Source organism: Sediminibacterium sp. C3 (assembly GCF_000508085.1).
Taxonomy (GTDB): domain Bacteria; phylum Bacteroidota; class Bacteroidia; order Chitinophagales; family Chitinophagaceae; genus Sediminibacterium.
The window spans coordinates 850,603-908,273 of record NZ_KI669560.1; the positions used below are offsets into that span (position 1 = coordinate 850,603).

Genomic DNA, 57,671 nt, shown 5'->3' on the forward strand with positions numbered 1-57,671 from the left:
GTATCACTAACAGTTTCTCTTACAAAGGATTCGATGCATCTATTTTCTTTAACGGTGTATTGGGTAATGAGAACAATATCTATGGTATGGGTAGATACTCTTCTGCTAGTATGTTATACGAAGACAACAATACTGCAGATCAGCTAAGAAGATGGCAGAAGCCTGGTGATATCACTGATATTCCTCAGGTGCGTTTGTACAGAGTGAACGGATCTCAGGCAAGTAGCCGTTACATTGTAGATGGTTCTTATATCCGTTTGAGAACAGTTTCTTTGGGTTATACTTTCAATGCAAAGCAATTGTCTAAATTCAAGATCGAGCGTTTAAGAGTGTATGTATCAGCACAGAACTTGTTAACCTTTACCAACTATACTTACTGGGATCCAGAAGTTAATGCGGACTCTTTCGATTCAAATATTGCTAAAGGAAACGATTTCTATACATCACCACAGCCAAGAACTATTTTGTTTGGTGTGAACGTAGGTTTTTAATTAATTAATAATAACTATTATGAAAATATTAATCAACAACATGAGTAATTACTTTAAAGCAGCTTTGCTTTTAGGTACCATTACACTGGTAGGTTGCGAAAAAAGATTGGACATTGCACCAACAGCTAGTATAGCAGATAACCTTGCATTAAATACCGAAGGAGATGTTTTGGTAACCTTGGTAGGTGCATATGACGGAGCACAAAGTGCTGCAGCTTACGGCGGTGATATCATGGTTTTAAATGATGTAATCGGCAACTCAACCAATATTAACTTTACCGGTACATTTGCTGGTCTATCTGATGCATATCAGACCCAAATGGTATCTGATAACAACTTTGCTCGTGATACATGGGCAGCTTGTTATAACACCATTAACCGTTGTAATAACGTGTTGACAGCTGTTGCTAAAGTAACATCTTCAACTGCCAAGAAAAATTCGGTAGAAGGGGAAGCTTTGATGTTAAGAGCATCTATGTACTTTGAATTGGTAAGACTGTTTGCGAAGTTTGTCGGTGACGGAGATTACGCAACTAACCCTGGTGTGCCTTTGGTTTTAACTCCAACTGGTAACGTAACGGATGCAAACTATCCTGCTAGAGCTACCGTAAAAGCGGTGTATGATCAGGTTATAGCAGACTTAACCAAGGCTGAAACCTTGTTGCCTAGTTCAAACGGAAACTACGTGAGCAAATGGGCAGCTGCTGCTCAATTGAGCCGTGTTTACCTAATGGTTAAAGATTATGCCAATGCAAGAGATGCTGCCAACCGTGTTATTACCGGTAGTGGCAAGTCTTTAGCGGCTAATTTTGGAAGCAACTGGTTTACTTTCATTAACAATGCTGGAGCTACTCCCGGAGAATACCTATTCTCTTTAAAAGTAACTGCTCAGGATGGTACCAATTCTCAAAATACCTATTTCGGTAGAGCTATCGGAAGTATTCCTGGTACTGCTGGAAGAAGCGATTGTAAAATCAGATTAAACCATATCAACGAGTATGAGAATGGTGATTTCAGAAAAGGATACTTTACTTTAAGTGGTGGTAACTATTATACCAATAAGCATTTGGATCGTTTTGGTGATGTTGCCATTATCCGTTTAGCTGAAATGTTCCTGACTCGTGCAGAGTGTAATCAGCGTCTGAATACTACCGTAGGTGCGACTCCTTTAGCTGATATCAATAGAATCAGAGCTAGAGTAGGTTTAGGTTCATTAGCCAGTGTTACATTGGCTGATATTACCAAGGAGCGTTCTTTAGAATTGGCTTTTGAAGGTCATTACTTAATTGAAGCTAAGCGTTTACAAACTGCGGTTGGTACTTTGGCTTGGAATGATCCTAAGTTGGTTTTACCAATTCCAAGAAGAGAAACCGACGTAAACAAGAATCTTGTTCAGAACGCAGGATACTAATATTGAAATTGTTTGCTTGCATAATAAACCCCGGTTCAGTTTACTGACCGGGGTTTTGTTTTATAAGATTAGAAGTTTATTCTAAAATGAATCTTTTGCACGGCATTGCATTATTAAAATGCTGCTTACTCAATTAAAGTTTTATTTCTTCTTCGTGCTCGTTAAAGAAACGGAATTCAACAATATGGTAATTGTTGTTGGCCTTTATCTTAATTTTTGTTTTAAACTTCTTATTCCATTTTCTGATGATGGAACTGAAGAAAAGTCCTTTTGTTAAGTGCGAATACACAATTGGATTTACAACAAGTGTAAGGTTGTTATGCGCATGAGAAGTTAAATAAGACAAGCGTTTTTCAATTTCATCTTCCAGTAGAAGGCTAGAGGTTATTTTGCCGGAACCCTTACAAACAGGGCAGTTTTCAGATGTATTGATATTTACTTCCGGACGCATACGCTGACGCGTAATCTGCATCAAACCGAATTTTGATATGGGAAGAACAGAATGTTTGGCACGGTCTGTTTTCATGAATTCTTCCATTGCCTCCTGTAATTTTTTCTTATTGTCAGGAAGTTTCATGTCAATAAAATCAACTACAATAATACCGCCAATATCTCTTAATCTTAATTGTCTGGCAATTTCTTCTGCAGCCTCCATATTGGTTTGAAGGGCATTCTCTTCCTGATTATTGCTTACACTCTTATATCCGCTGTTCACGTCTATTACGTGAAGTGCTTCTGTATGTTCAATAATTAAATAGGCACCACTGGGCAGATTAACAGTTTTGCCAAAAGAACTTTTTACCTGTTTAGTAATGCCGTAATGGTCAAAAATAGGAAGGCCATTCCCTTGGTACAAACTAACAATATACTGTTTATCCGGAGCAATACGCTGAATATAAGACTGTGTGTCAGCAAAAATGGTTTGATCATTTACGACCACTTTATTGAAATCGGCATTTAAAAGGTCGCGCAGAATACTGGTGGTTTTCGTTTCCTCACTTAAGATTCTCACAGGAGCAACGGCTCCTTTCAGTTTTTTCTGAATACTATTCCAATTCTCAATGATGCCTAAAAGGTCCTGATGCAGTTCTGCGGTACTTTTCCCTTCCGCAGCAGTTCTCACTATTATCCCGAAATTTTTAGGTCTTATGGCTTCCACTATTTTATGTAGACGCTTGCGTTCTTCTCCGGAATGAATTTTTTTAGAAACCGCAACGATTTCATTGAAAGGAGTTACTACTACAAATCTCCCAGGAAGGGAAATCTCACAACTTAATCTGGGTCCTTTTGCAGCGATAGGTTCTTTCAGAATTTGCACCAATACATTGGGTTTCCCATTTAGTACTTCGTTGATTTTTCCTGTCTTTATTATTTCAGGCTCTGTCTGAAATTTGGAGAAATCAAAACCATTTGGCTCTTTGTCATGAATCGCCATTTGGGTATACTTGATGATAGATCTGGCGTATGGGCTTAAATCGGTATAATGAAGAAATGCGTCTTTTTCGTATCCAACATCTATAAAGGCAGCATTTAATCCAGGGATTAGTTTTTTAACCTTACCCAGGTAAAGATCTCCCACAGCAAAGTTCATATCCGCACTTTCGCTATGAAGCTCCACCAGCTTTTTATCTTCCAATAAAGCTATTTCCACGCCGGTTGGACCAGCGTTTATAATTAATTCTTTGTTCACAGATTTGCAACTTTAAAATACAAAGACAGGAACCTAATTGCAGGACCTGACATCTACTTAAACTATTTATTGCTGCTGAATAAGGAGGAGGAGTAAAGTTGCAGAAATTCTGGAGGCAACAGCAAACAGTAGATAAGTATCAAAAGCATTGCACGGTAGTGCAATGCTTTTTAATATTTTCAAGAGAAGAACTAACTATTTCTTCTTCTTATGACGATTCTTTCTTAGACGTTTTTTTCTTTTGTGCGTCGCAATTTTATGACGCTTTCTTTTCTTACCACAAGGCATACAAAGAGATTTAAATAGTTAAACAATAAATTATTTTTTCAATTCCATGATTCGGTTACTGAGTTCTTCCTTTGCCTGAGGTATCTTAACCAGTTCCTTTGCTTTTTCATAAAAAACAATGGCGTTGGCTTTGTCTCCTTTAAGGTCGTAACACTCAGCTATATGAAATATAGCTTCAATGTTTTCGGGTTCCTTTTTCACTATTAGTAAAAATCGCTCAATCGCTTTGTCGTATTGTCCGCTTTTCTTACCACCCAGTGCAAGCATCATTTGCCCATAAGTATTATCCGGATTTCTGTCTACCACTTTCTTAATCAGTGTAATTCCTTCCATAGGGTTGGTACTGATATTTCCGAAAAGGTAGCAGGCACCCAGTCCAATACTGCTTGAATCATTTGCAGGATTGATTTTAAGGGCATTTTCTAAAAGAACTTTCGCATTGCTCGCCAACCAGTTCTGCATGGCTGGATCACCAGACATCATTAACCGGTCTAAAAACAAGCGGGCGGCAAAGGTGAGGCTTTTTTCAGAATTTTCCAACTTCGCAGCCTCAGAAGTATAATATGCATATAAATCGAACTTTCTGGCTGAATCAAGCCAAAAACGGGCTATTTCATGATAAGCATGTATTTGCTGGTCTTTTACGTCCCCTCTGGTAACAGAATTTTCCAAGGCAGTCAATCGTTGGGACTGAGATGGGGTAATAGTTTCCTTAGCAGCTGTTAAAAGGGTATTGATGTCTATTTTCTGGGGGGAGTCAGCTGAATGATCGTGTCCGTCATCTTCAGAATGGGTAACTGCTGACTTGTCTGGAACGGTTTTACCGCCAAAATACAAAGCAAAACAAAGTAATAGTGCAAGGGCAGAAAGAACGTATTGTTGTTTTTTCACGGAAAGTTCAGTTTCTGCAAAGGTAACTACTTACGTTTGCTTTTCACCTCACTTACAAATTCTTTGGCAGGCTTAAAGGCGGGAATAAAATGTTCAGGAATTTCAACTGCAACATTTTTTTTAATGTTACGTCCAATTTTGGCCGCTCTTTTTTTGGTAATAAAGCTTCCAAAGCCGCGTATATAAATGTTTTGGCCTTGAGAAAGACTCTCTTTTACCTCCTTGAACATTGTCTCCAGTGTAACCAAAACATCTACTTTTGGTATGCCTGTTTTTTCAGAAATGTTGTTGATGAGATCTGATTTTCTCATTATTAATTGTTTTTTTAATAGGTATTTGAATTAAAGTAACTAAAAAAAGCTGAATTACCCAAAAAAACGGGAATTGTTTTTCAAGACAGTATCAAATCATTCAATCAGTTACAGTTGTAAATTTGATTATATATTAAGTATTTCCTTCCTGAAACAACTCTTTATGAGGAATAAAACCAAGACAAAAGTGGATGCAAAGCAGTTTTTTACTCAACAACTGATGAGTTGGAATCAGGATAACAACCAGCGAAATATGCCCTGGAAGGGGGAAAAGGATCCCTATAAAATCTGGTTGAGTGAGGTAATATTGCAACAAACGAGGGTATCTCAAGGATTAGAGTACTATAATCGTTTTGTAGCAGCTTTTCCAACTATTGTTGAACTGGCTAATGCTGCTGACGAAAAAGTACTTAAAATGTGGGAAGGGTTAGGTTATTATAGCCGCTGCCGGAACCTTATTAATACGGCCCGCTATATCAGTTTTGAACTGGGAGGGGTATTTCCAAAAGAGTACCATCAGATCATACAATTAAAGGGTGTTGGTCCCTATACTGCGGCGGCAATTGCTTCATTTGCCTATAATCAACCCTATGCGGTATTGGATGGGAATGTTTTTCGGGTCATATCCCGATATGCCGGAATTGAAACGCCTATAGACTCAACTGCGGGAAAAAAAGAATTCAAAGCATTTGCTCAGTCGTTCCTGGATACTGAAAAACCAGGACTATATAATCAGGCAATTATGGACTTTGGAGCAACGGTATGTAAGCCTGCTGCCCCTGCCTGTGGCACCTGTTTACTATCCAGGCAATGTGCTGCTTTTCAGAATGGTCAGGTTAATCAGTTGCCTGTAAAGTCTAAAACAATCAAAAGAAAGAAAAGGTGCTTCTCCTACTTTATTTTTCATTGCAAGGGATACCTGGCAATACGACAAAGAAGACAAAAGGACATCTGGCAGGGTTTAAATGAATTTTATCTGTTTGAAACTGAAAAATCAGTCCAATGGACAACAGCGCAAGTGAAGGAATGGCTGGAACAGCAACTGGCAATTGTATCTGCAAAGGTAAAATCCATCTCAGAAGTTCAGGTTCAGCAATTAACCCACCAGCAGGTTACTGCGCAGTTTATCCATATTGATTTACCCTCAGTTCCTATTTCATTGAAAGGCATGGATTGGATTCGGGAAAAAGAAATTGGAGCATTTGCCTTTCCCAGAATTATCAATGCTTATCTGGAAGGAATTCCTAATAAAAAAGACCGTTGATGGTAAATAAATAAAAAATGGGTATTTTTAAGAAGCAAATTACCTAAATCAAATGCATATGCGCGGAGTTAACAAGGTTATGCTAATTGGCAATCTCGGGAAAGACCCGGATATACAACAGTTGGAAGGAAATATTGGTGTAGCTAAGTTTCCCTTGGCCACCACCGAAACATATAAGGACAGAACCGGTAAATTGGTCTCTCAAACCGAGTGGCATACAGTGGTATTATGGAGAGGGTTAGCTGATCTTGCAGAAAAATATCTACACAAAGGCAGCTTGATTTATATTGAAGGAAGATTAAGAACACGAAGTTGGGAAGATAAAGAGGGTAACAAAAAATTTGCAACAGAAGTAGTAGCAGATAATTTAATAATGCTGGATAAAAAAATGGATGGAACGGCTGGTCCTGGCACAGGTGAACCTGATTATGAATCTCTTCCCTTTTAATTGTAGCAGAAATGATATTTTTGCTTTTTAACCAAAATCCGTGACCTTGGATTATCACCCTGCAGTTGAATTATTATATACCCCCTATTTGTTAAGCGCTGTGCAAACACAAGGCACTACTGTAATGGTAATGGTGTTATTGCTGTTGTTTTTTCTGTCTTTTGTTTTGTCAGGAGCTGAAGTAGCATTTTTCTCTTTAACGCATAAAGACATTAATCTGCTTCGTTCTAAACAGATGCCACCTTATCAGCGGATTGTTGATTTGCTGGAAGAACCTAAGACTTTTCTTGCTTCGCTGTTAATTGCAAACAGTTTTGTCAATATCACCATCATCATTGTATCTAATCTGTTGATTGATAATCTATTCAATTTTGAGCAATATGGTGCGGCATGGGTAGAGTTTATTATAAAAGTGTTGGCGGTTTCATTTTTACTTGTATTGTTTGGTGAAGTAATGCCCAAAGTGCTGGCAACGCAAAACAATATTCGGTTTGCCAAGGATTTTGGCGGAATTGTACAGGCCATGACCTATTTGTGCGGTGGACTGGGCAAGAAATTGGTGAAGTATTCTGATAAATTTGAAAAAGCCCTGAGTAATAAGAATGGAAATGCATATAGTCTGGAAGAACTGGATCATGCAATTGATATTACTACCGATAATACTGCTTCAGAAAATGAAAAGAATATTTTAAAAGGGATTGTAAAGTTTGGGAACATCACTGTAAAGCAAGTGATGAAGACCAGGGTGGATGTACACGGGGTAGATGAAGAAATTGACTTTCAGGCTTTACTTTCTCTTGTGAAAGAGTTGAATTATAGCAGACTACCTGTGTACAAGGAGGGGCTTGATCATATTACAGGAATGATTCACACCAAGGATTTGTTGCCTTATCTGGATCAGCCAGCCAATTTTAACTGGAAGCAATTGTTACGCCCTCCCTTTTTTGTGCATGAGCAAAAAATGATTGAAGATCTGTTGAAAGAGTTTCAGCTGAAAAGAATACACTTTGCAGTGGTGGTGGATGAGTTTGGAGGTACTAGCGGGATTATTACGCTGGAAGATATTCTGGAAGAAGTGATTGGTGAAATTAAGGATGAATTTGATGAAGAAGACTCCGGGTATAAAAAACTGGACGACAACAACTATATTTTTGAGGGCAAACTCATGATTAATGATGTTTGTAAAATCATGAATATAGCCCTGAATACTTTCGATGAATTAAGAGGGGAGAGTGATTCCCTGGCGGGCCTTGTTCTTGAAATAGCTGGAGAAATTCCACAGGTGAATCAGGTAATTCCAACCGATGAATTTGAATTTACAGTACTGGAAGTAGCAAAAAACCGGATTGTAAAAGTGAAACTGACCATTAAAGAACGCGGTGATGAATAAATGGATATTGGGGTTGTTAATATTTGCCTGCATTGTTTTTTATGCCTGTAATAGTTCGTTTACACCTAAGCAGACTGGCTATTTTAAAATAGATTTTCCAGAGAAAAAGTACCAGTTGTTCAACGAAGCAGGGTATCCGTACAGCTTTGAATATCCTGTTTACGCAAATATTAGCAAAGACAGTACCTATTTTAATGAAACTACTGAAAACCCTTGGTGGATCAATATAGACTTTCCGCAGTTCAGTGGTAGAATTTATATCAGTTACAAACAGATTGGAGAGAAGAATAAGTTTGATACTTTAATTAAACATGCGTTTACTTTAACGGGCAAACATTCTTCCAAAGCCTATTCCATAGAAGACAGCCTGTTTAATAATCCGTACAATGTGGAAGGTGTATTTTTCAGAGTTGGTGGGAATGTAGCCACCGCCAATCAGTTTTTTCTTACAGATTCAACCCGCCACTTTTTAAGAGGGGCATTGTATTTTGATGCTACGCCAAACGAAGACTCATTGGGCATTGTAAATAAGTTTTTGATTGAAGACGTGAAACACATTATTAATACATTTACCTGGCGAAAGCAAACAAAGCAGTAATACGCAAACAATACTAATAATGATAGCAATTGATAATATTCTGATTAGTGACGAAGTGGTTGAAGAACATTTTGTTTGCGATTTAAGCAAATGCAAGGGAGGATGTTGTGAAGATGGAGATGCCGGTGCTCCAATGGAAAAATGGGAGCTGGAAAAACTGGATCAATACTTTGATGTAATTGCGCCCTATTTGAATGAAGCAGGAATGGAAGAGATTAAGCGGGTGGGCAAATACACGTATGACAAAGAGTTTGGCTGGGTAACACCCACTATCAACGGTGGTATTTGTGCGTACGGAAAAAAAGATGCAAGTGGTACTATTATATGTGGAATTGAACAAGCATATAACGATGGCAAACTAGACTGGAAAAAACCACTGAGTTGTCACCTTTTCCCTATTCTGATTAGAAAGAGCAAGAAGGATCCGGACGTTGAATATGTAAATTATCACCCCCGGGAAGACTTGTGCAAGCCAGGCTGTAAGCTGGGTAAGCAATTGAAGGTTCCGGTTTATGCTTTTCTGAAAGAAGCGTTGATTAGAAAATATGGCCCTGAATTTTATGAAGCATTGGAAGCAACCGCCAATGAATTAAAAAAACGAAACGATGAGTAATACAGCAGCCAGTTTTATTGCCAAAAGCACCATCAAAGCTGCGGATCTGGAACATCGCAGAAAAATCAATTTCAATATTGGGAAGTACAACGCGGTAGTTCCTATTGGAAAAAAACAGTTTACCAATGTAATGGAAGCCAGGGAAATGGCGAAAATTAAAAAGTGGGATGCAATAGAACACCTTGATCAATATCTTGAAATGTTCGAGCAAAAGATAACTGAAAGAGGGGCAAAAGTATTGTGGGCAGAGACGGCAGAAGAAGCATTAAAGCAAATTGGAAAAATCTGTAAAGAGAAGCAGTGTAAAACATTGGTGAAGAGCAAGAGCATGGTTACAGAAGAAATTCATCTGAATGATTTTCTGGAAAAAAATGGAATTGAAAGTGTAGAGACAGATCTGGGAGAATATATACAGCAACTGGACGGAGAACCTCCTTATCATATTGTAACACCTGCCATGCATAAGAGTAAGGAAGATGTTGCACGTCTCTTTGCAGATAAGCTGGGCGTACCTGGCGGATTGAGTCCGGAGGAATTAACACAGGTAGCCAGACAAAAGCTGAGAGAGAAATATATTGCTGCTGAAGTAGGTGTAACAGGAGCCAATTTTATTTTGCCTGATATTGGAGGTATAGCTTTAACAGAAAATGAAGGGAATGGCAGACTAAGTTGTGCCTGGCCTAAAACGCATATTGTGGTGGTTGGAATAGAAAAAGTTATACCATCTGTTCAGGATCTCTCTTTGTTCTGGCCTTTGCTTTCCACTTTCGGAACCGGACAAAGGGTTACCGTATATAATACCATTATTACTGGCCCCAGGCAAGCCAATGAATCAGATGGTCCTAAAGAAATGATTGTTATTTTACTGGATAATGGAAGAACCAATTTACTGGCCAGCAAATCGGCAAGGGAGGCATTGTATTGCATTCGTTGCGGAGCTTGTTTAAATGCCTGTCCGGTATATAAGAATATTGGTGGACATGCATATGAAACAACTTACAGTGGCCCTATTGGTAAAGTGATTACGCCTTATTTAAAAGGCCTGGACGAATACAAGCATTTAAGTTATGCCTCTTCTCTATGTGGTAACTGTACAGAAGTTTGTCCTGTTCAAATTAACCTGCATGAATTATTACTGGACAACCGTCACGAAGCAGTGGTGCAGGGGAATAGCAGCCTGGCTGAACGCATAGCCTGGAAAGCCTGGAAAACTGCCAGTTTAAACAGGGTTATGATGAATGCAGGAAATGGGAAAATGAAAAACTGGATCGTCAATAAAATTTTTAAAGGCTGGACAGCCCATCGTGCAGATCTGGATTTCAGTCCCAAGACTTTCAATGAAATGTGGAAGGAGTCTAATCAATCCTAGTATATGGGAGAATTGGGTACAGATATTATTGTGTATTCCCCAATAGCAAGTGCCCGACTGGATTATATTGTAAAATTACTGTTTCAGTCAAGGGCTATTGTAACGAATGAAATTGCAGTATTTGAATCCTATTCCGGAAAAAAAATTAATTATTCCAACGAGTTTTTATCAGGAGTTGATGCTCAGGTTATACCTCATTCGCTTTTATTTGAGAAACAAATACAGGCACAAAGAATAATCCTAAGCAATTGGGAGGGTGTTCCGGTTTTTTTTGAAACAGCCGGAGGTACCATACTCTTTGATATTTTCGCAGCCTCTTTTTATTTAATTTCCCGCTACGAAGAATGGCTTCCACATGAAAATGACTACCTGGGCAGGTATGATTATCAACAATCCATTGCTTACCAACATGGTTTTTTAGACCAACCATTGGTGAATAGATGGATGGAGAAATGGACTTCGCAAAACAATCTGCCCTATACAAAACCGGCTAGCAGTTTCAAACCCAGCTATGATATAGATATTGCTTACAGTTATGCATATCATTCCGTAATAAGGAATATAGGCGGGTATTTCAAGGATTTACTGAACGCAAACTTTTCCGGAATTACAGAGAGGGTTCAGGTGCTGGCAGGTACTAGAAAAGATCCCTATGATGTGTACGACTGGCTGGATCAATTGCACAATCAATACCAGCTTGATCCGATTTATTTTTTCTGGTAGCATCCAAACGAGATAACATTCATAAAAATATTGCTCCGGATAATCAAGGAATGATTCAATTGATTCAAAGGATCGCGAGTAAATACAAAGTGGGGCTTCATCCATCTGTGCAGAAAGCATCTGTATCAGAACATTTTTTCACAAGTGACAAATTGGGAAATCTAGAGGATAATAACAAAAAGGATGGGTATGAAAAGATACTGCGAAATGAAAAAATGATTATTGAAAAGCTTAGTGCAAAGCGTGTAACAAAATCCCGACAGCACTATATTCAACTTAATTTTCCCACCACTTATGAAGCAATTTTGCAGATAGGTATTGCAGAAGACTATTCAATGGGATATTCAACTATATCGGGCTTCAGAGCCTCCTATACAGGAGCATTTAGCTGGTTTCATTTATTGAACAATGAAGAGACTGCTTTGAAAATTTTTCCATTCTGTTATATGGATGCTACGCAAATTTTTCATGAAAGAAATACACCTGAAGCAGCGAGTTCAAAAATGGAATATTACTACCAGCAATTCAAGCAATATGGTGGTTGCTTTATTCCCATCTTTCACAATCAGTTTTTAAGTGAGCAGAACAACTTTGCAGAGTGGCGAAGAATTTACGCTGATTTCTGTTTGCGCAGGCTTTGATTCACCAGGTATACGCCTATCAGGGTAATGCAGGAACCAATGATGATTTCCTTGGTTAAAGGTTCTTTGATTAAAAAGGATCCGATAACAATGGCAACAATTGGATTGACATAGGCGTACAATGCAGCTACAGAAGCTTCCAGGTGCTTCATGGTATATAAGAAAGCTACTACCGCAATTAAAGAACCCATCATAACCAGATAACCAATGGCATACCAGGTTTGAGCAGGGAAGGTGCTAAAGGAAACAAGATTACCTGTAACAGCTGCACCGGCAAAAAGAAATAGGGATGCAAAAATCATTTCCCATCCTATGGCATAATAAGGATTCAGGTTGATTTGTTTTCTGGAAATAATGATGGTCCCCACACTCCAGCTAAGCATGGCAATTACGGAAACCAGAATTCCAATCCAGTAATTGGGTCCCTGGTGATGAAAGGCGTTGTCGTAAAATACAATGGCAATGCCTGTTATGCCCAGCACAATTCCCAGAAAAGTAACCCAGCCAATCTTTCTGTTCTTAAAGAATATTTTTTCAATAACAACTACACTTAAAGGATACAAAGCTGCAATTAAAGCTGCCAGTCCACTGGATATAAATTTAACGCCCACTGTTGCGAGGCCGTTGGCAAATACAAATAGCAGAATCGACATCCCCGCTAACCAAAGCATTTGTTTGGGATTGGGAAGTTTTTCACCTTTTAATAAAAAAAATCCGGCAAAAAGCACACCCGCAATCAGTTGACGAGTTGCAGATACCTGTAATGCAGGGGCAGATTGAACTGCAAAACGGCTGGCTACCCAGCTAGTTCCCCATACAATACTGGTTACAGAAAGAGCGAAATATGCTTTTTGCTTGGTAGTCAAATCCATTAATGTTTAAAATGTCTGGTGCCGGTCATAACCATGGCTAGCCCGTTGGTTACACAATATTCAACACTGTCTTTGTCTCTTACAGAACCACCTGGCTGAATAAATGCTTCCATGCCAGCTGCGTGCGCAATCTGAACACAATCATTAAAAGGAAAGAATGCATCAGATGCAAGCACCGCATCTTTTAAATCGAAGTTAAATTGTCTGGCTTTTTCAATTGCCTGACGAAGCGAATCAATTCTGCTGGTCTGTCCACATCCTTTACCTACCAGCTGCTTATCTTTTACCAATGCAATGGCATTGCTTTTCAGATGTTTGCAAATAATATTGGCAAAAGCAAGATTTTCTTTTTCTGTTTCAGTACAAGCTCTAGCGCCCACTTCTTCCCATTTTTCAAAATTGCCTTCATCTGTATCCTGTATTAATGTTCCATTCAGAATACTTTTTTGCATGGAAGCGGTCTTGAAATCTTTTTTGTGTAGCTGTAAAAGGATTCTGTTTTTCTTGGTCTTTAAAATGGTCAAAGCTGCTGCTTCGTAAGATGGCGCAATTAACACTTCAAAGAATATTTCATTAATGGCTTCTGCAGTAGCTGCATCAATGGTTTGATTACAAACCAGCACACCTCCGAAAGCACTTTCCGGATCTCCCGCCAATGCTGCGTCCCATGCCGTTTTCACAGTGGCTCTTGCCGCAACACCACAAACATTGGTATGCTTGATGATAGCAAATACGGCTTCCTGATACTCACTGAAATCTGCAATGAGCTGAACTGCTGCATCTACATCCACTAAGTTGTTGTAAGAAAGTTCCTTCCCGTTAAGTTGTTCAAATACGCTGGATAAATCTCCCACGAATTTGGCATGCTGGTGTGGATTTTCTCCATAGCGAAGTACTTTCTCTGCACTCGGGTTGAAATAGTTGCTGATGGCAATATCGTAATGCATTACCACTTCAAAAGCTTTTGCCGCAAAAGCTCTTCTTTGTTCTATTGTGGTAGTGCCTTCCTGATCAATCAATAATTTTTCTAAATCTGCATAGCTGTCTTTTGCTGCAATAACGGTAACGTCTTTAAAATTCTTAGCTGCTGCTCTAATCATGGAAGGACCGCCAATATCAATTTTTTCAATAATCAGTTTTTCTTCACTGGTGCTGCGCAATGTTTCCTCAAAGGGATACAGGTCTACAATTACCAGATCAATCTCAGGAATTTTATATTCCTGCATTTCCTGCAAATCCTGTGCTTCATATCTTCTGCCTAAAATGCCTCCGAATACAACCGGATGAAGTGTTTTAACCCTGCCACCCAAAATAGACGGATAAGTAGTCAGGCTTTCAACAGGTACGCAGGCAATGCCCAGATTTTCCAGAAAAGTCTGGGTTCCTCCGGTAGAATAAATAGTAATTCCCAGCTTCTGAAGCTGACGGGCAATGGGTTCCAGGCCGTCCTTATAAAAGACGGAGATGAGCGCAGATTGAATTTTTTTTTGCATATGTTTTGCTTTCAGCCCTTGGGCAGTTAATGGGGCAAAAGTTAGAGATTGTATTCAAAAGCACCTTTTTCAGGCACCGAATAATGGCGCAAATGTAAGCGCTCTGCTTCTTTTTTCCATTTTTGTATTTTCCACAATGGGTTACTGCTATCAAAAACCAGTAGGGACGCAGGAAAATACTTTGCAATTGCTTTCAGTGGAACTGCGTAACCATCGGTTACGATGATCAGGTGTAGGTTCGGTATTGTGCTTAAATCGGGAAAAGGAAGTTGTGGCCCGGTTACCAGCACCACTTTGTTGCTGCTTATTATAAAAGGTTTTTTTAATTCAACAGAAACAGGTTGGATAGGCTTTCCTGCCCTGTATAAAGTTCTGCCAGGTTTTACTACCTGATTCATTAAAACAGGATTGAATACAACTGCCGAGTCTCCTACAAACTGGTGCCCTAATCCCTCCATGATATCCATGGCACTAAGTTTGGGCGCATGATAGACGATTAGTTTTTTTTGTCGACTATAGTTCAGGCAATCTATTGAATGTATACCTAGAATAAGCAAAAAAGATCCAGCAGCTAAAAAAAAGTACTGTTTGTTTTTATGCAACAGCCACTGATACAGTAAAATCAGACAAACAAAAATCAATAACATCTGCCAGGCATTGATTTGAATGTATTCTGTCAGGGCAAAGGGGAGCGAAGCTGTTTTTTCAATCAACTGATTCAACTGCAGCAACAGCCAGTCAATACAGCCCCCCAATGGAATGGCAATAAACGAAAAAGGTGCAATCAACAATAAGGCGAGTAACAAATATAAAATGAGTCCGGAAATGGGAACTGCAATCCAATTGGCAATCAGAAACAAATTGGGGAAACTGTGAAAATAATACAGCAATAATGGCAAAGTAAGCATTTGTGCTGCCAGTGTAATGCTGCACATTTGCCAGCCTAGTTGTAAAAACTTGTTTTTGAGATACAAACTTTTTTCAATTGGCCTGGAAAAAAACAAAATGCCAAGAACAGCCGCATAAGAAAGCTGAAAGCCGATATCCCAAAGGAATGCGGGTTTAAAAATGAGTAAACAAAAAGCGGAACCTGCCAGACTGTTCAGTTGATGGTGAGGCCTGTTCTGCTGCTCTCCCAGTAAGAGAAAACTGAACATAACAGCAGCTCTTAATACGGAAGCCCCTGCCCCGGTCAACAGTGCAAATCCCCATAAAAAAAATAAGATGCAAAAGGTTCTGACAAACTTAAGTTGCCTGAACCTTGCAAAAGGCTTGAAAAGCAAAAACAATAAACTGTAAATCATACCCAGGTGTAAACCGCTGATGGCAATAATATGAATCACGCCTGTATTGCTGTAGGCATTCATTAATGTCTTGTCCAGATGGGCTTTATAACCAATCAGCAATGCTTCTGCAACACTTCTTTCTCTGTTGTTGCTTATGTATTGATGCAAAGTTTTCAACACATAGTCTTTTGCTTTTTGCAGTAATGAACCTGTGATGGAAAGTGGGTATTGGCTGATGATTCGATAATCTTTTTGGTTAAATACACCTGATGAAAAATCTGCTGAGATGCAGCGTATTGTTTAAAATTGAATCCACCCGGATTGGTGACGGATAAAATAGTGGCTGGTTTTTTAAATAGCTGAATTTCCACACCCTCTTTGAGAGAATCAACAGGAATATGCACATTAAAATAGATCAGCAGTTTTGTCTGATGCATAGCTGCCAAAGCCTGATAACTATTGGCTTTTTTAACAGGCGTTTCCAGTAGCACCACTTTATTGCTGATGGGAATAGCTCCAGGTTTGCTTTGTTTGTATAGCATACTGCCTGCGCAAATAAATAGCAACTGAACAGACAATCCAGTCATCCAGCGTCGCTTAAAAAAAACGAAAAGCCTGCCACGACCATTGAAAAGCCAAAGTAAGGAGCTTGCTATAAAGACAGTTCCAATCAACCCATACGGCACTACTTCATATTTACCCAATAATAATCCTGTAATCAGTGCAAGGGCAATGCGTATCATGGGAAATTGCCACCAGCTTTGTGAGGTATAGATTTTCGCCATGGAATAAACCTAAACAAAAAGGCCACAGTATTTTACTGCGGCCTTCAAAAAGGGTATTAATACCTTATCTGCTCAGGTTCATACTACGCTCTTTGTAGAGTGTTCTGAAATAAGGATCTCTGAGATCTTTAATAAAACGGATGGCTTCTCCGGTACTCTTCATTTCTGGTCCTAATTCTTTGTTTACTCCGGGGAATTTTTCAAAACTGAATACAGGTTCTTTAATGGCGTATCCTTCCAGTTTTTTCTCCATGGTAAACTCTGATAATTTAGCCGCACCCAGCATTACTTTGGTAGCAATATTCAAATAAGGAATCTGATAGGCTTTTGCAATAAAAGGGGTTGTTCTGGAAGCTCGTGGATTGGCTTCAATCACATATACTTTACCATCTTTAATGGCAAACTGAATATTGATTAGGCCGCGGATATTTAAAGCACGGGCAATTTTTTCTGCATAGAACTCCATGGTTTCTATTACCAGTGGGGTAAGATTAAATGCAGGTAAAACCGCATTGCTGTCCCCGCTGTGAATACCTGCAGGTTCAATATGTTCCATCACTCCCATGATATGAAATTCCTCACCATCAAAAATGGCATCTACTTCTGCTTCCTGACATCTGTCAAGAAAATGGTCAATCAAAATTTTATTGCCAGGAATATGTTTCAATAAACTGATAACCGCTTTTTCAACTTCTTCGTCGTTGATTACAATTCTCATTCGCTGACCGCCAATTACATAGCTAGGTCTTACGAGTACTGGATACCCTACTTTATTAGCCACTTCAATTGCCTCGTCTGCATTGTAAGCAGTACCATATTCTGGATAAGGAATATTCAGTTCTTTTAATAAATCACTGAAACGACCTCTGTCTTCCGCAATGTCCATGTTCTCGAAAGCCGTACCCACAATTGGAACACCTTTTTCATGTAAACGCTTCGCCAGTTTCAATGCAGTTTGTCCACCCAGCTGAACAATAATTCCGTCTGGTTTTTCCAGTTCAATGATTTCCCAAAGATGCTCCCAGAATACCGGCTCGAAGTACAATTTGTCTGCCATGTCGAAATCGGTGGAAACCGTTTCTGGGTTACAGTTCACCATAATGGCTTCGTATCCGCATTCCTTAATGGCCAGAAGACCGTGTACACAACAATAATCAAATTCAATTCCCTGTCCAATGCGGTTGGGGCCGCTGCCTAAAACAATGATTTTTTCTTTTTAGAAGGGATTGATTCGTTGGAGTTCAGAGTAGGGTTCATTTTTTCTAAGAATTCTGCAAAATTAAGGTCTCTGAACGATTTGGTAGTTTATTTTTTGAATTTGCTCATATAAGAATTTCGTCTTATATTGGTATTCCTCCCCAATTGTTATTTTATAAAGTATTCTCTGTTTTGTAGAAAGCGCATAAAAATGCCCCGTATGGTAAGACGAGGCGGCTTAAATGTTTTCACAACGGAATAATCCTTATTGTGATTTGCTTTCAAAATGAAATTAGTAAATAAAAGTATATGAACAAAAAAATTTTGGGATTGGATTTGGGAGTCACCTCGATAGGCTGGGCGGTAATTCAAGAAAACGACTCTAGGAAAGAGATTTTAGGCATGGGCTCTAGAATTGTTCCGCTTGATAATGATGAAAAGACCGAGTTCTCAACAGGGAATAAAATTTCTAAGAACCAAAAGAGAACGGCAAAAAGAACGCAAAGAAAAGGATATGATCGATATCAGTTAAGGAGAAGCTACCTAACCAAAGTTCTGATTGAAAATAAAATGTTCGATGAATCTTTATTTAAGCTTCCATCAATAGAATTGTGGGGTTTGAGAGCAAAAGGGGTAACAGAAAAATTATCACTAAAAGAAATTGGAAGAGTACTTTATCATTTAAATCAAAAAAGAGGTTACAAAAGTTCTAGGTCAGACGCAAATCTAGATAAAAAGGACACAGAATATGTGTTGGCAGTAAAAGGAAGACATCAGGAAATTAAAGAATTAGGATTGACGATAGGACAAAAATTTTATAAGGAATTACAGCAAAATGAATTCTATAGAATAAAAGAGCAAGTTTTTCCACGCGAAGCATATTTGGAAGAATTTGATGCCATTGTAAAAATTCAATCTGGCTTTTATCCAGAAATTTTTACAGAACAACTAATTAGTAAAATTCGTAATGAAATTATTTACTACCAACGACCTTTAAAATCACAAAAAGGGCTTGTTAGTATTTGTGAATTAGCAGGATTTACTACAAAAGATGGTAAAGGAAACAGCATATTTGTTGGGCCTAAAGTTGCACCTAAGTCATCACCAATCTTTCAATTGTGTAAAATATGGGAAATTGTCAACAATATTTCATTGAAGATAAAAAGTCAAGAATCGAAGGGAAATAAGTGGATTGATTTCGTTCCAACAATTGAGCAAAAAGAAAGGATTGTAAATTATCTGAATAACAATACTAAATTATCATATACAGAATTAATCAAGATTTTGGGATTGAATAAAGAAAACGTTTACGCAAATAAGCAGATACAAAATGGATTGCCTGGAAATATAACCGTTGCCGAAATAAAAAAAGTCTTAGAAAATGATATTCCTGATTTTGATATTGAAATTTTGCTCTTAGATAGCATTCAAGTTCTGGTTGATAAAAAATCTGGCGAGATTCTTAGTGAGGTATCAGGAGAAGTTATTTCAGAAAACTTTGAAAATAATACACTGTATAGAATTTGGCACACCATTTATTCTATTAAAGATGAAGTAGAGTGCCAATTGGCTTTAGTTCAAAAATTTGGCATATCTGAACAAAAAGCAAAGGCACTTGCAAAAATTGATTTTACTAAACATGGTTTTGGGAATAAATCGAGTAAGGCAATTAGAAAAATTTTACCCTACTTAATGAGAGGGTACGTTTATTCTGACGCATGTGAATTGGCTGGCTTTAATCATAGCAATAGTTTAACTAAGGAGGAAAAAGCTAAAATGGAATATGCTGAAAAATTAGAGTTGATTCCCAAAAATTCCTTACGACAGCCGGTTGTAGAAAAAATCCTTAATCAGGCAATAAATGTTGTAAATGCAATTATTTCAAAATATGGAAAGCCAGATGAAATTAGAGTTGAGTTAGCAAGGGAACTTAAACAGAGCAAGGATGAAAGAAATGAAATGGATTTTCGTAATCGATCCAATGAGAAATTAAATGCTGAAATAGGGCAAAGATTGAGTAGTTTAGGTATTCCAGCAACGAAGCGGTATATTCAAAAGTATAAATTCATATTTCCATCCTTAAGTAAAAATTTAAAAGATGCCCATGTTGAAAATATATGTATTTATTGTGGCAAGTCATTTAATATATCAGAGGCATTAACGGGTGATAATTTTGATGTTGATCATATTGTGCCTAAGTCTTTGCTCTTTGATGATTCTCAAACAAATAAGGTATTGGTTCATAGGAGTTGCAATGCACAAAAAACCAATCAGACTGCCTTTGACTTTATAGCTAAAAAGGGGGATGTAGAATTGACCGATTATATAAGTAGGGTAGATGACTGGTTTAAGCGAGGCATTATTTCTTATTCTAAGATGCAGCGATTGAAAATTTCTTATGAAGGTTATTTAGAAAGAAAAAGACAGAAGAAAGAAACTGAAAGCGATAAAAAAATTTGGGAAAACTTCATTGACAGACAGCTTCGTGAGACACAATATATTTCTCGAAAAGCTAGAAGCATTTTCGAAAAAATATGCCCGCTAGTTACTACATCTGAAGGGACTGTTACAGCTGAGTTAAGAAGATTATGGGGCTGGAATGATGTATTGATGAATTTACAGAAACCTAAATATCAAGCTCTGGGATTAACGCAAAAAATAGAATGGAGTAGTAATCATGGACAAAAGCAACATTCAAAAGAAGAGATAATTGGATGGACAAAAAGAGATGATCACCGACATCACGCAGTTGATGCCTTAGTGGTGGCATGTACAAAACAAGGATATATTCAAAGAATCAACACTCTAAATTCTAGTGATGTTAAAGACGCAATGAGGAGAGAAATACTTGATGCATCAATTGTTTTTGACGAAAAGAGAAATTTGTTAGAACAGTATTTTATTAAAGAGCGGCCATTCACAACTTCGGAAGTTGAGAATGAAGCAGCAAAAATTTTGGTATCATTTAAGTCAGGTAAAAAAGTTGCTTCTAAAGGGATTCGTAAAGCAAAGATTAATGGCGAGAAGCAGATAGTGCAAAGAAATATCATTGTGCCAAGAGGAGCTTTGAGCGAGGAGAGTGTTTATGGTAAAATCAAAATTATTGAAAAGGGTAAGCCAGTTAAATACTTATTTGAACATCCAGATTTAATAGTGAATACTGACATAAAGAATTTAATAAGAGAAAGGTTAAATCAAAATGAAGGAAATGTAAGGTTGGCCTTAGCTTCTATTAAGAAGAATGAATTATTAACCCAATCAGGAGTTAAGATTTTGGAAGGGGATTGTTATAAAGAAGAATATGTTATAAAATATCCTATACAGAATATAAAATCTAAGGATGTTGAGTTTATTGTAGATGGGGCAGTTAAAAATGCAATTCAAAAGCGGTTGGACAAATATGGAGGTAAGGAAAAGGAAGCTTTTAAAGAGACTGTTTGGTTAAATGAAGAAAAGCAAATTCCAATTAAAACGGTTAGAATGTTTACAGGACTGTCTGTTGTTGAGCCCTTTTCAAAAGATAATCGGGGACATGCAATTGGCTTTGTTAAACCAGGAAACAATCATCATATTGCTATTTATATTGATGAGAATGGTAATAAATTGGAACATATATGCACATTCTGGCATGCTGTTGAAAGGAAGAAATATGGTTTACCTGTTATAATAAAAGATACAAATGAAGTTTGGTCTAAAATTTTGGAGGGGAATGATTACCCCGATTCATTTTTAGAGAAGTTGCCTAAGGACAAGTTGATATATCATGAGAGTATGCAACAAAACGAGTACTTTCTTTTAGGAATTGATGAGTCTGTTTTAAGTGATTTAGAGAATATAGATTATAGTTTTCTTTCAGACTATTTATATCGAGTTCAAAAAATTGGTGCTTCGTATTATGTTTTTAGACATCATTTAGAAACAAGTTTAGTTGATACGAATGAAGCCAAGTTAAGTAAAAGATATATTTCTATTAGAAGTTTTGCGGCCTATGATTCTTATAAACCTATCAAAGTTTGGGTTGATGTAATTGGTAAAATAAGGAAAATAAATGCTTAAACGAACCCTTTGCATCGAAAGCCCATGCCATTTGCGTTTTCAAAATGGCCAATTGGTAGTGAGCTATTCACACGTAAAGGGCATGGAGGAAATGCCGGAAAAATCAGTGCCGATTGAGGATATTGGAATCTTGGTTTTGGAACACCAGCAAATTACTTTAACACACTTTTTATTAGATAAGTTGTCCTCAAATAATACAGCCGTTGTAACCTGTAATGAACAACATATGCCAAGTGGACTTTTGATGCCATTGGAAAGTCATACTTTACAAAGCGAACGATTTAGGTTTCAGATAGAAGCTACAGAACCGCTTAAAAAACAATTGTGGCAACAAACGATAAAGGCCAAAATATATAACCAAGCTATAGTTTTAAATAAATGGCAGATTCCCAACCAGTTAATGATTAATCTAGCCCAAAAAGTAAAAAGTGGAGATTCCGATAATCATGAAGCTCAGGCTTCTGCCCATTATTGGAAAAATATTTTTCCTCCAGCCTGGCAGTTTTTTAGGCACAGAGAAGGCCCACCCCCCAATAATCTTTTAAATTATGGGTATGCAATTATTAGAGCTACAATGGCAAGGGCTTTAGCAGGAAGTGGGTTACTACCCGCATTGGGCATTTTCCATCGTAATCGTTATAATGCGTACTGTTTAGCAGATGACATTATGGAGCCATATCGCCCTTTTGTTGATTTAACAGTAAGGGAATTAGTGGATAAAACCTCGCAACTGGATGTTTTGAACAGGGACTTAAAAAACCAATTATTAAAATTACCAACACTCGATGTGAAAATTGAAGACGAAAAAAGCCCCCTGTTCGTTGCTACACAAAGAACTGCAGCTTCTTTAGCTAAATGTTTAATAGGGCAACAACGAAAAATTGCTTATCCGGTATTGACATGAAAACTGATCGCTTAAATGCATACAGAATTATGTGGGTACTTGTTTTTTTTGATTTGCCGGTTGTTACCAAAAAGGACAGGAAAATCTACGCAGATTTTCGAAAAAATTTATTAAAAGATGGATTTGGTATGTTTCAGTTTTCTATTTATTTACGGCATTGTCCAAGTATGGAAAACGCCAAAGTGCATATTAAAAGAGTCCAGAAAAAGCTGCCAGAAAAAGGCCATGTCGTCTTAATGACCATAACAGATAAACAGTTTGGATTAATTGAAATTTTCCATGGAAAAAAGCAGATTGATCCAATCGAAACCCCTCAACAACTTGAATTATTTTGACAATAGGAACTTGAAAAATTGCTTTAATGGTACAAATTGTAGTTTTTTTGGTGATTTTTTTAGAAATACAATCTTTGAAAACCCTTGCTCATATTGCGTTTAAGCTTAAGCCGTTGTATTCAAAGATCGTAGTTTCTAAAAATGAAAGCAAATCACAACTATTTGTCCTATCAATTAATCAAAACAACGGTTGTATTCAAAGATCGTAGTTTCTAAAAATGAAAGCAAATCACAACTCTATGGTACGCAAAAGACCATAATGTAACGTTGTATTCAAAGATCGTAGTTTCTAAAAATGAAAGCAAATCACAACAATAACAACGTTGTCACCGTATTTAATAACGTTGTATTCAAAGATCGTAGTTTCTAAAAATGAAAGCAAATCACAACGTTAACAATTGGCTGTCTTCAGCGCGAAGCGTTGTATTCAAAGATCGTAGTTTCTAAAAATGAAAGCAAATCACAACCCCCTCGCCTCTTGTCTCAATTAGAACAACGTTGTATTCAAAGATCGTAGTTTCTAAAAATGAAAGCAAATCACAACGAATTACTTTTTCAATCCAATTCTTATCTAGTTGTATTCAAAGATCGTAGTTTCTAAAAATGAAAGCAAATCACAACACAGAAGTGGTAGGGTATCAATTACAGATTGTTGTATTCAAAGATCGTAGTTTCTAAAAATGAAAGCAAATCACAACGTAACTCCTAAACCTAACCAATGCAAACAAGTTGTATTCAAAGATCGTAGTTTCTAAAAATGAAAGCAAATCACAACTACCAAAGCGAAGAGACGTCGAGCATTGTCGTTGTATTCAAAGATCGTAGTTTCTAAAAATGAAAGCAAATCACAACTGACTTATATCGGCAGATGTATTTCAAAATGTTGTATTCAAAGATCGTAGTTTCTAAAAATGAAAGCAAATCACAACAATGGAAGCCGTCTTTATTCATGCCAAAGGGTTGTATTCAAAGATCGTAGTTTCTAAAAATGAAAGCAAATCACAACGCGTTCTGAAGGTATTATACGCAAGGTTTAGTTGTATTCAAAGATCGTAGTTTCTAAAAATGAAAGCAAATCACAACTGTTCATAGGTTAAGGTTTAAAGGTTAGTTGTTGTATTCAAAGATCGTAGTTTCTAAAAATGAAAGCAAATCACAACATCACTCCAGGCTGGCCTTGTTTCTTAAATGTTGTATTCAAAGATCGTAGTTTCTAAAAATGAAAGCAAATCACAACGCCTTTAAGGTTACTTCCTGACCGTTACTTGTTGTATTCAAAGATCGTAGTTTCTAAAAATGAAAGCAAATCACAACTTTTGAGCCGTACAAGACAAATAAAAAAGGGTTGTATTCAAAGATCGTAGTTTCTAAAAATGAAAGCAAATCACAACAATCAAAAAATATATGAACAGGCACTACAAGTTGTATTCAAAGATCGTAGTTTCTAAAAATGAAAGCAAATCACAACATTCTTTTGTAACCATTGAATGAGTTTTTAGTCGTATTCGAAGTTCGTGGTTTTTTAATTAAACTTATATTATTCGTCAAACCAGGATTTTTGAGGCCTGCTTACTGGATAACCATGCTCATTGCGAAATTTTTTTCTTTCTTGGGTAAAGTTCCACCACATTTTTTTTGTGTCCTTAGTGTTTGCATAGTATACTACTAATCTAAATTGGTCTTCAACGCAAGGGTCTGTCCAAAAACCTTTCTTTATTTCGAATTCGTCTGTAAGCTTTGCTCCGTCTTTATTAATTAGTTCATTAATTGAATAATAACCTAAGAATACAAGGTCTTCAGCAAATTTAATTCCAACCGATGGTATGGTTTGGAATTCAGCTAAAGCATAAATTTCTTTTGCCCGTTGAGGTGTTGCATGAAGCAACACTTCCAATTCATCCTTTGCATAGTCAAGAATATTTGCAATTTTGATTTTGTTCTTTCTCAAATTTGCTTTTTCAAAATCGGTAAGTGGGAGTTTTATGCTTGATTTACTTTTCATCTTTATAAAGTCGATTTACGAATGTATAAAAATTCAAGCCCAATAAAAAGGAGCAGGACCAACTTAGTTAATCCCACTCCTCTGTCTTTATTCATTTCTGTACTATCTGATCTGTCCTCTGATTACCCCGGATGGTCGCATAGAAGAATGCACATTTACATAAAGCGCATCATTTTTAATTGAATTCAAAATAGCCATGCTGGGTAAAAAGATTTTTGTCATGCCAAAATCAGCAGCCGATTCACAAATGCCTATTAATACCCCACCATTGATTCCGGCAGCACCTGTATGAATATGTGCAGCACTTAAGGCATCACTCGACTCCAGATTACTAACAGTTACTTTGCTATATAATTTGTTGTCTGTAGTAATTCTGATAAGTGCCATTCCTGTTGCGGTAGTAGTTACAGAAGGTACTTCATTCATCCCTGATAATGCTACGCTGGCTGCAAAATTCACTTCATTAAATAGTTGTCCTCTTACAATTCCAGAAGGCACTTGCGTTGAGTGAATATTTACATACAAATCTGCTGTTCCTGCTTTTAAGCTATCAATGAAAGAAGTTCTTACTCCCTTCACACTTGCTTTAACCATACTGCCGGTAAAAACAGGCATAAAGTCTAATACCACAGGGCCATTGGTTACCGGATCTCCGGCGTGAATATGTGCCATGGTTAAATTGTCTCCTGAAGCCAATCCTGTAACAGAGGCATCCATTGTAATGGAATTGTCGCTATATACTTTAATAGTAGCCATTCCTCTTTCTGTTCTTCCGGTTGGTTGCGGGTTTTCATTGGCTGCAGCCAGCGATACCATGATTTCTTTTACTACCTGTGCTTCAGGTGCAGAATCTGACTTTTTGCAAGAAGCAAAAATAGCCGTTGCGGCAAAGACGGTTGCGAATAGTTTGTAATTTCTCATAGTTTTTTTCTTTATCTACGAGAAACCATTTGCTTTGGATTTCTTTATTCAAAAAAATCTGCATTGTTTAAAGTAAATTTGATACAACACTTTAACCCTTTACAAAATCATTGGTATGAAGTATCTGTTTATTGCTCTATTAGGTTTATTGTTTGTTTCCTGTTCGGGTCCCCGCGTTTTAGATGTGGCTACTGCACCTGACGCCAATTTCAGTAATTACAAAACTTTTGCTTTTTACGAAGTGACTGCTTATGGAGACACCATTTCGGATCGGTTCAATGAACGCATTGCGTATTTAAAAAAGGAAATTGCCCAGGAGATGGAGCAGCGTCGTTTTACGCAGGTAGATAAAAATCCTGATTTGTTTGTGAATATCGGAGTAGCGGTTAAACTGGAAGTACAAACCCGAGAAACCACCTGGCCGCAGGATGGCATGATGCGTTATATGGGACAGCGTAATTATAAATGGAAGTCAGAAGAAATAGAAGTGGGCCGATACAGACGAGGAGCCATAACCCTGCATGTAGTAGATGCCGCAAAAAATCATATGCTGTGGACAGCAACCCTGAAGGGATCATTGCCAGACGACAGCACCAGGCTCAAAAGCTTTACGGATAAAGCTATAGAGGCATTGTTCAGCCGATTCCCTATCCGGTAAGCGGATGCATTACAGTGAAATCTTTTTTCTTTTGTGAGAAGTTGATTTCTCTGGCAATGTTATTTTGAAAGGCTTTATTTTATTTAATATAATTTTACCGGAAGCGGTAAAAAGGTCGTAGTTACGCTGCATGTTCAGCCAAAACTCAGGTGTTGTATTAAATGCCTTTGCTAATCTTAAAGACATTTCAGCACTTACACCTACTTTCCCATTCACCAATTCCGATATTGTTTTTCTTGCAACGCCAAACTTTACTGCCAGCTCTGTAATTGTAATATTCAATGGAGTAAGATACATTTCTTTTAAAAGTATACCCGGATGGGTTGGGGTCAGTCCTCTTTTTAATTTTTCTTTCATGATTTCTGAATTTTAATGATAGTCGGTATAGTCAACTAGATAGACATTTTGATTTTCAAATTTGAAAATAATTCGATAATTGCCTGTAATGGTCACTGCCCAAAATCCTTTTAATTCTCCTTTTAATGCATGTAATGCTGAGCCAGGATAATTTATATCTTCAATTACTTCTGCTGCATCAAGAATTTCCAATACCATTTTTAGCCTATTAACTTGCGCAGCGGGAAGTTTTTTCCCATCGTTTTTAGTCCAAAGCAGCTTTAATCCCTTATGTCGGATACTGACAATCATGCATAAATGTAACTAAATAGGTTACACTAAAAAAATTTTATTCTTTATATGACTTCCCGTAATTCATTCCAGCGTGAAGTATAGCGTGGGCTTCGCAGTTCCTGTCGCATTTTCCAGTTGCGTGTAGTACCTGCTGCTGCAAATTGTACAATATCGTTGCGCATGGCAAAATTGATATTGTCAATGGCGCTCATGAGTTTTCTGTTTTGTTGCGGAACGGCATCGGTAAATAAATTTCCTTGCACCGATTCATCGGGTACGAGTCCGCTCAGAATTACACCGGCTTTTTTGTAAACAGCCCCTTCTTCAAAAAGCTGATCTACTGCTGCTACGGCGGGTTTAATCAGCAAGTGCGTGGCAGAAGTAGCATAAGGTAAATGCACATAGGTACCTACACTGTTGCCATGTCTGAATCTTCCTTCTGTTCTTTCCTGTTTGGGAATAACAAAAACATAAATGACCGAAGCGGCACTTTGTTGTCTTCTTAATTTTTCGGTAGCCCTGGTAATATAGGTAGCTACTGCTTCTTTAATCTGGTCCTTGCTGGTTACATTTTTCCCGAACATGCGGGTAGTGGCAATCATTTTTTTATTCAGCAAAGGATCTTTCATTTCAATGCTCTTTACACCATTCAATTCTCTTAAGAGTCTTTGTCCTACTACACCGCCCAGGTTTTTCTGAACCCATGCTTCAGGCATGCCGCGCAAGTCGAAAGCCGTATTGATATTGTATTTGCGTAACTTTTCTGCGTACTGACGGCCCACGCCCCAGATATCTTCTACTGCAGTTTGCTGCAATGCAGTGGCTACTTTTTCCGGTGTGTTCAACACCATAATACAATTGGTGGCCTGCTTGTTTTTTTTTGCGAGCCGATTGGCCACTTTGCTCAATACTTTGGTGGCTGCAACACCAATAGATACTTTAATGCCGGTCCATTGCTCCACTGTGTTTTTCAGGTGGAGCGAAAACGCCTCTAACCGAGAGGGCTCAATATGATCGAGGGTTACAAAACATTCGTCTACGGAATACACTTCTACTGCACCGGCGGGCAAACATAGCCGCAGGGTCTCCATCACGCGCCAGCTTAAATCCCCATATAAATTATAGTTGGAAGAAAAGGTATGAACACCCTTTTGTTGAATCAATTCCTTTGCCTGAAAATATGGAATGCCCATAGCAATCCCTGCCTGCTTGGCTTCGTCGCTGCGCGACACAATGCATCCGTCGTTATTGCTTAATACCACTACGGGTGCATTGTGCAGGGCAGGTAAAAAAAGTCTTTCGCAGGAACAGTAAAAACTATTGCAGTCAATTATTCCAATCATAATATTCTGTCCGGATGATTATACCGTGTGAATTGAATACGTAACGACTCCCCAAACCTGGGCCCGTTCATCGAAGCCCCCCGTTAAAGGAATGTCTGCAAATTTTTTGTTCTCTGCCACCAGGGTTAACTGGTTAAAATTTTTATGCAACCGGCGAACCAGTAATTCTCCGTCTAAAATGGCAATGATGATTTTGCCGCTCACAGGTTTAATACTGCGGTCTACAATTAAGGTATCCCCGCTAAAAATACCCGCGCCCGTCATGGCATCACTGTTCATCCGAAAGAAAAAAGTAGCTGGCTTGTTGTGCACCAGTTGTTCGTTCAGGTCTATGCCCCGCTCCATATAATCGTCGGCAGCAGCCCCGAATCCGGTGGCATTGGCAGTAGGCACTTCCCACTGCGAATACCGCTTGGAGCCTTTGTAGGCGGCTCCGTACCCGATTTCCCCGTCCATAAAATGATTTTTTACTTACTAAATAATTTAGTAAATTTATACTAAAATAATTATCAATTCAATTTTTGTTTATGCAGGAAGGATATGTTTTACCCAGGGATCAACAGCCGCTGATGGCCAGCGAAAGGGAGCAATATTTGCTGATGGCTTATCCTTTTGAAATGGCTGTTTTTGAAGCTACGGAGCAAATGGAAGAAACCATTATTCGCTGGATGCACCGCATCATCAGTAACAAATCGGCCTTTACCGTGCAAGTGCATCAGCAGATACAGGAAGACACTGGTCAGCTACAGTTCTGTCTGGCCGATCAAGGTGCTTTTGCGCAACTGGCGAATGAATTGAAAGTAGTGAGCCAGTTTATCAGCAGCTACCAGTGCAGGGAAATGTATTTCAATCTAAGGCCGGCGATTCAGCATCAGTTACTCTGTCATTCGCCCAGTTATACCATTACCGAACTGGTGTTATTGCGCAAACCATTCGGACAGGAACAATACAGGCAGGTAAACGTATTTGCCTTAAAACCCTGATGGATGCCATTGCTTTGGATTCTTAGCTTTATTTTCGTTGAAACGAAGCGCATTCATGGAATCCATTATTGAAGCAATCCAACAACTTTGTCAGCAGGCTTTACAGCTGACACCAGACAGAATAGAAAAATTACCACAGAGCGGCAGTGATCGCGTTTACTTCAGGGTATATAGCGCTGCTAATACCTATATTGCCACTTACAATATCAACACAAGAGAAACAGCCACATTTGTATATTTCAGTCAGCACTTTAAAAAAGCCGAACTTCCTGTTCCGGCTATTTTAGCAGTAAACGATACCAATACCATTTATTTGCAGGAAGACCTTGGAACGGAATCGCTGCTGAATAAACTGGAAGCAAATGGTCACGGTGAATATGTATACCAGCTTTTTCAGCAAAGCCTGAAAGAACTCGCACGCATGCAGGTGCTGGGGCATCAGGGTTTAGATTATAACTGGTGTTTAACAGCCAAGGAATTTGGCAAGCAAGCCATCTTGAGTGATCTCCTGTACTTCAAATATTATTTCTTAGATACACTGCAATTGCCTTACGATAAGCAGGCCATGCTCGACGACTTTGATGCATTGAGTACCTATTTAACCCGTACGCAGAATAAGTATTTCATGTTCCGCGATTTTCAGAGCAGAAATATTATTGTACAAAACGACAAAGTGCATTTTATCGATTACCAGGGAGGTATGCAGGGTGCCTTGCAATACGATGTAGCATCCCTGTTATGGCAGGCAAAAGCAGAGTTAAGTGAGGAATGGAAAGACCAGTTGCTGGAATATTATATGGATCAGGTAGATCCTTTATTGCCGGAGCCTGTTGACAGAATCACTTTTGTAAGTCAGTACAATGGCTATGTATTGATCCGTTTGCTACAGGTATTGGGCGCGTATGGATTCAGAGGCTTGTTTGAGCGCAAAGCACATTTCCTCGCAAGCATACCACTGGCATTGCATAACCTGAAATTTTTTATAGAGCACAAGCGGGTAGGGATTGTAACACCTGAATTTGATCGGGTACTGAAACTGGTCGTGGAAGACAGCATGATTAACAAGTTTGTGGCACCACAGGCCAATGAAAAAACGCCACTGGTGATTACCATTAACAGTTTCAGTTATAAGCGTGGTTTGCCCCATGATGAAACAGAGAATGGCGGTGGCTTCATGTTTGATATGCGCGGTATTCTGAATCCGGGCAGATTTGATGAATACAAGAAGCTGAGTGGACTGGACAAACCGGTGCAGGATTTTTTAGAACAGCGAACCAGGATGGGCAAGTTTTTAAACAGTGTCTGGGATTTGGTTGATATCACCGTTGAAGATTATCTGAACAGGGATTTTGCTAACCTGATGATTAATTTCGGATGCACAGGTGGTCAGCACAGAAGCGTATATGCTGCAGAGCAAACGGCCAGACATCTGCGAAACAAGTACAAAGTAAAAGTGGTATTAACGCATACCAATCGTGAAAACTGGGTAAAATAAATGATGATATGAAAGCAATGATTTTTGCAGCAGGATTGGGTACCCGGCTAAAACCCTGGACCGACCATCACCCTAAGGCGCTGGCAATGGTGAATGGAAAAAGTTTGTTGCAAAGAAATATTTTATACCTGCAGGAATACGGAATAACGGAAGTAGTGGTAAATGTACATCACTTTGCCGATCAGATTATTGATGCGGTTAAGCGAAATCAGGGATGGGGTTCTTCCATAATTATTTCTGATGAAACGGATGCGGTTTTGGAAACAGGAGGCGGTTTAAAAAAAGCAGCACCGCTTTTTGCAGGCGAAGAAAATATGGTTATTCTGAATGCAGATATTTTAACCAATCTGCAGTTGGATCAGATGATATTACAGCATAGGCAAACGAATGCACTGGCCACACTCGCTGTTTCGCAAAGAGAATCATCCCGCTATTTTTTATTTGGATCCGATAGTCAATTAAAAGGCTGGACCAATGTGAATACCGGGGAGGTAAAGCCGGAAGGATTAAACACTGCAGGATTATTTAACCGGGCTTTTAGTGGTCTGCACGTAATACAAACTGCCTTACTTCAGAAAATAAGCAGAGAGGGTAAGTTCTCAATGGTTGATGTGTACCTGGATCTTTGTGCTACAGAAGCTATTTACGCATTTGATCACACAGGTGCCTTATTGCTAGATGTTGGTAAGCCGGAAAGTCTGGTAAAAGCAGCCAGTTTATTTGATTAATGGGCAATACTATCATGAATCCACTTCTTCATTTTGCCATGATTGGCTGTGGCAGAATTGCTGCAGAGCATATCAGGCAAATAATCCGTGTTGGTAAACTGGTGGCAGTAGTGGATATTGATTCGCTCAAGGCAGAACAATATGGTCTGCTCAATGGAGTTCCCTTTTTTACCAATACAGCTCAGTTGTATTCTTCTGGTATTCATATTGATATTGTGGTTATTGCAACACCCAACGGTCTTCACTCAATACAAGCCATTGAGGCGCTCGAAAATGGCTATCATGTTTTAGTTGAAAAGCCGGTTGCGTTAACCATATCTGATATTTCGCTTATGCAGACTGCTGCAGACAAAGCAGGTAAAAATATTTTCACAGTTATGCAAAACCGGTTCAATCTGCCGGTGCAACTCATGAAAGCATTGCTGGATAAACATGCTTTGGGAAAAATACAGCAAGTGCTGGTAAAATGTTTCTGGCACAGACCCGCTTCCTATTATACCAATAGCTGGCACGGGTCTTTGGCATTGGATGGTGGTGTTTTATTTACGCAGTACAGTCATTTTATTGATCTTTTGTGCTGGTTTTTCGGTAAAGGAAAATTGATAGAAGCCAGCTTTAACAATCGGTTGCACAAGGGGCTGATTGAGTTTGAAGACGAAGGAAATCTGCAATTGGTTTTTGATCATGCTATTCGGGTACAAATGGAGTATAGCATTAATGAGCCTTATGTAAACAAAGAAGGATCCATCACCATCATTGGAGAAAAAGGAATCATTAAAGCAGGTGGAGCCTATTTAAATGAATGGGAACACACAACAAACGACAGTGCATTAAAAGACAGCATTGCATTACTGCAAAAAAATATATTGTCTGATTTTGAGGTTGGTCCAAACGACTACGGAAATTACCAGGGCAGTATGCGCAATCATTACAAAGTGTATGATAGTCTGGTGCAATCACTGCAACATCAGGTGCCTTATTATACCAATATAGCCGAAGCTAAAAATACCATTGAACTGATCAATCTCATATATCAGGCAAGGTAATTGAACTAAATTGTATAAAATTTAGTGTCATGTTACCTGCTTTCAATTTAATTGAGTCTTCTGTACGCGATGTGCAGTTTGGAAAAAATGTAACCATCGTTGGACCTGTCAATATTTACGGCTGTTTTATTGGCCATGATACCCGTGTTGGTCCTTTTACTGAAATTCAATCCAATGTTACCATAGGAGAGAGATGTAAAATTCAGTCACATAGTTTTATCTGTAGTCTGGTTAACATTGGCAATGATTGTTTCATTGGGCATGGTGTAATGTTTATCAATGACCTTTTTTCTGAGGGCAGACCAGCAGGAGATGCATCTAAATGGCAGGCCACATTAATCGGCAATCATGTTTCTATTGGCAGTAATGCCACAATCCTGCCTGTCAATATTTGTGACAATGTAGTGATTGGTGCAGGGGCTGTGGTCACGAAAGATATTACCGAGCCTGGTTTTTATGCAGGTAATCCGGCAAAGAAAATCCGATAAGCTATTGGAGCCACATTTAATTTAACCAAATCGTTTATTGCTAAAACATCAGACTTTGATGTAGATTTTTTTCTTGTCCAGTACATATACAATCAACCAGTAAAAAGCAATCATGCACAATGCGTATACCAGCGATCCCACTCTCGGGTCTTCCGCAATTGGCTTGCAGAGTGTATTGTAGAACCAGGATAAAAAGCTGGTATAATGCTTGGTACCATCAGCATCTGTTTCAGATACCCATCTTAGTAAGCCGGATAATCTGGGTAAGAATCCACTCAATACAAAAATGAACAAAGGGTTTTTACCAAATACATCAAAGAAGCGGCTCCATGCACCTTTGGCCCCTTTAAATTCAATGGCATAAATCATGACACCAATGGTTAAAATAGCCAGTCCTGTTGTATACAAAGTGTAGCTGCTGGTCCAGATTTTTTTATTGATAGGAAATACCAAATCCCAGCAATATCCGCTGAAAGTAAGTACCAGTCCTGCAACAAAAAGACTGCTTAACATATCGGTATTCTTTCCTTTCAGCTGGATGTATTGTCCAACAAGGAATCCAAAAATTACTTGCACAATGGCGGCAGGTGTACTCATGAATCCTTCCGGATCAAAAGGAACGCCTTCTCCTTTGTAAATATGGGTAACGCCTAAAATATCAATATCAATGGCAGTTCCAAACCAACCCTGTAAACTATACGGATCTCCATCTGCACCTAACGCGTAACAAACAAACCAGTAAAGCAATAGTATTGCCATGCCAATCACATAAGCACCCCTGGTTTTTCCATAAAACACAATCACAGAAGCAAAGAAATAACAAAGCGCAATTCTTTGTAAAACGCCTAATATCCTTACGTTCTCCCACTGTTTAAACACCAGCTCTTCTCCGTCCCATTTTACAAAAGGGCTCCAGTGCAGCAAAACCCCAATACCAAAAATAAGCAGGGTTCTTTTGATTACTTTTTTCCAGAATTCTGCAGGACCTGCCGCTTCAAAGCGTGGCATCACAAAAGCCATGGCATTTCCTACTGCGAATAAAAAGAAAGGGAAAACCAAATCGGTGGGAGTTACCCCATGCCAGGGGGCATGTTGCAGGGGACCAAAAATATGACTCCAGCTTCCCGGGTTATTAACCAAAATCATTAAAGCTACCGTTGCGCCTCTGAAAACATCCAGAGAATAGTATCTGTTTCCCATATTTGTATAAGTGTAAAAGCTAAGTTATACTAATTGGATATTGCTGCCAATTTATGCTATATGCATTTTAGGTTGCATATTTGCATGAATCTAGGAACATGAAAAAAGCATTAATCACGGGCATCACCGGCCAGGACGGTGCATATTTGGCAGAATTGCTGCTGAAGAAGGGCTATGAAGTGCATGGAATCAAGCGCAGAAGTTCGCTGTTTAATACGCAAAGAATTGACCATTTTTACGAAGATCCGCATATCCCGGACCGCCATATGGTGCTGCATTACGGCGATTTAACCGATAGCACAAACCTGATTCGTATTATTCAGGAAGTGCAGCCCGATGAAATTTATAACCTCGCTGCCATGAGCCATGTGCATGTGAGTTTTGAAACTCCGGAATATACCGCCAATGCAGACGGGGTGGGAGCATTGCGAATTCTGGAAGCGATTCGTTTGCTGGGCTTGACAAAAAAGACAAAATTTTATCAGGCATCTACTTCTGAATTATATGGGTTGGTACAGGCTGTTCCGCAAAGTGAAACAACGCCTTTTTACCCCAGAAGCCCTTATGCGGTAGCCAAGCTATATGCTTACTGGATAACAGTAAATTACCGGGAAGCCTATGGCATGTATGCCTGCAACGGAATCCTGTTTAACCATGAAAGTCCTTTAAGAGGAGAAACATTTGTTACCCGTAAAATTACCCGTGCAGTGGCCCGTATTTCCATGGGATTACAAGATGTTCTCTATCTGGGTAACCTCGACGCACAAAGAGACTGGGGACATGCCAAGGATTATGTAGAAGGTATGTGGCTGATGTTGCAGCAGGAGCAGGCAGAAGATTTTGTACTGGCAACAGGAGTTACTACCTATATCCGTGATTTTGTGCGAATGGCTTTTGCAGAAGTTGGCGTAACCCTTGCTTTTACCGGTGAGGGAGTTAATGAAGTGGGTACCATTGCAGCTATTGAAAATGCGCAGCACTCACCAATGAAAGTAGGTCAGGTGGTGGTAAAAGTAGATCCGCGCTATTACAGACCAACCGAAGTAGACTTATTAATTGGAGATGCATCCAAGGCAAAGAAAAAATTAAACTGGTCACCAAAATATACTTTGGCCGAAATGGTAAAAGAAATGGTGGCAGCCGACATTGTATTGTTTAAAAAAGAACAGTTGTTGAAAGACAATGGATTTGCAACCGAGAAAGAACATGAATAAGCAAGCAAAAATATATGTAGCAGGGCACAGAGGAATGGTGGGCAGTGCCATTGTAAGAAAACTGGAAGCCATGGGTTACACTTCCATTGTAACACGTACTTCACAGGAACTGGACCTTCGCAATCAGCAGGCTGTTGCTGATTTTTTTGCAACAGAAAAACCAGACTATGTTTTTCTTGCAGCAGCTAAAGTGGGCGGTATTGTTGCCAACAATACCTATCGTGCTGAATTTATTTATGACAACCTGATGATGGAGAGTAATATTATTCATCAGAGCTATGTAAACGGCGTAAAGAAATTATTGTTTTTAGGTTCTTCCTGTATCTATCCTAAAATGGCGCCACAGCCATTGAAAGAAGAATATTTGCTGAGTGGCTATCTGGAAGAAACCAATCAGCCCTATGCCATTGCAAAGATTGCGGGCATTGAATTATGTGATAGTTACCGGGCCCAGTATGGTTGTAATTTTATTTCTGCCATGCCTACGAATTTGTACGGTCCTAATGACAATTACGATCTGGAGAAAAGCCATGTATTGCCTGCCATGTTACGTAAGTTCATTACTGCAAAAGTGAATAATGAGCCCACTGTAACCATCTGGGGCTCCGGAACACCCAGAAGGGAGTTTCTGCATGTGGATGATCTGGCAGAAGCCTGTCTGTATCTGATGGAGAATTACAATGAAAAGGGACTGGTGAATATTGGAACCGGAGTGGATGTGACTATTCTTGAGTTGGCACAGATGGTAAAGGAAATTACTGGCTATGCCGGAGAAATTGTTCTGGACGCATCCAAACCCGATGGTACTCCCAGAAAATTAATGGATGTAAGCAAAATCAACAGTTTTGGCTGGAAAGCCAGGATAGACCTGTATCAGGGCATATCCATGGTGTATGAATTGGTAAAAAATGCCCCCTGGAATAAATCCGGCAAATAAGTAAGTAAGCATACAAAGCAGTAACTTTATATTCATATAAATTCATTTATGTCTAAGAGAATCATCATTACCGGGGGCGCCGGTTTTATAGGCTCGCATGTTGTAAGATTATTCGTTAATAAATATCCTGACTATACCATCATCAATCTGGATGCCTTAACCTATGCAGGCAATCTGGAAAATCTTCGTGATATTGAAAACAAACCCAATTATCGCTTTGCCAAAGTGAATATTCTGGATGTGAAAGCGGTGGAAGATTTGTTTGACCAATACCAGGTTACCGATGTAATCCATTTGGCAGCAGAGTCGCATGTAGACAGATCCATTGTTTCTCCTTTAGACTTTGTTTACACGAATGTAATTGGTACGGTGAATCTGTTGAATACTGCAAAACAGAAATGGGCAGCGGATTTAAGCAATCATCGTTTTTATCATGTATCAACAGATGAGGTTTACGGAAGTCTGGGAACAGAAGGTTTGTTTACGGAAGAAACAGCCTACGATCCCCGCTCCCCTTATTCTGCCAGTAAAGCTTCTTCAGATCATTTCGTAAGGGCTTATCATGAAACCTATCATTTACCGGTTGTCATAACCAACTGTTCCAATAACTATGGGCCTTTTCATTTTCCGGAGAAACTGATCCCCCTGTTCATCAATAATATTTTACAGGGAAAACCATTGCCTGTGTACGGAGATGGCTTGTATACCCGAGACTGGTTGTACGTAAAAGACCATGCATTGGCTATTGACCTGGTATTCCACAAAGGATTAAATGGTGAAACCTATAATATTGGCGGATTCAATGAGTGGAAAAATATTGATCTGGTAAAATTATTATGCCAGCAAATGGATGAAAAGTTGGGAAAGCCTGCAGGTACCAGCGAGCAATTGATTACTTATATCAAGGATCGTCCCGGACACGACAGACGCTATGCCATTGATGCAACTAAAATCAACCGGGAACTTGGCTGGAAGCCAACTGTAACATTTCAGGAGGGATTGAGTGAAACCATTGACTGGTTCCTGGCTAATACCGAATGGCTGAATAACGTAACCAGCGGTAATTACCAGCATTATTACGAATCTATGTATAGCAACAAATAACCATGCAGATAGAGTATACCCCCATTGAAGGCTGTTTCATTATTCACGACACATTTTTTGGTGATAGTCGTGGTTATTTTTTTGAGAGTTTTAACCGAAATACTTTTTTAGAGAAAACGGGTGTTGCAGTCGATTTTGTGCAGGACAATCAATCTCAGTCTGGTAAAGGTGTTTTGAGAGGTTTGCATTTTCAGCATGGAGAGTTTGCACAGGCAAAACTGGTTCGTGTATTAAATGGAACCGTACTGGATGTTGCGGTTGATTTAAGAAAGGATTCAAAAACCTTTGGTCAGCACGTAGCAGTAGAATTGAGTGGAGAGAGCCGCACACAGTTTTTTGTACCACGAGGTTTTGCGCATGGTTTTGTTGTATTGAGTGAGCAGGCAACATTTTTTTATAAGTGCGATAACTATTATTACAAAGCAGCGGAAGGTGGCATCGCTTTCAATGATCCTGATTTAGGCATTGACTGGAAATTGCCCGCTGATCAATTATTGCTTTCGGATAAAGACAAGGAATTGCCTTTTCTGAAAGACTGCATCAATACTTTGCAATTTTAAAATCTTTATACCCAGCATATGAAAGGAATCATTTTAGCAGGAGGATCAGGAACGCGGTTGTATCCGATTACCAAAGGAATCAGTAAACAGCTGATGCCCGTGTATGATAAGCCCATGATTTACTATCCGCTGTCGGTGTTGATGCTGGCGGGTATTAAGGAGATTCTGTTCATCACCACTCCGCAGGATGCTGATCAGTTTAAAAGATTGCTCGGTGATGGTGCTGAAATAGGATGTTCCTTTTCTTATGCAGTGCAGCACGAGCCCAATGGATTGGCGCAGGCATTTGTGATTGGAGAACAATTCATTGGCAAGGATAAAGTTTGTTTGATTCTGGGTGATAATATTTTTTATGGTGCTGGCTTCAGTAAGCTGGTGCAAAGCTTCAACGATGTAAACGGAGCTGCGGTATTTGCTTATGAAGTAAATGATCCTGAGCGTTACGGCGTGGTTGAATTTGATGCCGACAAAAAAGCCATTTCCATTGAAGAGAAACCCAAACAGCCCAAGTCGAATTATGCAGTTCCCGGATTGTATTTTTACGACAATTCCGTAGTAGAAATTGCTAAAAATATCAAGCCCTCCCCAAGAGGCGAATACGAAATAACCGATGTAAACCGGGTTTACCTGGAAGCGGGAAAATTACAGGTAGGTATCATGAACAGAGGTACTGCCTGGTTGGATACCGGTACTTTTGATTCCTTTGCCGACGCCTGTGAGTTTGTAAGGGTCATTGAAAAGCGCCAGAGTCAGAAAATTGGTTGTATTGAGGAAGTGGCTTACCGCATGGGCTTTATTGATCGCGCACAACTGATGGTTTTAGCTGAAAAATATGCTAAAAGTGGCTATGGCGAATACCTGAAGCGTTTAAAGGTTTTGTAGATTTTTTAAACAAAATCGGCAACATTGCGTTACTAATGCTATGAATGCCTTTACAATCAAAGATCTAGAGAACCTGTCGGGTATTAAAGCGCATACCATCCGTATCTGGGAACAGTGGTATTCGTTCCTTAACCCACAGCGGACAGAAACCAATATTCGCTACTATTCCGGCGACGAACTCAAAACAGTTCTGAACATTGCCTTACTGAATAAGTATGGCTTCAAAATTTCGCATATTGACCGCATGAGTGCGGAAGAAATGCGCGAAAAAACCCTCAGTTTAAATCAGGCTCAGGCACAGCAGGAAAGAATTGTGAATGAATTAATCAGCTGCATGATCGACATGAAGCTGGATGAGTTTGAAGTGCTGGTGGATGGTTATATTAAAACCAAGGGGATTGAAAAAACCATTCCACAGATTATTTTTCCTTTCCTTGAGCGCATAGGCATATTATGGCTTACCAACCATATTAATCCTGCACAGGAGCACCTGGTAACCAATATCATTCGTCAGAAACTGATTATGGGTATTGAAACCTGTCAGACTCCGCTTACCCAAAGAAAAACAGTATTGCTGTTTTTACCTGAAGGGGAACATCATGAACTGGGTATCTTATTTACCTATTATTTGTTTAAGAGCAGGGGTGTTAAAGTGATTTACCTGGGTGCCAATGTACCACTGAAAGATGTAGAATATGTGGCAACACTGAAGAAACCCGATTTTCTTTATTCTCATCTTACTTCCGTAGCGCATAATTTCAATTTTGAGAAATTTCTTGTGAATGTTCAGAACAGAATCCCGGAATTCTCCGTGATTGTTTCCGGTGCTTTAACACAGACCTACAAGAAACGTGTGCCAACCAATGTTACTTTTAAGAAGTCTTTGGCTGAAGTAACCGAATATATCGGCACTTTATAATAAAAATTTCTACTGTATACGATTTAAATATAATGTTTAAACAACAATTAATCAGCCCGCTATATGCGGGCTGGTTTGTTTAACAAATATTTTAAAAAAATTAAACAAAATATATGGCATTTGCGAAATTATATGTTTAGCTTTATGCTCTAATTAATTAAACAATACGCCATGTCTACGCTAGATTTTAATCAAATGTTGGTCAACAATGCGGATTTTTTGAAACCTTTCGCAGTTACTTTAACGCGCGATCAGGAAGCGGCAAAAGACTTGTATCAGGAAACTTTATTCCGGGCATTGGCTAACAAAGACAAGTACAATGTAGGTACGAATATTAAAGCGTGGTTATACACCATCATGCGTAATATTTTTATCAATAATTACAGAAGAAAGTCTAAGCAGTCTACCATTTTTGATAATACTCCCAATGAATTCTTACTCGATTTCAATCAGGGTGCAGTGGCTAATGAAGCTATTGCTAATATTAATATGAAAGAAGTGAAGCAGGCAATTCACAATCTTCCTGAGATTTTCAAAAATCCATTTTTGTTATATTTTGATGGTTACAAGTACCATGAAATTGCAGAAATGTTGGATGAGCCTTTGGGCACCATTAAAAGCAGAATTCACTTTGCCAGAAAACTGTTGAAATCTCATATTCAGCGTTTCTAAGAATTTTCATTAACTTACTATCAATATGAAAGAAGTAAAGCAAGCGATCGTAATCGGCAGCGGTTTCGCAGGAATGTCTGCGGCCTCATTTCTAGCCAGATCGGGCTGGAAAGTTATTGTATTGGAACAACATGAAATGCCTGGAGGAAGAGCCCGTAAATTTGAAGCGGCTGGCTTTACGTTTGATATGGGTCCCAGCTGGTATTGGATGCCCGATGTGTTTGAGCGTTATTTTCAGCAATTTGGAAAACAAGTCAGCGACTATTATCAGTTAGAAAGATTAGATCCCTCATACCGGGTTTACTGGCCTGACGGTATCACTGATATTCCTGCTGATTATGAAGAATTGAAAGCCCTTTTTGAAAAACTCGAGCCAGGCGCTGGTGCGCAACTGGATCTGTTTATGAAAGAAGCGGCTTATAAATATGAAGTTGGGGTGAACAAACTGGTATTCAAACCAGGTCAGTCCTTATTGGAATTTTTAGACCTCGATTTAATCAAAGGGGTATTTAAACTGGATGTATTCAATTCTATGAAAGCCCATGTGGGTAAGTATTTCAAGAATCCCAAGCTGGTAGAATTGATGGAGTTTCCTGTTTTATTCTTAGGTGCTTTGCCCGAACATACTCCTGCTTTATACAGCTTAATGAATTATGCAGATATCAAAGGAGGAACCTGGTATCCGCAAAAAGGAATGTATGAAATAGCCCAAGCCATGTATGACCTGGCAGTCTCCCTGGGAGTTGAATTTAGGTTTAACCATTCGGTTACTAATATTAATGTTAAGGATGGAATTGCCCAATCTGTATCCTGTGTGGTTAATACACCTGCAGGTAAAACCACTGTAGCACTTGATGCAGATGTGATAGTAGGTGGGGCCGATTATCATCATGTGGAAATGGCTTTATTGCCAAAGGAATATCAATCCTATACCGAAGCCTATTGGAATAAGCGGGTAATGGCTCCCAGTTGTTTACTTTACTATGTTGGACTAAATAAAAAACTGGAGGGTATTACGCACCATTCTCTGTATTTTGATACCGATTTTGGTTTGCACGGAAAGGAAATTTATACCACCAAAGAATGGCCAACCAACCCGTTGTTTTATTTGTGTGCGCCTTCAGTAACAGATAAAACGGTTGCGCCACAAGGTTGTGAAAATTTATTCTTCCTGATTCCTGTTGCCACTGGGTTAACAGGAGATACCGAAGAATTAAGAGAGAAGTATTTTCAGCAGATAGTTAAAAGGGTAGAAAAGCAGCTTGGCCAATCAATAGCCGATGCTATTATATATAAACGAACTTTTGCCCAAAGCAATTTCATTGAAGATTATCATGCTTTTAAAGGAAATGCTTATGGTTTGGCGAACACTTTACTACAAACTGCTGTTTTAAAGCCGTCTTGCAGAAGTAAAAAAGTTAAAAACCTATTCTTTACAGGACAATTGACCGTTCCGGGACCGGGAGTACCTCCCAGTCTAATCAGCGGTGAAGTAGTAGCTAAAGAAATTACCAAATTATATGATTAAACTGTTTCATCAGGTAAGTCAGGAATGCAGCAGAATTACTACGGAGTTGTACAGCACTAGTTTTTCTTCGTCCATTCGTCTCTTGCACAAGGATCTTAGAACGCCCATTTTTAATATCTATGGGTTTGTGAGATTTACAGACGAAATAGTGGATACATTTCATGATTTCGACAAGGTAAAACTACTGGCTGATTTTAAAAAAGCTACGTATGAAGCCATTGAGCAAAAAATTTCATTGAATCCTATTTTGCACAGCTTCCAGTTAACAGTGAACGAGTACAATATTGATCATAGTTTAATTGATGCTTTTCTCAAAAGCATGGAAATGGATTTGGGTAAAAAGCAGTACGACAGAAATGGGTACGAAGAATATATTTATGGAAGTGCGGAAGTAGTAGGTTTAATGTGTTTGTATGTTTTTTGCAATGGAGATAAAAACAGCTACGAACAGTTGAAGCCCTATGCCTGCAGTCTGGGTTCTGCTTTCCAGAAAGTAAATTTCCTTCGCGATCTGAAAGCAGATTTTGAGGGATTAGATCGTATGTACTTTCCAGGTTGCGACTTCAGCAATTTCACGCAGGAGGATAAAATTAAAATTGAGCAGGACATACAACGTGATTTTGATCATGCTTATGAAGGAATCGTACAGCTTCCCTTGAAAGCAAGATTTGGAGTATACGTAGCGTATAAATATTATTTGAGTCTTTTCAAAAAAATAAAGAAGCTGCAGCCGCAAAAAATATTGGATACACGTGTAAGAATTCCTGACCACGGCAAAGTATTTATACTGGCCAAGGCAGGTTTTCGTAGTCAATTAAACCTGCTATAATCCAATGACAGAACAAGTGATTCTGGTAAATGAATCCGATGAAGAAATCGGATTCATGGAAAAAATGGAAGCCCATGAAAAAGCATTGCTGCATAGGGCTTTCAGTGTTTTTGTATTCAATGGTACTGGTGAAATGTTATTACAGCAAAGAGCCAGTGATAAATACCATAGCGCAAATTTATGGACCAACACTTGTTGCAGTCATCCCCGACCAGGAGAAACAGTTGCACAGGCAGCGGACCGAAGACTTGTGGAAGAAATGGGTTTTCGTACTCCGTTGCGAAAAGCTTTTGACTTTGTATACAAAGCACCTTTCGAAAACAGATTAACCGAACATGAGTTTGATCACGTTTTTATTGGAACCTATGATGGGAATATTGAAATGAATCCACTGGAAGTTCAAGCCTATGCTTTTCGTAGCTTTGAAGCTATTGAAAGTATGATTCAAACCCGGCCCGAGCAATTTACTTCCTGGTTTTTAATAGCTTTTCCAAAAGTAAAAGCCTGGTGGCAGGAAAAATACCACTAAAGGAATGAGTGAACATCCAACCACTAAGCATGCTATTGTAATTGGCGCAGGTGTTGCCGGATTGGCATCGGCTATTCGTTTGCAGGTAATGGGTTATAAAGTAACTGTTTACGAGAAAAACAGTTATCCCGGGGGAAAACTGAGCCATTTTGAAAAGGGAGGCTATCAGTTTGATGCAGGTCCCAGTTTGTTTACCAGACCAAAGTTAATTGAAGAATTATTTGCATTGGCCAATGAGCCAATCGAAGACTATTTCTCCTATGAACGTGTACCAGTTGCCTGTCATTATTTTTACCAGGATGGAACCCTCATTAAAGCATATGCAGATCGGGATCAGTTTGCGAAAGAAATTCACGCGAAAACCGGAGAGGCCGAGGAAAATATAAAAGCTTATTTACGAGACTCGGCCAATGCATACGAAAACATTGCGGGTATATTTTTAAAATATACATTACATCGCTTGTCTACCTTGTTTAAAGCGCCTATAGCCAAAGCCATACAATACCTAAAATGGCCTTATCTTTTCAAGAGCTTACATCAATATAATCAATCCAGATTCCAATCCCCAAAACTGGTTCAACTCTTTAACCGTTATGCAACTTATAACGGAAGCAATCCATACAAGGCCCCGGCCATGCTCTCATTAATACCACATCTGGAGCACAATGAAGGAACATTTTATCCGAAGGGGGGCATGATCAGTATTACAAATGCATTGGTTGCATTGGCAGAAAAAAAAGGCGTGAAATTCATCTATAATACTCCAGTAGAAAAAATTATTCGGGCAAATAATCAGGTAGAAGGAGTAGTGGTAAATGGAGAAAATAAATTCGCCGATTTAGTGGTAAGCAATATGGATGTTTATTTTACCTATCAGCAATTGCTGGGTGAGCCATTGAAAGCGGCTAAAGTATTAAAGCAGGAAAGAAGCAGTAGTGCATTTATTTTTTACTGGGGTATCAATAAAAATTTTGAACAACTGAGTTTGCACAATATATTTTTTAGTGAGCACTACGAAGCAGAATTCCATTCGCTGTTTCAAACAGGGGAGCCTTTTGCAGACCCAACCGTATATATTAATATCACTAGCAAATGCGAACCAGGATGGCAAGCGCCTGCAGGAAAAGAGAACTGGTTTATAATGGTAAATGCACCCGCAAATAAAGGACAGGACTGGGCATCCGTACAGGATTTTTACCGTAAAGCCATTCTTAAAAAACTGAATGCTATTTTAGGGGAAGACATAGCTCCGTATATAGAAGTAGAGGAAGTATTGAGTCCTGTAAGTATAGAAACAAAAACAGCCTCCTATATGGGCTCTTTGTATGGAACAAGTTCAAATAGCAAGATGGCTGCTTTTATGCGCCACCCTAATTTCAGTAATACCATAAAAGGTTTGTACTTTGTAGGAGGAAGCGTGCACCCTGGCGGAGGAATTCCGCTTTGTTTGTCGAGTGCAGCAATTATGTCAGATTTAGTAAAAGCAGATGTTGTATAAAAAACCAGCCATACCATTGTTTATTGCCATCCTGTTTCATTTTATGGGTGTGCTCGGTATTCTATTAACGCCTTATCGTGACTGGTTTATAGCCAATACCCCCCTTACCTTGATTTTGATGGGAATACTGTTGGCCGCCAGTCAGGAAAAAATAGAAAAGGGATTTGTTCTTTTCTTTCTGATGGCTTTTGTAACAGGCATGGTTACTGAAATGATTGGGGTTAATACTGGGATATTATTTGGTGACTATGTATACGGATCCGTGATGGGTCCTAAATTATTCGGAGTACCTTTTTTAATTGGAATGAACTGGTTTGTGATAGTGTTTTGCTGTGGATCATTGATGCATAAATTAAATAAAGTAATGCTAGCAAAATATGAGGCACCCATACCGGTTGCCATCATCAAATGGTCGGTAATTGTTGATGGCGCGGTATTAGCAACTTTTTTTGATTGGCTGATGGAACCGGTAGCGATAAAGCTAGGTTTCTGGACCTGGGATGGAGATACCATACCGATGTTGAATTATGCTTGTTGGTTTGTGATCAGTGCCATTTTACTGGCTGTACAACAGCAGTTGAAAATAAAAGCGCAAAACCATTTTGCCATACACTTGTTAATTATACAGGCACTATTTTTTCTGTCACTTAGAATATTTTTATAGCATGTGGTACGTACTTGTTACTTTATTGGTGTTTGTTGTAATGGAAGGGATTACCTGGCTAACCCATCGCTATGTTATGCATGGATTTCTCTGGTATCTGCACGAAGATCATCACCAGAAAGGACCTGGATTCTGGGAAAAGAATGATGCTTTCTTTGTTATTTTTGCCATCCCTAGCTGGTTGTGCATTATGCTCGGCAGTATGAATCAGAACTATTGGGTAGTTAGTATAGGAGCAGGGATTGCCATGTATGGGTTCGCCTATTTTCTGGTACACGAAATCATCATACACCAGCGTATTAAATTATTTACCCGAAGCAATAACAGATATATAAGAGCCATTCGCTGGGCCCACAAAATGCACCATAAGCACTTAAATAAAGAAGACGGTGAAAGTTTCGGTATGCTGATTGTAGCCAAAAAGTACTGGGATAAAATCAGACGCGACGAAAAGCTTAAAGCGGTATAAGCCTTGAATAAAGATTACGACTACATTGTTGCCGGGGCAGGATGCGCGGGTATGAGCTTATTGATGCGCATGGCCAGTGATTCTTATTTCTCTTCTAAAAAGATATTGGTTGTTGATGCTGATGATAAATCCCTGAATGATAGAACCTGGTGCTTCTGGGAAAAAGAGTCTGATATTTTTGAGCCAATTGTTCATCATGTATGGGAAGAGCTAGATTTTTTTTCTACTCATTTTTCTACTGTATTGGATATTGCTCCTTACCAATATAAAATGATCAGGGGCATTGATTTTTATGCTTATGTAAAAAATACAATTGCATCAATGCCTAATATTGAATGGAGGAAGGCTTCCGTGAAAAGATTGCTTGGTGCTACAGAACTACTGGCAACTCAAACTACATCAACCCATCAAATAACAGCGGGCATTGAATTGAATGATGGAACAACTGCATTCGCTTCCTATGTTTTCAGTAGTATCTTATTTGACCCGATTCCCGCAACATCTAATGATTATCATTTTCTGCAGCATTTTACTGGCTGGGAAATTGAAACAAGCTCTCCTGTTTTTAATCCGGGACGAGCAGTCTTTATGGACTTTAGAGTAAGTCAGGAACACGGCACTACTTTTATGTATGTACTGCCCACTTCGGCAACCACTGCATTGGTTGAATATACTTTGTTCACTGAAAGTTTGCTGCCCGATGAAGTCTATGAAAATGCAATCAGGGATTATATCAAGAGCGAATTAAAAATTCAGAACTATAGCATCATGCATCGTGAAAAAGGTGTGATCCCCATGACTACGTTTTCTTTTCCACGTTATCAGGGAAATCATATTTACATTGGAATTGCAGGCGGCGAAGCTAAAGCAAGCAGTGGCTATGCTTTTAAGTCTATACAAAAACGAACAGCAGCCATTGTGAATGCTTTGAAGCAAGGGAAGTCATTGGAAATCAATAAAACTTTTTCTGAGAAGAAAGGACAGTTGTATGATGCAGTTTTATTGCATGTACTTCATTATCAAAAAATGCCGGGAGATGAAATTTTTGCTGCCATATTCAAAGGGAACAAAGCTTCGTCAGTATTGTCTTTTTTAGACAATGAAAGCTCATTGTTTACAGACCTTAAAATCATGAGTAGTGTGCCTACCGGAATATTCCTTCCTGCAGCTTTGCAGGAAATGGTAAAACAGGCTAAGCGCTGATTCACTTCTTCCCGGCATAATCCTGTAACTTTAAACAATGCAGCATATTGTAACCATTACGCTCAATCCTGCTTTGGATAAAAGTATATCAGTGCCTGAACTGGTACCTGAAAAAAAATTACGTGCACTCTCTTCAAAAGTTGAACCCGGGGGTGGAGGTATTAATATTTCCAGGGGATTAAAAAAACTGGGAGTCGATTCTGAAGCCATTATTTTATCCGGTGGTTATACAGGAAAAACCCTGGAAGCATTACTAAAAAAAGAAGGGGTAAAGTTTACTGCAATTGAGACAGAAAATGATACAAGAGAAAATTTTGTGGTATTTGATGAGGATAAAAAATTGCAGTATCGTTTTGGCATGCCGGGTGAAACTGTTTCAGAAAAAGAACTGGGCTTACTGATGCAGGCCATTGGCAATTGTCATCACGCAGATTATGTAGTAGTCAGCGGAAGCCTGCCTTCCGGAACTTCAGTTGCCGTATTTCATGAGATTGCCATCATTGCATCACAGCTAAATGCCAAATTGATTATAGATACATCAGGAGATGGTTTAAAAGCTGCTGTTAAGGAAGGATTGTTTTTGATTAAACCTAATTTAAGAGAGCTGGCTTCTCTGGTTGGTAAAGAATGGATAGATGTCGCAGATGTTGTGCCAACAGCAAGACAGGTGATTGAGTCAGGAGGCTGTAAAGCAATGGCAGTGTCCATGGGATCAGATGGAGCTATGCTGATTACAGAGGATGAAGTTTACCGGGCCTGTGCACCCAAGGCAGAAGTATTGAGCACAGTTGGAGCGGGAGATAGTATGGTAGCAGGCATGCTGGCAGCGTTAACCAAAGGCTGGGGATGGAAAGAAGTATTGCAGTATGGGGTAGCAGCCGGATCTGCTGCCACATTGCATAAAGGGACTGAGCTCTGTAAACTGGAAGATACTGAACGCATTTTTGAGCAGATGAAACAGAATTAACAAGCATCCGTTACATTTGCACCCATGATTGGTCTCGTAGTACAATGGATAGTATAAGAGTTTCCGAAGCTCCAGATCCAGGTTCGATTCCTGGCGAGACCACAAACCCTCGCAGCGAAAGCTGCGGGGGTTTTTTGCGAATGAGCGGCCCGAATTTATTCGGGCAAGCGAATAAGCAAAAAAACCGCAGGGCAACCGAAGGTTGACATGCGAAGGGTTTGAGTAAGTTCAATACGGGAGGAAGTCGGTCGCAGACCGACAATCTTGGCGAGTATTGCCGACAATCCTGTAATATTTTGCCATGCATTTTCAGGTTATTTATTTAAGCTTTTGAAAATCTTTATGAATTTACTATATTCATATACCCAATTGTTACAATATAATCTCTCCCCCAATTAATAATACTGTTAGTAATCACTGACCTTGGATAGCTATGTCTGTGACTCAGGAGGCTTTGCAGTATTAGAATTAATGTAATATACATCAAAGATTTACTAAGACATTTTGATATCACAACTACTGAACGGTATTTACACGTGAGCAAAAAATCAAATGGTAAATATTGCTTGACAATAAGAAGTGTATAACCACATTGTATTGCACCAACAATGAAAATTGTATAAGTGAATTGATGCTAGAACAATTTAAAAACCATAATGTTAAAACCTTAAATTACAACGCCTCCATTTTCTTAAGATCTGGAGGAGTAGCGTATATTTAGGTGTTGAGGCGAAATTCGTCAGCTGATTAAAATTGTAACGAATAATAGTTGCTTTTTATTGGTTAATTTTTAAAGAATGATTTTAGAAGACCTATACTAGCAAGCCTTTAGGCGAAGGCGCCTCAAGCTTGCTTGTGAAACGCCGAAGGCAAAAGGCTTGCATGAAGCTAAAGAATAAATTTTCTCAAATCGCTGATGTTGGGTGTCGGAAACTACGTAACATAAATGTTTTATCACCCAATGCTATTCAATGTAACCTATCTACTAAAGCAACAACATAAATTTCTTTTATGTCATTGCTTTAGTAGTACTAGCAGATATAGAACAGTAATTCAGCTGACGAACTCCGGTCGTCAGTTTAGATGGATTAAATTCAAAGACCTGTTAGACCTTCGCCCAACATTGCATTGATACTATCGGCGAAGCCTACAGTAAACAATTAACTAACTTTAGCCGACAGGATCAATGCTTCAACGTTACCAGCAAGCGTAAAACGACACGACACAACAGACAGACACGAACTTAAACGAGAAAAAAGTAAACCATTTTGACAGGTGAACATAGACATAAAAATGATACAACAAACGGACAGCGAGTAAGCCGACACTCATTGCCGACCCTTCTTTGTTTTAATTTTTTTCCCACCGCACAAAATATTTTGAATTGCCACCGCACAAATGGCACATTTGGTTTTGCCCCACCCACAAGCCGACCCTTCAGCAAAACCAAAAGAGCCATTTTTTGCCAACGCACCACCGAGAATATTAACTTTGAAACCTATAAATTGAGATAAAAAGACAACATGTTCGAACAAACCTTTAAAAACATAGATGATATACTTTACAAGGACGCAGGAGCAGACAGCGAACTGGACTACATTGAACAAACTTCTTGGGTTTTGTTCTTGCGTTACCTTGACCAATTGGAAAGTGAAAAAGCGGACGAAGCCGCTTTGGAAGGAAAAGAATATCAATACATTTTGGACGAGCAATTCCGTTGGCCTAATTGGGCAATGCCTAAAACGGCAGACGGTAAACTTGACCACCACAAAGCCATGACTGGACCTGACTTGGTTCAGTTTGTAGATTATAAGCTATTCCCCTATTTGGCAGGTTTTAAAGCAAAATCAATTGACAACCCAAAATCCATTGAATATAAAATCGGTGAGATTTTCAGTGAACTCAACAACAAAATAAAAAGTGGCTATAATCTTCGTGAGATTATTGAAATGACTGATGAACTGCCTTTCGGCAGTTCTAAAGACAAGCACGAACTTAGCCACTTGTATGAAACGAAAATCAAAAACATGGGCAATGCTGGTCGCAATGGCGGACAGTATTACACGCCAAGACCTTTGATTCGTGCCATTATTGAAGTGTTGAATCCACAAGTTGGAGAAAAAATTTATGACGCAGCTTGCGGAAGTGCGGGTTTCTTGTGCGAAGCATACGCTTACATGTATGACCGCATGGAGAAAAACACTGCCAACCTGAAAACCTTACAGGAAAACACGCTTTACGGAAAAGAGAAAAAGAACTTGGCTTACATCATTGGTGTAATGAATATGATTTTGCACGGCATTGAAGCCCCAAATATCATTCACACAAATACGCTGACTGAAAACATCAGAGACATTCAGGAAAAAGACCGTTACAATGTTATTCTTGCCAATCCACCATTTGGGGGTAAGGAAAGAAAAGAAGTGCAACAAAACTTCGACATCAAAACTGGTGAAACGGCTTCTTTATTCTTACAGCATTTTATAAAGAGTCTGAAAGCAGGTGGACGAGCAGGTATTGTAATCAAAAACACTTTTTTGAGTAATGCCGATAATGCTTCTGTATCGTTGCGAAAACATTTATTGGAGAGTTGCAACCTGCACACCATTTTGGATATGCCAGCAGGAACATTCTTGGGTGCAGGAGTTAAAACCGTTGTATTGATTTTTACCAAAGGCGAGCCGACCAAAAAGATTTGGTATTACCAATGTATTCCGGGCAGAAGTTTGGGCAAAACTTCACCATTGAATGATGATGACTTGAAAGAATTTAAGCAACTGCAAAAAACATTGGCTGATTCTGACAACTCATGGACAGTTGATATTTCAACCATCAACACCAGCAATTACGATTTGAGTGTGAAAAACCCGAATGGAAAAGTAGAGCAAACTTTCCGTTCTATGGATGAGATATTGGCAGAGATGGAAGCATTGGACGAAGAAACAAGCGAAATTTTGAACGGAATAAAAGAAATGTTTTCATGAGTCAAGTTGAACTAACCACTTTAGGAAAATCGTGTGATTTTTTCAATGGGAAAGCCCATGAAAAGAGCATTGACGAAAATGGAAATTACATTGTAGTCAATTCTAAATTTATATCATCCGAAGGCAAATCGTTTAAACGCACCAACGAGCAAATGTTTCCTTTATACAAAGGCGATATTGTAATGGTAATGAGTGATGTGCCAAACGGCAAAGCCTTAGCCAAGTGTTTTATCATTGACAAAGTCGATACCTATTCATTGAACCAGCGTATTTGCTGCATACGAAGCAAGGAATTTGACACCAAATATTTGTATTACCAGCTCAACAGAAACGTACACTTTTTGGCTTTCAACAACGGTGAAAACCAAACCAACTTACGGAAAGATGATATTCTTGCTTGCCCATTGATTAAGCCTTCAATGGAAGAACAAAAAAGAATGGTTGCCGAATTAGATAATGCATATTCAAAAATTGAATCCGCCATTATTAATGTCGAAGCCAATTTAAAAAATGCAAAATTTTTATTTGACAATTACTTGTCTTCATTATTCGAAAATAATGAATATCGCTGGGAGCAGAAAAAATTAAAAGATGTTGCAGAATATTTCAATGGCTTAACATATTCGCCTAAAGATGTCAGTCAGAATGGAACAATTGTCTTAAGGTCATCAAACATTCAAAATGACAAACTTGACTTTGATGATATCGTCAGAGTTAACACAAAAATTAAAGAAAAGATTTTTGTTCAAGAAGGTGACATCCTTATGTGCAGTCGAAATGGAAGCAAGCATTTAGTTGGAAAAACTGCACCTATAAACAATCTACATGAAAAAATGACTTTTGGAACTTTCATGATGATTATTAGAAGTGAGTATAATCCATTTTTATTATGGTTCTTTAAAACTGACGACTTTAAAAGGCAAATTAGTCAAGGAGAATACAATATGATTAACCAAATCACAAGATATATGCTTGATGATGTTATTGTTTTATTGCCAGAAATTGAAAAGCAAAAAGAGATAGTAAAAAATTTGAATACTTTGAACGAGCAGGTTTTGAAATTGACATTATTGTATAATAGTAAGATTGAATTGTTAGCAGAACTAAAATCGGGCATTTTAAAGCGAGCCTTTGAAAACGAATTAATAGAAGCAGAATAATGATTACCAAAGTTACATTGAATGGCGTTGCTAGTTACAAGAAACCTGCTGTCTTGGAAACAGACATGAAGGTAAATCTTGTTTATGGTTTAAATGGAACTGGTAAAAGCACTTTTTCTGATTTTCTATATAAACAAACTGAACAAGACTTTAAAGCATGCTCTATTGAAGGTCATAATCCTGACGAAGAAATTTTAGTTTACAATCAAACATTCATTCAAGATAACTTTTATCAGCCCGAAACATTAAAGGGTATTTTTACTTTATCAAAAGAGAACAAGGAAGCAGAAACAAAAATTTTAAATGCAGAAAAGGAAATCAAAAGACTTGATGCTGAAAAAATCCAGAAAAATGCGGACTTAAAAAAAGAAACTGAAGCTATATCTACAAAGCATGAAAAAGCAAAAGACAAAGTATGGGAAATCAAAAAGAACTATACAGGTGGCGACAGAGTATTAGAATTTTGTCTTGAAGGCTATAGAAATGATGGTAATAAGTTATTGAGCTACATTGAAAGCTTAAAAAAGTCCGATAATAAACCAACAAAAACAACTGACAATATAAAGGAAGAAGTTCAAGCTCTATCAGGGGAAAATGCTCAAAAGTATTTTACACTCGAACCAATTGCTTTTGATGTCGCTGAAATCGAAACGGAACAAATTTTTAAGAAGCAGATTGTTGGTAATGAAAATAGCACGGTTTCGGGTTTAATTAATAAACTTGAAAATTCTGATTGGGTAAAAGACGGATTAAAATACTTACCAACACAAATTGAAACTGAAAATGAAACCTGTCCTTTCTGTCAGGAACAAACAATTTCAAGTCAATTGCTTCAAAGCATCAAAGAATATTTTGACGAATCGTATGAAGCAGACTTAACAGCTATTAAGGAATTTCGCAAACAATACGCAGAAGCCATTCAGTTAATTCCCGATAAATCAACTTTTGAAAGTAATCCGAAGTTTGAAAATCATAAAAAGGACTTTGAAATCAAATACAACGCATTTACCAAAGTTGTAACAGAAAACTTAAAGCTGATTGATGATAAAATAAAAACTCCAAGCGTTCAAATCACTTTGAAAAGTTCTGTTACTGCATTGACTGATATTAATGGAGTAATTGACAACATCAATAAGCAGGTAAAAGAACACAACAAAAAAATTGACCAAAAGGAAACAGCCTTAAACGACCTGAAAACTGATTTTTGGAATATTATGCGTTGGGAGTATGACCAAACTATAAGTTCATACATTTCCGATAAATCGCAATCACAAAAAATCGTTTCTGGATTAAAACAGGCAATTGAAAAACTGGATTCAGACATTCAGAAGCAAAGAGAAATAATTGTTGAACAGCAAAAGCAGACCGTAAATATTGAAGTAGCAATTGCAAACATCAATAACGGACTTTTAGACCTTGGGATTCACGATTTCAAAATAAAACAACACGCTGATAATCTTTACAAAATTTTTCGTGAGCAAAATGACAATAGAGTTTTTCTTTCACTAAGTGAAGGAGAAAAAATGATTATTAGCTTTTTGTATTTCTTGGAACTATGCAGGGGAAAGAAAGATGCCACAGAAGCTGCAAAGAAGAAAATCATTGTAATTGACGACCCTATTTCCAGTCTTTCACATGTTTATGTTTTCAATGTTGGCAGATTGATTAAAAATGAGTTTTTCGGTAAAAAAGAAAAGAAGAATGGTTTTACAACTTGGAACTACAAGTATGAGCAAGTCTTTGTTTTAACACACAGTCTTTACTTTTTCTATGAAATAACCGAAACCAAACATGATGAAAGAAAAGAGACTCAAAAGCTTTTCAGGCTAATTAAAAATGATGAAGGCAGTTACTTTGAAAAACTGACTTATGAATCAATTAAAAATGACTATCAGGCTTATTGGTATGTGATAAAAGACCAAAATCAGCATCCTGCATTAATAGCCAATTGCATGAGAAATATAATTGAGTATTTCTTCAATTTCATAGAGAACAAAGACCTAAATAATTTTTTCAATCAACCTACTATGCAGGAAATTCGCTTTCAGGCATTTTATAGATATATCAATAGGGAATCACATTCCTTAGGTCAGAATATTTTTGATTTTAAAGAGTTCAACTACCAAGACTTTAAAGATGCTTTTGCAGAACTTTTCAAAGTTGCAGGTTACGAAGAACATTATAAGAAAATGATTGCATGAACGAAACCGAAACAAGAGCAGAATATATTGACCCTGCATTAAAAGCAGCAGGTTGGGGCGTTGTGGAAGGCAGTCGCATTCGCATGGAGTTTCCCATCAACAAAGGTCGTTTAATCGGGCATGGACAGCGTAGTAAGCCCGACAAGGCAGATTATGTATTGCAATACAAAAACAGAAACCTTGCAGTAATTGAAGCCAAAGCAAGAGATAAATATTATACCGAAGGCGTTGGTCAAGCCAAAGACTATGCAGGAAAATTGCAGGTTCGTTTTACATACAGCACCAACGGTTTACAGATTTACCGCATAGACATGCAAGAAGGACAGGAAGGTGACGTAACTTCCTATCCTACTCCAGACGAATTGTGGGAAATGACTTTTGGAGAACAAAACAAACTCCAACCACTTTCAGCCGTTTGGCGAGACAAATTACTTTCTGTTCCGTTTGAAGACCGTGGCGGAACGTGGCAACCAAGATACTATCAGGAAAATGCCATAACCAAAGTTTTAGAAGCCGTTGCCAACGACCAACAACGCATTTTATTAACCCTTGCCACAGGAACAGGAAAAACGGCAATTGCTTTTCAAATTGCATGGAAACTTTTTCAGGCAAAATGGAACATCAACAAAGACGGACAACGAAGCCCAAGAATTTTATTCTTAGCCGATAGAAATATTTTAGCAGACCAAGCATTCAACGCCTTTTCAGTTTTTGAAGAAGATGCTTTGGTTCGTATCAATCCAAGCGACATCAAGAAAAAAGGCAGAGTTCCGAAAAACGGAAGTGTGTTTTTTACCATTTTCCAAACCTTTATGAGTGGGCCAAATGATACGCCCTACTTTGGAGAATATCCTAAAGACTTTTTTGATTTCATTATTATTGACGAGTGCCACCGTGGTGGAGCCAATGACGAAAGCAGTTGGCGAGCTATTATGGAATATTTCAGTCCAGCCGTTCAGTTAGGTTTGACAGCTACACCAAAACGAACCATAAACGCAGACACTTACAATTATTTTGGTGAGCCGGTTTATGTGTATTCGCTGAAAGAAGGAATCAATGACGGTTTCTTAACGCCTTTCAAAGTCAAACAAATTGACACCACTATTGACGAGTATTTATTCACTTCGGATGACACTGTTTTAGAAGGAGAAATTGAAGAAGGTAAACGTTACACCGAAGCGGAAATGAACCGTATAATTGAGATTAAAGAACGTGAAGAATATCGGGTAAAGATTTTCATGAGCCTGATAAATCAAAGCGAAAAAACTTTGGTTTTCTGTGCCACTCAATTACATGCTTTGGCAATTCGTGATTTAATCAATCAATATGCAGAAACGAATAATCCGAACTATTGCCACCGAGTTACAGCACATGACGGAAAATTAGGCGAACAACATTTAAGAGATTTTCAGGACAATGAGAAAAGCATTCCAACCATACTGACCACTTCGCAGAAGTTAAGCACAGGTGTTGATGCTCCCGAAGTGAGAAACATTGTTTTGCTTCGTCCTGTGAACTCCATGATTGAGTTTAAACAAATCATTGGACGTGGAACACGTTTGTTTGATGGTAAAGACTATTTCACGATTTACGACTTTGTAAAAGCACATCATCATTTCAGCGACCCTGAATGGGACGGAGAACCCGAAGAACCTGAAACACCCACACCAAGACCACAGCCACAAACTTGTGATGTTTGCGGACATAGACCTTGTATTTGTGCCCAAGAACCACCACCAGAACCTTGTCCTGTTTGTGGTTACTCTTATTGCCGTTGCGACAATCCACCAAGGCGAATGGTAAAAGTGAAATTGGCAGACGGTAAAGTGCGACAGTTTCAGCACATGGTCAGCACTTCGTTTTACAGTCCTGACGGCAGACCGATTTCAGCAGAAGAATTTTTGCAATCACTTTTCGGAACATTGCCCGAACTCTTCAAAAGTGAAGATGAATTAAGAACTATTTGGAGCAAACCCGACACAAGAAAAAAGCTGTTAGAAGAACTGACTGAAAAAGGTTTTGCCAAACAACAGTTGACAGAGTTTCAAAAAATATTGAACGCTGAAAATAGCGACCTTTATGATGTTTTGGCTTATATCGCTTTCCATTCCGACATTTTAGAACGAACAGACAGAGCAGACCGAGCAAAAATTCACTTGGACAACTACGACCCAAAACAGCAAGAGTTTTTAAACTTCGTTTTGAGCCAGTATGTAAAACAAGGCGTTGAAGAATTGGACGACACGAAAATTGGCGACTTGCTTGTTTTGAAATATCACGCAATTGCAGATGCTAAAAAAGTACTTGGCGACATTGCAACAATCAGAAACACGTTTATCGGTTTCCAGACTTATTTGTATGACAAAAGAGTAGCGATATGACAAAGACAACGAACATATCAGCCAACCCTTCGCAGCCATGCACATTTGCAAGCCGCACAAGCCAACGCACAGACCAAAGCTTGCAAAAGAGCATGTCTGCCCCAATGCAAGAGAAAATTCAAAATATTTTTTCCCACCCTTCTAAAAAAATTAAAACACCCGACACGCAAACCAACCCGACAAAGACAGTGAAACTCAACAACGACAATGGTTTACAGACACAGTGGACAAGAACGCCAGCTGGTAACATGCGTTTGGCGTCATGCGGGGTAAAGTGCTTAAATTCAAGTTCAGTTTTTCAAATCAACTATAGTGCTGGGTTGACAGTTTGGTGCTCCGAAATCCCGCACGAACGCCAAGCGCAAAAACGTTATCTGCTATGATATGAGCGACACTGCGAACACAAACAAAGAAACTAAA

Annotated in this window: 53 protein-coding genes, 1 tRNA gene and 1 CRISPR repeat array (1 of these 55 running past the window's edge); of the genes, 39 read left to right on the forward strand and 15 right to left on the reverse strand. The window is 38.7% G+C overall.

The window, feature by feature from the left end; genetic code table 11:
* Window positions 1-491, forward strand: the 3' end of a protein-coding gene (locus F777_RS0103995) for a SusC/RagA family TonB-linked outer membrane protein (protein WP_026750911.1). Its footprint begins 2,587 nt before the window's first position; 491 of the gene's 3,078 nt are visible here — the last part of the coding sequence; its start codon lies beyond the left edge, outside the window; the stop codon is at window positions 489-491.
* A 19-nt stretch (window positions 492-510) separates the two neighbouring features.
* On the forward strand, window positions 511-1,902 hold the full coding sequence (locus tag F777_RS0104000) for a RagB/SusD family nutrient uptake outer membrane protein (RefSeq protein WP_201767565.1): 1,392 nt from the start codon (window positions 511-513) through the stop codon (window positions 1,900-1,902).
* 133 nt (window positions 1,903-2,035) lie between these two features.
* Here F777_RS0104000 and F777_RS0104005 read toward each other — a convergent pair whose 3' ends face one another.
* The 3 genes from F777_RS0104005 to F777_RS0104015 form a co-directional block, all read right to left on the reverse strand.
* Complete coding sequence (locus tag F777_RS0104005; protein ID WP_026750913.1) at window positions 2,036-3,592, reverse strand: Rne/Rng family ribonuclease; 1,557 nt, start codon at window positions 3,590-3,592, stop codon at window positions 2,036-2,038.
* A 318-nt stretch (window positions 3,593-3,910) separates the two neighbouring features.
* On the reverse strand, window positions 3,911-4,771 hold the full coding sequence (locus tag F777_RS15655) for a tetratricopeptide repeat protein (RefSeq protein WP_051408418.1): 861 nt from the start codon (window positions 4,769-4,771) through the stop codon (window positions 3,911-3,913).
* A 26-nt stretch (window positions 4,772-4,797) separates the two neighbouring features.
* Window positions 4,798-5,082: an HU family DNA-binding protein gene (locus F777_RS0104015; protein ID WP_026750914.1), complete on the reverse strand. Its 285-nt coding sequence runs from the start codon at window positions 5,080-5,082 to the stop codon at window positions 4,798-4,800.
* 163 nt (window positions 5,083-5,245) lie between these two features.
* Here F777_RS0104015 and mutY point away from each other — a divergent pair, with 163 nt between their 5' ends.
* The 8 genes from mutY to F777_RS0104055 are packed head-to-tail and all read left to right on the forward strand — an operon-like array spanning window position 5,246 to window position 12,128.
* Window positions 5,246-6,346, forward strand: coding sequence for an A/G-specific adenine glycosylase (mutY, locus tag F777_RS0104020; protein ID WP_051408419.1), 1,101 nt, complete (start codon window positions 5,246-5,248; stop codon window positions 6,344-6,346).
* Window positions 6,347-6,404: 58 nt separating this feature from the next.
* Window positions 6,405-6,794: a single-stranded DNA-binding protein gene (locus F777_RS15660; protein WP_051408659.1), complete on the forward strand. Its 390-nt coding sequence runs from the start codon at window positions 6,405-6,407 to the stop codon at window positions 6,792-6,794.
* A gap of 46 nt (window positions 6,795-6,840) precedes the next feature.
* Window positions 6,841-8,184 carry a gliding motility-associated protein GldE gene (gene gldE, locus F777_RS0104030; RefSeq protein WP_051408660.1) on the forward strand — a complete coding sequence of 448 codons (1,344 nt, stop codon included), beginning with the start codon at window positions 6,841-6,843 and terminating at the stop codon, window positions 8,182-8,184.
* Window positions 8,177-8,782: a gliding motility lipoprotein GldD gene (locus F777_RS0104035; protein WP_037369121.1), complete on the forward strand. Its 606-nt coding sequence runs from the start codon at window positions 8,177-8,179 to the stop codon at window positions 8,780-8,782. The genes gldE and F777_RS0104035 overlap by 8 nt, the downstream gene beginning before the upstream one ends.
* 19 nt (window positions 8,783-8,801) lie before the next feature.
* The gene (locus F777_RS0104040; protein WP_026750918.1) at window positions 8,802-9,395 is read left to right on the forward strand and encodes a DUF3109 family protein; all 594 of its coding nucleotides are present in this window, start codon (window positions 8,802-8,804) and stop codon (window positions 9,393-9,395) included.
* A complete protein-coding gene (locus F777_RS0104045) occupies window positions 9,388-10,764 on the forward strand; it encodes a LutB/LldF family L-lactate oxidation iron-sulfur protein (protein ID WP_026750919.1) in 1,377 nt (458 codons plus the stop codon). The genes F777_RS0104040 and F777_RS0104045 overlap by 8 nt, the downstream gene beginning before the upstream one ends.
* 3 nt (window positions 10,765-10,767) lie before the next feature.
* Window positions 10,768-11,487: a DUF7033 domain-containing protein gene (locus tag F777_RS0104050; protein ID WP_026750920.1), complete on the forward strand. Its 720-nt coding sequence runs from the start codon at window positions 10,768-10,770 to the stop codon at window positions 11,485-11,487.
* 50 nt (window positions 11,488-11,537) lie between these two features.
* Entirely contained in the window at window positions 11,538-12,128 is a 591-nt protein-coding gene (locus F777_RS0104055) for a polysaccharide deacetylase family protein (protein ID WP_026750921.1), read from the forward strand.
* Here F777_RS0104055 and F777_RS0104060 read toward each other — a convergent pair.
* The 5 genes from F777_RS0104060 to F777_RS15670 form a co-directional block, all read right to left on the reverse strand.
* Entirely contained in the window at window positions 12,098-13,000 is a 903-nt protein-coding gene (locus F777_RS0104060; protein WP_051408420.1) for a DMT family transporter, read from the reverse strand. The two genes, F777_RS0104055 and F777_RS0104060, sit on opposite strands and share 31 nt — an antisense overlap.
* Window positions 13,000-14,493: a bifunctional phosphoribosylaminoimidazolecarboxamide formyltransferase/IMP cyclohydrolase gene (gene purH, locus F777_RS0104065; protein WP_026750923.1), complete on the reverse strand. Its 1,494-nt coding sequence runs from the start codon at window positions 14,491-14,493 to the stop codon at window positions 13,000-13,002. Before purH ends, F777_RS0104060 begins: the two co-directional genes overlap by 1 nt.
* A 41-nt stretch (window positions 14,494-14,534) precedes the next feature.
* The gene (locus F777_RS17160) at window positions 14,535-15,959 is read right to left on the reverse strand and encodes a ComEC/Rec2 family competence protein (RefSeq protein WP_152530855.1); all 1,425 of its coding nucleotides are present in this window, start codon (window positions 15,957-15,959) and stop codon (window positions 14,535-14,537) included.
* Window positions 15,953-16,564, reverse strand: coding sequence for a DUF4131 domain-containing protein (locus tag F777_RS0104075; RefSeq protein ID WP_026750925.1), 612 nt, complete (start codon window positions 16,562-16,564; stop codon window positions 15,953-15,955). Before F777_RS0104075 ends, F777_RS17160 begins: the two co-directional genes overlap by 7 nt.
* 64 nt (window positions 16,565-16,628) lie before the next feature.
* Window positions 16,629-17,663 carry an ATP-binding protein gene (locus tag F777_RS15670; protein WP_235785884.1) on the reverse strand — a complete coding sequence of 345 codons (1,035 nt, stop codon included), beginning with the start codon at window positions 17,661-17,663 and terminating at the stop codon, window positions 16,629-16,631.
* Between the two features lie 407 nt (window positions 17,664-18,070).
* Here F777_RS15670 and cas9 point away from each other — a divergent pair, with 407 nt between their 5' ends.
* Genes cas9 through cas2 form a run of 3 tightly spaced genes read left to right on the forward strand, consistent with a single transcriptional unit; the run spans window position 18,071 to window position 23,056 of the window.
* On the forward strand, window positions 18,071-21,817 hold the full coding sequence (gene cas9 / locus F777_RS0104085) for a type II CRISPR RNA-guided endonuclease Cas9 (RefSeq protein ID WP_026750926.1): 3,747 nt from the start codon (window positions 18,071-18,073) through the stop codon (window positions 21,815-21,817).
* Window positions 21,810-22,721 (forward strand): type II CRISPR-associated endonuclease Cas1, encoded by a 912-nt coding sequence (gene cas1 / locus F777_RS0104090; protein WP_026750927.1) that lies wholly within the window; start codon window positions 21,810-21,812, stop codon window positions 22,719-22,721. Before cas9 ends, cas1 begins: the two co-directional genes overlap by 8 nt.
* A 29-nt stretch (window positions 22,722-22,750) precedes the next feature.
* Complete coding sequence (gene cas2, locus F777_RS0104095; RefSeq protein ID WP_201767566.1) at window positions 22,751-23,056, forward strand: CRISPR-associated endonuclease Cas2; 306 nt, start codon at window positions 22,751-22,753, stop codon at window positions 23,054-23,056.
* Between the two features lie 420 nt (window positions 23,057-23,476).
* Window positions 23,477-24,524: a CRISPR direct-repeat array (repeat unit 47 nt; unit sequence GTTGTATTCAAAGATCGTAGTTTCTAAAAATGAAAGCAAATCACAAC).
* Between the two features lie 69 nt (window positions 24,525-24,593).
* On the opposite strand, the gene F777_RS0104105 is transcribed toward cas2, so the two are convergent.
* Both F777_RS0104105 and F777_RS0104110 read right to left on the reverse strand, forming a co-directional pair.
* On the reverse strand, window positions 24,594-25,058 hold the full coding sequence (locus F777_RS0104105) for a helix-hairpin-helix domain-containing protein (RefSeq protein ID WP_037369122.1): 465 nt from the start codon (window positions 25,056-25,058) through the stop codon (window positions 24,594-24,596).
* A 102-nt stretch (window positions 25,059-25,160) separates the two neighbouring features.
* Window positions 25,161-25,979, reverse strand: a complete 819-nt coding sequence (locus F777_RS0104110) for a CHRD domain-containing protein (protein WP_026750931.1) — start codon at window positions 25,977-25,979, stop codon at window positions 25,161-25,163.
* 115 nt (window positions 25,980-26,094) lie between these two features.
* Here F777_RS0104110 and F777_RS0104115 point away from each other — a divergent pair, with 115 nt between their 5' ends.
* On the forward strand, window positions 26,095-26,637 hold the full coding sequence (locus F777_RS0104115; RefSeq protein WP_026750932.1) for a DUF4136 domain-containing protein: 543 nt from the start codon (window positions 26,095-26,097) through the stop codon (window positions 26,635-26,637).
* Window positions 26,638-26,646: 9 nt separating this feature from the next.
* Here F777_RS0104115 and F777_RS0104120 read toward each other — a convergent pair whose 3' ends face one another.
* Genes F777_RS0104120 through F777_RS0104135 form a run of 4 tightly spaced genes read right to left on the reverse strand, consistent with a single transcriptional unit; the run spans window position 26,647 to window position 29,066 of the window.
* A complete protein-coding gene (locus F777_RS0104120; protein WP_026750933.1) occupies window positions 26,647-26,994 on the reverse strand; it encodes a HigA family addiction module antitoxin in 348 nt (115 codons plus the stop codon).
* Window positions 26,995-27,006: 12 nt separating this feature from the next.
* Window positions 27,007-27,285 (reverse strand): type II toxin-antitoxin system RelE/ParE family toxin, encoded by a 279-nt coding sequence (locus tag F777_RS0104125; RefSeq protein ID WP_026750934.1) that lies wholly within the window; start codon window positions 27,283-27,285, stop codon window positions 27,007-27,009.
* A gap of 44 nt (window positions 27,286-27,329) precedes the next feature.
* Window positions 27,330-28,610, reverse strand: a complete 1,281-nt coding sequence (locus F777_RS0104130; RefSeq protein WP_026750935.1) for a Y-family DNA polymerase — start codon at window positions 28,608-28,610, stop codon at window positions 27,330-27,332.
* Between the two features lie 18 nt (window positions 28,611-28,628).
* Window positions 28,629-29,066 (reverse strand): LexA family protein, encoded by a 438-nt coding sequence (locus F777_RS0104135; protein ID WP_026750936.1) that lies wholly within the window; start codon window positions 29,064-29,066, stop codon window positions 28,629-28,631.
* A gap of 71 nt (window positions 29,067-29,137) precedes the next feature.
* Here F777_RS0104135 and F777_RS0104140 point away from each other — a divergent pair, with 71 nt between their 5' ends.
* The 5 genes from F777_RS0104140 to F777_RS18520 are packed head-to-tail and all read left to right on the forward strand — an operon-like array spanning window position 29,138 to window position 33,350.
* Window positions 29,138-29,593 carry a hypothetical protein gene (locus F777_RS0104140; protein ID WP_026750937.1) on the forward strand — a complete coding sequence of 152 codons (456 nt, stop codon included), beginning with the start codon at window positions 29,138-29,140 and terminating at the stop codon, window positions 29,591-29,593.
* Window positions 29,594-29,648: 55 nt separating this feature from the next.
* Complete coding sequence (locus tag F777_RS0104145) at window positions 29,649-31,088, forward strand: RapZ C-terminal domain-containing protein (protein ID WP_026750938.1); 1,440 nt, start codon at window positions 29,649-29,651, stop codon at window positions 31,086-31,088.
* Between the two features lie 8 nt (window positions 31,089-31,096).
* Complete coding sequence (locus tag F777_RS0104150; RefSeq protein ID WP_026750939.1) at window positions 31,097-31,816, forward strand: nucleotidyltransferase family protein; 720 nt, start codon at window positions 31,097-31,099, stop codon at window positions 31,814-31,816.
* Window positions 31,816-32,862, forward strand: a complete 1,047-nt coding sequence (locus F777_RS0104155) for a Gfo/Idh/MocA family protein (RefSeq protein WP_081720456.1) — start codon at window positions 31,816-31,818, stop codon at window positions 32,860-32,862. Before F777_RS0104150 ends, F777_RS0104155 begins: the two co-directional genes overlap by 1 nt.
* Before the next feature lie 29 nt (window positions 32,863-32,891).
* On the forward strand, window positions 32,892-33,350 hold the full coding sequence (locus F777_RS18520; RefSeq protein WP_026750941.1) for an acyltransferase: 459 nt from the start codon (window positions 32,892-32,894) through the stop codon (window positions 33,348-33,350).
* 48 nt (window positions 33,351-33,398) lie between these two features.
* Here F777_RS18520 and F777_RS0104165 read toward each other — a convergent pair whose 3' ends face one another.
* Window positions 33,399-34,550: an acyltransferase family protein gene (locus tag F777_RS0104165; RefSeq protein ID WP_026750942.1), complete on the reverse strand. Its 1,152-nt coding sequence runs from the start codon at window positions 34,548-34,550 to the stop codon at window positions 33,399-33,401.
* Between the two features lie 98 nt (window positions 34,551-34,648).
* On the opposite strand from F777_RS0104165, the gene gmd reads away from it, so the two are divergent.
* From gmd to hsdR, 20 genes are all read left to right on the forward strand, one after another.
* On the forward strand, window positions 34,649-35,764 hold the full coding sequence (gene gmd / locus F777_RS0104170; protein WP_026750943.1) for a GDP-mannose 4,6-dehydratase: 1,116 nt from the start codon (window positions 34,649-34,651) through the stop codon (window positions 35,762-35,764).
* Complete coding sequence (locus F777_RS0104175; protein WP_026750944.1) at window positions 35,757-36,701, forward strand: GDP-L-fucose synthase family protein; 945 nt, start codon at window positions 35,757-35,759, stop codon at window positions 36,699-36,701. The genes gmd and F777_RS0104175 overlap by 8 nt, the downstream gene beginning before the upstream one ends.
* Window positions 36,702-36,749: 48 nt before the next feature.
* Window positions 36,750-37,805 (forward strand): dTDP-glucose 4,6-dehydratase, encoded by a 1,056-nt coding sequence (gene rfbB, locus F777_RS0104180; protein ID WP_026750945.1) that lies wholly within the window; start codon window positions 36,750-36,752, stop codon window positions 37,803-37,805.
* A 2-nt stretch (window positions 37,806-37,807) separates the two neighbouring features.
* A complete protein-coding gene (rfbC, locus tag F777_RS0104185) occupies window positions 37,808-38,365 on the forward strand; it encodes a dTDP-4-dehydrorhamnose 3,5-epimerase (RefSeq protein WP_026750946.1) in 558 nt (185 codons plus the stop codon).
* Between the two features lie 18 nt (window positions 38,366-38,383).
* Window positions 38,384-39,247, forward strand: a complete 864-nt coding sequence (gene rfbA, locus F777_RS0104190) for a glucose-1-phosphate thymidylyltransferase RfbA (RefSeq protein WP_026750947.1) — start codon at window positions 38,384-38,386, stop codon at window positions 39,245-39,247.
* 40 nt (window positions 39,248-39,287) lie between these two features.
* The gene (locus F777_RS15675) at window positions 39,288-40,166 is read left to right on the forward strand and encodes a MerR family transcriptional regulator (protein ID WP_037369123.1); all 879 of its coding nucleotides are present in this window, start codon (window positions 39,288-39,290) and stop codon (window positions 40,164-40,166) included.
* 171 nt (window positions 40,167-40,337) lie between these two features.
* Window positions 40,338-40,838 carry an RNA polymerase sigma factor gene (locus F777_RS0104200; RefSeq protein WP_026750948.1) on the forward strand — a complete coding sequence of 167 codons (501 nt, stop codon included), beginning with the start codon at window positions 40,338-40,340 and terminating at the stop codon, window positions 40,836-40,838.
* Window positions 40,839-40,863: 25 nt separating this feature from the next.
* The gene (locus F777_RS0104205; RefSeq protein ID WP_026750949.1) at window positions 40,864-42,366 is read left to right on the forward strand and encodes a phytoene desaturase family protein; all 1,503 of its coding nucleotides are present in this window, start codon (window positions 40,864-40,866) and stop codon (window positions 42,364-42,366) included.
* Complete coding sequence (locus F777_RS0104210; protein ID WP_026750950.1) at window positions 42,359-43,195, forward strand: phytoene/squalene synthase family protein; 837 nt, start codon at window positions 42,359-42,361, stop codon at window positions 43,193-43,195. The genes F777_RS0104205 and F777_RS0104210 overlap by 8 nt, the downstream gene beginning before the upstream one ends.
* Window positions 43,196-43,199: 4 nt before the next feature.
* Window positions 43,200-43,724, forward strand: a complete 525-nt coding sequence (idi, locus tag F777_RS0104215) for an isopentenyl-diphosphate Delta-isomerase (RefSeq protein WP_026750951.1) — start codon at window positions 43,200-43,202, stop codon at window positions 43,722-43,724.
* A gap of 4 nt (window positions 43,725-43,728) precedes the next feature.
* Window positions 43,729-45,222: a 1-hydroxycarotenoid 3,4-desaturase CrtD gene (gene crtD, locus F777_RS0104220; protein WP_026750952.1), complete on the forward strand. Its 1,494-nt coding sequence runs from the start codon at window positions 43,729-43,731 to the stop codon at window positions 45,220-45,222.
* On the forward strand, window positions 45,212-45,886 hold the full coding sequence (locus tag F777_RS0104225; protein WP_026750953.1) for a carotenoid biosynthesis protein: 675 nt from the start codon (window positions 45,212-45,214) through the stop codon (window positions 45,884-45,886). The genes crtD and F777_RS0104225 overlap by 11 nt, the downstream gene beginning before the upstream one ends.
* Before the next feature lies 1 nt (window position 45,887).
* Window positions 45,888-46,355, forward strand: a complete 468-nt coding sequence (locus F777_RS0104230) for a sterol desaturase family protein (protein ID WP_026750954.1) — start codon at window positions 45,888-45,890, stop codon at window positions 46,353-46,355.
* A 3-nt stretch (window positions 46,356-46,358) separates the two neighbouring features.
* Window positions 46,359-47,558, forward strand: coding sequence for a lycopene cyclase family protein (locus F777_RS0104235; protein ID WP_026750955.1), 1,200 nt, complete (start codon window positions 46,359-46,361; stop codon window positions 47,556-47,558).
* Between the two features lie 37 nt (window positions 47,559-47,595).
* Window positions 47,596-48,525: a 1-phosphofructokinase family hexose kinase gene (locus F777_RS0104240; protein ID WP_026750956.1), complete on the forward strand. Its 930-nt coding sequence runs from the start codon at window positions 47,596-47,598 to the stop codon at window positions 48,523-48,525.
* A gap of 30 nt (window positions 48,526-48,555) precedes the next feature.
* Window positions 48,556-48,627, forward strand: a tRNA-Arg gene (locus tag F777_RS0104245).
* Between the two features lie 1,421 nt (window positions 48,628-50,048).
* Window positions 50,049-51,509: a class I SAM-dependent DNA methyltransferase gene (locus F777_RS0104255; RefSeq protein WP_026750958.1), complete on the forward strand. Its 1,461-nt coding sequence runs from the start codon at window positions 50,049-50,051 to the stop codon at window positions 51,507-51,509.
* Window positions 51,506-52,669 (forward strand): restriction endonuclease subunit S, encoded by a 1,164-nt coding sequence (locus F777_RS17165; protein WP_051408422.1) that lies wholly within the window; start codon window positions 51,506-51,508, stop codon window positions 52,667-52,669. Before F777_RS0104255 ends, F777_RS17165 begins: the two co-directional genes overlap by 4 nt.
* Entirely contained in the window at window positions 52,669-54,870 is a 2,202-nt protein-coding gene (locus tag F777_RS0104265; protein WP_026750959.1) for an AAA family ATPase, read from the forward strand. The genes F777_RS17165 and F777_RS0104265 overlap by 1 nt, the downstream gene beginning before the upstream one ends.
* Window positions 54,867-57,251, forward strand: a complete 2,385-nt coding sequence (gene hsdR / locus F777_RS0104270; RefSeq protein ID WP_026750960.1) for an EcoAI/FtnUII family type I restriction enzme subunit R — start codon at window positions 54,867-54,869, stop codon at window positions 57,249-57,251. Before F777_RS0104265 ends, hsdR begins: the two co-directional genes overlap by 4 nt.
* Window positions 57,252-57,671 lie beyond the last annotated feature (420 nt).

Bases quoted from the DNA above. Each gene is read 5' to 3' on its own strand.
- F777_RS0104060 (WP_051408420.1), bottom strand. From the start codon at position 13,000: ATGGATTTGACTACCAAGCAAAAAGCATATTTCGCTCTTTCTGTAACC.
- F777_RS0104240 (WP_026750956.1), top strand. From the start codon at position 47,596: ATGCAGCATATTGTAACCATTACGCTCAATCCTGCTTTGGATAAAAGT.
- cas1 (WP_026750927.1), top strand. From the start codon at position 21,810: ATGCTTAAACGAACCCTTTGCATCGAAAGCCCATGCCATTTGCGTTTT.
- F777_RS0104230 (WP_026750954.1), top strand. From the start codon at position 45,888: ATGTGGTACGTACTTGTTACTTTATTGGTGTTTGTTGTAATGGAAGGG.
- F777_RS17165 (WP_051408422.1), top strand. From the start codon at position 51,506: ATGAGTCAAGTTGAACTAACCACTTTAGGAAAATCGTGTGATTTTTTC.
- mutY (WP_051408419.1), top strand. From the start codon at position 5,246: ATGAGGAATAAAACCAAGACAAAAGTGGATGCAAAGCAGTTTTTTACT.
- F777_RS0104035 (WP_037369121.1), top strand. From the start codon at position 8,177: ATGAATAAATGGATATTGGGGTTGTTAATATTTGCCTGCATTGTTTTT.
- F777_RS0104000 (WP_201767565.1), top strand. From the start codon at position 511: ATGAAAATATTAATCAACAACATGAGTAATTACTTTAAAGCAGCTTTG.
- F777_RS0104225 (WP_026750953.1), top strand. From the start codon at position 45,212: ATGTTGTATAAAAAACCAGCCATACCATTGTTTATTGCCATCCTGTTT.
- F777_RS0104165 (WP_026750942.1), bottom strand. From the start codon at position 34,550: ATGGGAAACAGATACTATTCTCTGGATGTTTTCAGAGGCGCAACGGTA.
- F777_RS0104120 (WP_026750933.1), bottom strand. From the start codon at position 26,994: ATGAAAGAAAAATTAAAAAGAGGACTGACCCCAACCCATCCGGGTATA.
- cas2 (WP_201767566.1), top strand. From the start codon at position 22,751: ATGTGGGTACTTGTTTTTTTTGATTTGCCGGTTGTTACCAAAAAGGAC.
- hsdR (WP_026750960.1), top strand. From the start codon at position 54,867: ATGAACGAAACCGAAACAAGAGCAGAATATATTGACCCTGCATTAAAA.
- F777_RS0104175 (WP_026750944.1), top strand. From the start codon at position 35,757: ATGAATAAGCAAGCAAAAATATATGTAGCAGGGCACAGAGGAATGGTG.
- idi (WP_026750951.1), top strand. From the start codon at position 43,200: ATGACAGAACAAGTGATTCTGGTAAATGAATCCGATGAAGAAATCGGA.
- cas9 (WP_026750926.1), top strand. From the start codon at position 18,071: ATGAACAAAAAAATTTTGGGATTGGATTTGGGAGTCACCTCGATAGGC.
- F777_RS0104110 (WP_026750931.1), bottom strand. From the start codon at position 25,979: ATGAGAAATTACAAACTATTCGCAACCGTCTTTGCCGCAACGGCTATT.
- F777_RS0104205 (WP_026750949.1), top strand. From the start codon at position 40,864: ATGAAAGAAGTAAAGCAAGCGATCGTAATCGGCAGCGGTTTCGCAGGA.
- F777_RS0104055 (WP_026750921.1), top strand. From the start codon at position 11,538: ATGATTCAATTGATTCAAAGGATCGCGAGTAAATACAAAGTGGGGCTT.
- rfbC (WP_026750946.1), top strand. From the start codon at position 37,808: ATGCAGATAGAGTATACCCCCATTGAAGGCTGTTTCATTATTCACGAC.
- F777_RS0104140 (WP_026750937.1), top strand. From the start codon at position 29,138: ATGCAGGAAGGATATGTTTTACCCAGGGATCAACAGCCGCTGATGGCC.
- crtD (WP_026750952.1), top strand. From the start codon at position 43,729: ATGAGTGAACATCCAACCACTAAGCATGCTATTGTAATTGGCGCAGGT.
- F777_RS0104210 (WP_026750950.1), top strand. From the start codon at position 42,359: ATGATTAAACTGTTTCATCAGGTAAGTCAGGAATGCAGCAGAATTACT.
- F777_RS0104130 (WP_026750935.1), bottom strand. From the start codon at position 28,610: ATGATTGGAATAATTGACTGCAATAGTTTTTACTGTTCCTGCGAAAGA.
- F777_RS0104145 (WP_026750938.1), top strand. From the start codon at position 29,649: ATGGAATCCATTATTGAAGCAATCCAACAACTTTGTCAGCAGGCTTTA.
- F777_RS15660 (WP_051408659.1), top strand. From the start codon at position 6,405: ATGCGCGGAGTTAACAAGGTTATGCTAATTGGCAATCTCGGGAAAGAC.
- F777_RS15670 (WP_235785884.1), bottom strand. From the start codon at position 17,663: ATGGTGAACTGTAACCCAGAAACGGTTTCCACCGATTTCGACATGGCA.
- F777_RS15675 (WP_037369123.1), top strand. From the start codon at position 39,288: ATGAATGCCTTTACAATCAAAGATCTAGAGAACCTGTCGGGTATTAAA.
- F777_RS0104200 (WP_026750948.1), top strand. From the start codon at position 40,338: ATGTCTACGCTAGATTTTAATCAAATGTTGGTCAACAATGCGGATTTT.
- rfbB (WP_026750945.1), top strand. From the start codon at position 36,750: ATGTCTAAGAGAATCATCATTACCGGGGGCGCCGGTTTTATAGGCTCG.
- rfbA (WP_026750947.1), top strand. From the start codon at position 38,384: ATGAAAGGAATCATTTTAGCAGGAGGATCAGGAACGCGGTTGTATCCG.
- F777_RS0104255 (WP_026750958.1), top strand. From the start codon at position 50,049: ATGTTCGAACAAACCTTTAAAAACATAGATGATATACTTTACAAGGAC.
- F777_RS0104040 (WP_026750918.1), top strand. From the start codon at position 8,802: ATGATAGCAATTGATAATATTCTGATTAGTGACGAAGTGGTTGAAGAA.
- F777_RS0104265 (WP_026750959.1), top strand. From the start codon at position 52,669: ATGATTACCAAAGTTACATTGAATGGCGTTGCTAGTTACAAGAAACCT.
- F777_RS0104075 (WP_026750925.1), bottom strand. From the start codon at position 16,564: ATGGCGAAAATCTATACCTCACAAAGCTGGTGGCAATTTCCCATGATA.
- F777_RS0104105 (WP_037369122.1), bottom strand. From the start codon at position 25,058: ATGAAAAGTAAATCAAGCATAAAACTCCCACTTACCGATTTTGAAAAA.
- F777_RS0104155 (WP_081720456.1), top strand. From the start codon at position 31,816: ATGGGCAATACTATCATGAATCCACTTCTTCATTTTGCCATGATTGGC.
- F777_RS0104115 (WP_026750932.1), top strand. From the start codon at position 26,095: ATGAAGTATCTGTTTATTGCTCTATTAGGTTTATTGTTTGTTTCCTGT.
- gmd (WP_026750943.1), top strand. From the start codon at position 34,649: ATGAAAAAAGCATTAATCACGGGCATCACCGGCCAGGACGGTGCATAT.
- F777_RS0104150 (WP_026750939.1), top strand. From the start codon at position 31,097: ATGAAAGCAATGATTTTTGCAGCAGGATTGGGTACCCGGCTAAAACCC.
- F777_RS0104135 (WP_026750936.1), bottom strand. From the start codon at position 29,066: ATGGACGGGGAAATCGGGTACGGAGCCGCCTACAAAGGCTCCAAGCGG.
- F777_RS0104125 (WP_026750934.1), bottom strand. From the start codon at position 27,285: ATGATTGTCAGTATCCGACATAAGGGATTAAAGCTGCTTTGGACTAAA.
- purH (WP_026750923.1), bottom strand. From the start codon at position 14,493: ATGCAAAAAAAAATTCAATCTGCGCTCATCTCCGTCTTTTATAAGGAC.
- F777_RS0104045 (WP_026750919.1), top strand. From the start codon at position 9,388: ATGAGTAATACAGCAGCCAGTTTTATTGCCAAAAGCACCATCAAAGCT.
- F777_RS0104050 (WP_026750920.1), top strand. From the start codon at position 10,768: ATGGGAGAATTGGGTACAGATATTATTGTGTATTCCCCAATAGCAAGT.
- F777_RS18520 (WP_026750941.1), top strand. From the start codon at position 32,892: ATGTTACCTGCTTTCAATTTAATTGAGTCTTCTGTACGCGATGTGCAG.
- F777_RS0104015 (WP_026750914.1), bottom strand. From the start codon at position 5,082: ATGAGAAAATCAGATCTCATCAACAACATTTCTGAAAAAACAGGCATA.